Here is a 57,671-nt window from a genome sequence, read left to right on the forward strand (position 1 = left end):
GATGTATCAAGCACAATATTCGCTCGTGCCTTCATATCTGTTAATAAATTACGCTCTGCTTCGATTCCCTTTAACGGCAAACCAGTTGGTGCAAGTGGATGCGAACGTCTCGTTTCTTTATAACGAGTTACAAGCGTACTATCTTTCGCATCTAAAAATAAAATATGAGGAATAATCCATGTACGTTCTGATAAATCATCAAGTGCTCCCCATAAATGTTCAAAAAACTCGCGGCCACGTAAATCAATACCAAGTGCCACTTTATTCATTTTCCCTTTTGAATCCGCCATAAGCTCAATAAACTTCGGCAATAACATCGGTGGTAAATTATCCACACAAAAATATCCTAAATCTTCAAAACTTTGTAAAGCTACTGTTTTTCCAGCTCCAGACATCCCTGTAATAATTACCATTTTTATATCATTATTCTCTGTCATTGTATCCTCTCCTTGACGGTTTAACTCGGATCTAATCGATATGAAAGCAACTCAAAATCTGGGGTATATACAAATGTACCGTAGATTATGCCATTTCCTTTAATTAAATAATCAATAATGTGATAATCTCCTGGCGCCATTGCTAAATCATCAATTTTATCAAATGTATGCCAACCAATGATGCCTTCTTCGCTCTCTAGTTTGTTTTCTCCTGCAAAATCTGTCGCTAAAAAGGAGAACATCATCCATTCAGAAACAACTTTATCACCTTCTTGGATGACAAAGGTGAAGACCCCCTTTAACGCTGGGTTTTTCAAATAAATACCTGTTTCTTCACGATACTCGCGAACAACGGAATCTCTTACAGTCTCACCACGCTCCATTTTCCCGCCTGGTGCAACCCACCAATTTCGGCGAGGTTTTTGGAGTAAGAGTACTTCATTATCTCTAATTAACACACAGTTTGTCACTCTTTGCATGTTTCTTCACCTCAGCTACTTGCAGTAAAATTCCTCACTGCATACTTCTTTCATTATACTATCAAAAACAGTTTGCTACAACGAAGGAGCCAGTCCTCTTTCGCTAAGCATATGCTACTCAGCAATTTTAAAAAAGCTTTCTATAACAAGCAATGTAAATGCTTATACTTTGAATGAATAGCATGAAAAATCCCCTTAACGATTTTTATCGCCAAGGGGATTAAAGTACTTATTTCTTACCGAAATAAGTAACAATCGCAAATCCTAAAACAAAGGTAATAATTGAACTTATAATTGAAAATCCGCCAGTCGGAATCCCAGGGAATACAATTACAATCGAACCGATTACAAGTCCAATAATTGCCGCAAATGTCATACTTTTATAACGATCTAATAAAAAACTAATGCCTTTACTACTTACAACAAATCCAACCATAACACCAGCACCGATAACCACGATTAAAGGTAAGTTAAGTGTAGTTAAAGCGTTAATTGCTGTTGGATACACACCAATAATTAATAAAATAAACGATCCACTAATTCCAGGAAGCAGCATGGCCATACTAGCCATCCATCCTGCGAAAAATAAACCAATTGCATTTAAAATTGTTAACGTCGTAATTGGATCTGCTGCCTTATCTGGTTTAAAGAAAGCTGTAATCGCAACAAGAATTGCTGCAACTATTAATAAAACGATGTGCTTACCTTTAAACGACGACTTTGCATCAGCTTCCCTCATTAACATCGGTAATATACTAATAATTAAACCGAGAAAGAAAAATTGAGTCGGTTCATAATGATTTGCAAGTAAATATTTAATAACGTGACTTAACGTTAAAAATGCCGCTGCCACACCAGCTGCAAGTGGAATTAAAAATCCTAAATGTTTTTTCCATTCACGACTAAAGAATCCACTAATTGCCGCAAGCAATTGTTCATAAATCCCTAACACAACAGCGATTGTACCGCCGCTCACACCAGGAATTAAATCACTAACGCCCATACAAAATCCACGATATATATTACGCCATTCCATACTGAATAAATTCCTCATTTCTTATAGTGATTTTTTCCGTAAAGTCCAGTATATCAATAAGAAAGCTTATAATCCTTATATTTTTTGACAAAACTTTGACATTTTCACACAAAAAAAAGAAGAAAGCTCCTGTCGGTAGCTTTCTTCTCACAAGGTATATTATCCCTTATTTTTCTGATACAGTTTTTAATTCCTCTAATAATTCTTCTACGTAATGTTGTGCACTTTGCGCTGCAATACTACCGTCACCTGTTGCAGTTACAATTTGACGAAGCATTTTTTCACGAACATCACCAGCTGCGAAAATACCAGGAATTTTTGTTTCCATACGCTCGTTCGTTTCAAGGTAACCATTTTCATTTGTAATACCTAGTTCAACAAATGGTTTTGATAAAGGTAACATACCGATGTATACGAATACGCCGTCAGTTTTGACTTCTTTCTCTTCTCCACTATTTACGTCCACAAGTGTTACACTTCCTACTTTACCACTTGCTTCGTTGATTTCTTTTATCGTGTGGTTCCAAATGAAATCTACTTTTTCGTTTTGGAAAGCACGGTCTTGTAAAATTTTCTGTGCACGAAGCGTGTCACGACGGTGAACGATCGTTACTTTTGATGCGAAGCGCGTTAAGAACACACCCTCTTCAACAGCAGAATCTCCACCGCCAATTACGATAAGTTCTTTTCCTTTAAAGAATGCTCCGTCACATACTGCACAATATGATACACCGCGGCCGCCAAGTTCTGTTTCACCCGGTACACCAATTTTTTTATACTCTGCACCGCTTGCAACGATAATTGCACGTGCTTTATATTCTTTTTTACCAGCAATAATTGTTTTGTATTCCTTACCATCGATGACTTCTTTCACATCACCGTATGCATATTCAGCACCAAATTTCTTCGCATGCTCGAACATTTTATTTGATAAATCTGGTCCTAAAATAGACTCATAACCTGGGTAGTTTTCTACATCTTCCGTGTTTGCCATTTGGCCACCTGGAATACCACGCTCAAGCATTAATGTGCTTAAATTTGCACGAGATGTATATACTGCAGCTGTCATACCAGCTGGTCCTGCACCAATAATAACGACATCATAAATTTTTTCTTCTGACACACTATTCACTCCTATCCATTCCTACACAATTAAGTTACCCTCATTATACTGTTAGCATCATTTTTTTCCCAATGATTTGCTTATCTTATGTGTGCGTACGCTTAACAGCTTGCACATACTTTCGGACAGTCGCTACAGATACATTATATACATCTCCAAGCTCCGACTGTGTCATTTTATTTCCTTGTTCGCCGCGTACAATGTATTCAATCGCAGCTGACCAGCCGTACACATTTGTAAATATGTCTCCAGATGTATATAAACGTATGAACGTACAAAACCAAAAGTGTAAACACTCTTCAATTAATTCATCATCTTTTTTCGTATAATTGTATAATGCATCCGCGATTCTCGCGCACTGCTCAAATTGCTGTAAATCAGCTGGAATACTCTTATGACTATTAAGTAAAAAGAAGTACTTTGCAAGTTGTGATACGATGGGAACACCGTTCTTCGCTTGCGTTATATCAAAGAAGAATCCCACCTTCTCCGGCGTTGACAATTCATTCATTAAATATAAAGCTAGCATTTGTTCTTCTAGCGTCGCACTTTGCTGAAATGATTTTCGTAATTCTTCAAATAACACGTTTTGTCCTTCATCTGCTAAATTCAGCGCATTCCACGGTTCTTTTCCCTTTTTATCAGGATGCAATTCCACGACATATTGCCACATTTTTTCAGCTAGTTGCTGATCTTTCACCATATAAGCAGAATATGCAAACCAATAATAAAAACTAACGTCTCCCTCATATCCTTGACGCTTTAATAATTTGAACCATTTATATGCATGCTCGAAATAACCAATTGTTGCAAGTGTAGTTCCCAGTTTCAAACGATGTTCAAATGAAATCGGATATACCGAAACTAGCTGTCCCGCTAACGCTTCTACTTGTTTATGCTCTCCAATTGAATATAGAAAAATAAGCGTATTACAAAGCGCATGTATATTACCAGGATTTTTCTCTAAAATCATTTCTGTTAACTTCAGTGCTTTGTCTACATTACCAGATTGAAAATGTGCAATGGCTAAATTATTATGACCTGACCAAAATTCCGGATAATCTTTCGTAACAATTTCTAATGTAGCAATTGCTTCTTCCAATTGTCCATTACGAATATAACGATTCGCTTCTTCCTGCATAACAATTAAATCATCTTCATCTTCAATCTCTTCCGCACCCATTGCTTCTTCTTCCATAATCTCAAGAAGTTCTAATGTATCTTCTACGAATTCCTTCTCTTTTGCAACTTCTAAATAGCGATCCGCATATTTCTTCGCCTGTTGAAATAACCCCATATATGCATAATTATTTGCAATAAAATAATAGCACTGTTCAAGTTCTGGATTAGATCTAACTAACTTTAAGAAGATTTGATTCGATTCTTGATATTCACCAGCCTCAGATAATACTGATGCTAATTGACATAAAATAAACGGCTCCTTCTCACTTTGTGCCGCTCTTCGAAAATATTTAATTGCATCTTGCAATTTTTGTCCTTTGTAAGCTCTCATCCCTTTTTTATAAAAGAAGTCCGCTAATTGATTAAAAGAGATAACTTGTCCGTTCTCCTTATATATCCTTTGATTTTTCCCCATATATCCTCCAGTTTTTTGTTTTCTTCGTTCACACATTCTTCTATCTATAAGTATAAACGATTCCGTAAAAAACAAAACAGTATATTATACTCAATTATTTCCTTTTTATTCATAAAAAAAGAGAAGAAATGTTACATTTTCACCATGAACCTTCTCTGGCGGTCATTTGCTCTTTCGTATAAATAATACGCATTGGATTTCCACCTACGAAAGCACCGCTCGGTACATCTCTATGAACAAGTGTGCCAGCTGAGACAGTCGCACCGTCTCCAATTTTCACACCTGGTAATATTGTTACATTCGCTCCAATCATCACTTCATTTCCAATAACGATTTCCCCAAGTCGATATTCACGAATTAAATATTCATGTGCTAAAAGCGTTGTGTTATAGCCAATAATCGAATTCTCTCCCACAGTTATCTTTTCTGGGAACATAATATCCGGCATTACCATAAGCGCAAATGATGTTTTCTTTCCTACTTTCATCCGTAAAAAAGTGCGGTACAACCAATTCTTCACAGATAAAAATGGCGTGTAACGTGCAATTTGGATAATAATAAAGTTTTTCATTACCTTCCAAAAAGACACTGTTTTATACACATTCCATAATGAATTTTCTCCTGAAACAGGATAGCGCGTTGTCCGTCGCACTTAGCTCGCTCCTCTACTAACTTACTTGGACCTTTATGAACGGTTCATATTAGACAAAATCGGTAGCAAATCACTCATTTTATCTAGCATAAAGTCTGGCTTGTAAGCTTCTAAATAAGCTCTACCTTTCAACGTCCATGAAACCGCAGCTGTTTTCGTCCCCGCATTTTGACCACCGACAATATCATGATGATTATCCCCAACCATCAATGCTTCTTCTGGTTTTGCATCTAATAATTCAAGCGCTTTTTGAAGTGGCTCTGGATGTGGTTTCACATGCTCTACATCATCAATTGTCACGACAACATCAAAAAATTCATCAAGCTTTGACAACTGTAATCCCATCTCAACGGTTTGTCTCGCTTTCGTTGTAACAATACCCACTTTATAACCTTGCTTCTTCAACTCTCGAACTGTTTCATATACAGTTTCATATTCTTCTACTAATTCATCATGATAATCATGGTTAAATTTGCGATAGCTTGTAATCATCTCTTCAACCTTATTTTCATCAATCTTACTGAAAGTATCATGCAAAGATGGACCGATAAATGGCAACACATCTTCACGCTTATATTGATTTGGATAATATGTATTTAAAGTATGTAAAAAAGAAGAAATAATAAGTTCGTTTGTATTAATTAAAGTTCCATCTAAATCAAATAACACTGTATTTATTCTCATCGCCTTAGTCCTTTCGCCTTCCTGAATATGAAAGAAGCAGCATCTTATAATAAGATGCTACTTGTCTCTAATTTTCTAAATATCTTTTATCAGCTTGCCCCATTTTTCGTCTCACAATAATGAAAATAATAGAAATAACAACAAGTCCAATTGACATTACTTGTGCAATACGAAGTGGTCCTAGCATTAAACTATCTGTACGTAAGCCTTCTACGAAGAAGCGTCCTACTGAATACCAAATTAAATATGTGAAGAATAACTCCCCGCGACGTAAATTCACTTTTCTTAATGCAAGTAGTAAAATTACGCCTGCAAAATTCCATAATGATTCATATAAAAACGTCGGATGATAGTACACACCCTCAATATACATTTGATTAATAATGAAATCTGGTAAATGAAGACCTTCTAAAAACTGTCTCGTTACTTCATCACCATGCGCCTCTTGGTTCATAAAGTTTCCCCATCGGCCAATTGCTTGTCCTAGTAAAATACTTGGTGCAGCAATATCTGCCAACTTCCAGAAAGAAACCCCGCGTCGCTTCGCAAAAAGAACACCGGTAATAACAGCCCCGATCAAACCACCATGAATCGCCAAACCACCTTGACGAATATTAATAATTTGACTCGGATTTTGTGCGTAATATTCCCATTCAAAAATAACATAGTACATTCTCGCAAAAAGAATAGCGATCGGCACTGCAATTAATACAAGGTCAACAAATGTATCTTTTGGAATACCTAGCCTTTCTCCCTCGCGAGTTGCCAGCCAAAGACCTAATAGCACACCTGTACCGATAATAATCCCATACCAATACACAGGAAACGGCCCAAGTTGGATAGCTACACGGTCAAGCTGTGGTACAGAAGCTAACAGCATATGTATATGACCTCCCTCTCCAAAGTTTACTCCTGATTTCCTAACTCAATTGCACTCATTAATCGTTCAGAGAACTGCTGTGCTGCATTGACTCCCATACGTTTTAAACGGAAGTTCATCGCTGCTACTTCAATAATAACAGCCAAGTTTCGACCAGGACGAACTGGAAGTGTAATCTTCGTAAGTTCTGTATCAATAATCTTCATCTTCTCTTCATCAAGACCTAAGCGATCGTAATTTTTCTTTTGATCCCAAATTTCAAGATTAATAACAAGTGTAATACGCTTATAATTTCGCACTGCCCCTGCACCGAATAACGTCATAACGTTAATAATACCTAGACCACGAATTTCTAATAAATGCTCAATTAAATCTGGTGAACTTCCGACTAACATGTCTTCATCTTCTTGACGAATTTCTACACTATCATCCGCAACAAGGCGGTGACCACGCTTTACAAGCTCAAGAGCTGTCTCACTTTTACCAACACCACTTTGACCTGTAATTAAAACACCAACGCCGTAAATATCTACTAACACACCATGAACAGCAGTTGTTGGTGCTAACTTACCTTCTAAATAGTTTGTTAAACGACTTGATAATCTAGTTGTCGTTTGAGAAGAACGTAATAAAGGCATACCTGATTCACGTGATGCTTGTAATAACTCATCTGGTACATCTTGATTACGAGTTACAATAATACATGGCGTCTCCTCAGTACAAAGCGCTTTCATTCTCTCTTGTTTTTGCTCTGATGTTAACGTGTCAAAGAACGTAAGCTCCGTCTTTCCAAGAAGCTGCACACGATCTGCTGGATAATATGTAAAAAATCCTGCCATTTCAATTCCAGGTCGTGATAAATCACTTGTATCAATCGGACGATGAATGCCTTCTTCACCACTGATTAACTCCAATTGAAATTGTTCAATTAAATCTTTTGTCCTTACTTTCGGCATATGTATAAACCTCCACTCCGCTGCGGGTTCAGTCTCGTTTGATGTAAAATTCCATTCTATCGGATATTGTACCATTTTTTTCTGGAAACAAGAAATACGGTTTCTAATAAATAGAAAAAAACATTTCATACGAATAATGAAATGTTTTTCTTTTTGTCACTTTCTCTTTTTTTCATATAGAGGTTCAACAATTGCCTTTTCAATTATCATATTAAAAATTGAAATACAAATTGCCGCAACAATCGCTACACCAAATCCTGATATATTAAAAGCATCTCCTAATAATGAATCTGCTATTTTTAACGTAATCGCATTAATAACAATTAAGAAGAAGCCGAAAGTTACAACAGTAATTGGTAGCGTAATTAAAATTAAAAACGGCTTTACGAACACATTTAAAACCGCCAATATAATACTAGCAATAATTGCAGTTTGTATATTTGCTACGTAAAATGCATCTGGTGCAATCCCTTTTAAAAGTCCCGATACAGCGATTAACACAACGCTATTTACAAGAAGTGATACAATCCATCTCATTTCGTCACACATCCTTTTAAACATATATATTTCATCATACGCTAATAGATAATAAACGCAAGTATGATACGAACACTTATATCAACTTATTCTATCTTTCATGCTTGTATACCTACTAACACTTCCTCGCAAAATAAGGACCACACCATCTATGCTCATGTGTTTTTACAAAAGTCCAAGTGAAATCTTTATCTACAATATAGATATCGCCTTTATACATATCGTCTGTCTCCCGTAATATATCATCCATATGTAATAAACTCGCATCTTTTATTAGCAGTACATCTTCACAATGTTGATAGAATATATAGCAATCCTTTTTCACTTCATTATGAAACGCGTTTTCCGCTTCTTTACCCTCTAAACACTTCTTTTTCTCATAACTAAATATGTGCCATAGATAACCACATGCATACTTATCTCCATAAAGAAAAATATCTTCTTTTTCTTTATCACTTAAATGATTTGCAAAGTGATCCTCCCAGCGCTTGCGAAAATATACACCCCAACTTTGAAACTCTCTTACCTTCATATGTTTCTTCCTTAACACCTCTAAAAACTCCATCTTCTCCCCCTATACAATAAAAACCGAGCGTCATTTCCACTCGGTTTTCATCAATAAACTTATTGCGATAACTCTACTTCTTTTATTTTCTCTTTCATTCTTGCTTTATCACGATTTAAAATCTCTTTTAAATACTTACCTGTGTATGAGCGCTCTTCTTTCACTACTTGCTCTGGCGTTCCGGAAGCAACGATTTGTCCACCTTTATCTCCGCCCTCTGGTCCAAGGTCAACGATATAATCAGCTGTTTTAATTACATCTAAATTATGTTCAATTACAAGTACCGTCTCACCGCTCTCAACAAGACGTTGCAGCACTTCTAGAAGACGTGCAATATCATGCGCATGCAAACCAGTCGTTGGCTCATCTAAAATGTATAACGTACGACCTGTAGAACGACGGTGTAATTCAGAAGCTAATTTCACACGCTGTGCTTCCCCACCAGATAATGTTGTTGCTGGTTGACCTAATTTCATATAACCAAGCCCAACATCTACAAGCGTTTGAAGTTTACGCTTAATTTTAGGAATATTGGCGAAGAATTCTACTCCATCTTCAATTGTCATCCCTAACACTTCAGAAATATTCTTATCTTTATATTTCACTTCTAACGTTTCACGATTATATCGTTTACCGTGACAAACTTCACACGGAACATACACATCTGGTAGGAAATGCATTTCGATTTTAATAATTCCATCACCACGGCACGCTTCACAACGGCCACCTTTTACGTTAAAGCTGAAACGTCCTTTTTGATATCCGCGCACTTTTGCTTCATTCGTTTGTGCAAACACATCACGAATATCATCGAATACACCTGTGTACGTCGCTGGATTAGAACGTGGTGTACGACCAATTGGTGATTGATCAATATCAATTACCTTATCTAAATGTTCAAGACCTTTAATCTCTTTATGCGTACCTGGCTTCGCTTTCGCTTTATATAACTTTTGAGCTAACGATTTATATAGTACTTCATTAATCATCGTACTTTTACCAGAACCAGATACCCCTGTTACCGCTACAAACGTACCGAGTGGGAATGACATTTTCGCATTCTTTAAGTTATTCTCTTTTGCGCCGACAATCTCTACTTTACGTCCATCACCTTTACGTCTTTCAAGTGGAACTGGAATAAACTCTTTACCACTTAAATACTTCCCTGTTAATGAATTCTCATCTTGCATAACTTCAGCCGGCGTCCCCGCTGAAACGACCTGTCCACCATGAATACCTGCACCAGGCCCTATATCAAGTAAATAGTCAGCAGCCATCATCGTATCTTCATCATGTTCAACAACAATTAACGTATTGCCTAAATCACGCATTTCTTGCAATGTACGAATAAGACGATCGTTATCACGCTGGTGTAAACCAATTGAAGGCTCATCAAGAATATAAAGTACGCCAGTTAGACGAGAACCAATTTGCGTCGCTAAACGAATACGCTGCGCCTCACCACCTGATAAAGTTCCTGCGGCACGACTTAACGTTAAATAATCTAAACCAACGTTCACTAAGAACCCAACGCGCTCCTGAATTTCTCTTAAAATTAAATGAGCTATTTTTTGTTGCTTCTCCGTTAGCTCTACATTCGAGAAGAATTCTTGTACTTCTTGAACTGAATACTTCGTTACGTCAGCAATCGTTTTATTGCCAACAAATACAGCTAAACTCTCAGGCTTTAAGCGTCCACCTTTACACTTTGGACAAGCTTGTTCTGCCATATACTTTTCCATTTGCTCACGAATGTAATCAGAACTCGTTTCACGATAACGACGTTCAATGTTTGGAATAACACCTTCAAATAAAATCTCATTTTCCTTTACTTGACCAAATTCATTTACATAGCGGAAATAAACTTTCTCTTCCCCGCTTCCGTACAACACTTTATCAAATAAATCTTTCGGTATATCTTTTACAGGCATATCCATATCAACGCCGTAGTGATTACATACAGATTGTAAAAGTTGTGGATAGTATTGTGAACTTGTCGGTTCCCAAGGTGCAATCGCATGTTCATTTAATGATAAATCCCAGTTCGGGATAACAAGCTCTAAATCTACCTCTAGCTTTGAACCAAGTCCATCACAAGAAGGACATGCTCCGAACGGACTATTGAATGAGAACATACGCGGCTCTAATTCTCCAATTGAAAAACCACAATGCGGACAAGCGTGATGTTCACTAAACAGAAGTTCCTCTTCTCCCATAACATCGATTAACACTCGTCCCCCGCCAAGCTTTAATGCACTTTCAAGTGAATCAGCAAGACGGCTTGCGATCCCTTCTTTTACAACAATACGGTCAATTACAACTTCAATGGAATGCTTCTTGTTTTTATCTAACGCAATATCTTCAGATACATCAAGCATTTCACCGTCAACGCGAACACGAACATATCCTTGCTTCTTAATATCTTCAAGTACTTTTACATGCGCACCTTTACGCCCAGAAACGATAGGCGCTAACACTTGTAATTTCGTACGTTCAGGATATTCAAGAACACGGTCTACCATCTGCTCTACTGTTTGTGACGTAATTTCAATGCCATGATTCGGACAAATTGGCGTACCAATTCGTGCAAATAATAAACGTAAGTAATCATAAATCTCCGTTACCGTTCCAACAGTTGAACGTGGGTTACGACTCGTCGTTTTTTGATCGATTGAAATTGCTGGTGACAATCCTTCAATCGTGTCCACATCCGGCTTATCCATTTGTCCTAAAAACTGGCGCGCATACGCAGATAATGATTCTACGTATCTGCGCTGCCCTTCTGCATAAATCGTATCAAATGCTAATGATGATTTCCCCGAACCAGACAATCCCGTTACAACGACAAGCTGATTTCTCGGAATGGTTACATCAATATTTTTTAAGTTATGTGCTCTAGCACCTTTTACAACGATAAAATCCTTGCTCTTACTCACTTTTTTCACCCTTCCGCTTTTAATTCTAATAGTAAATCTCTTAGTTCAGCTGCACGCTCGAAGTCTAACGCTTTTGCTGCTTCTTTCATCTCTGCTTCCATCTTCGCAATTGTCTTTCCGCGCTCTTTTTTCGTCATTTTCTTAGCAGGAGTTGCTTCGTATGTTTCTGTCTCTTCAGCAGCTGTCGTTGCACGGATAACATCACGAACGCCTTTTTGAATCGTTTTCGGCGTAATACCATGCTCTTCATTGTAAGCTTCTTGTATACTACGACGACGCTTCGTTTCTTCAATCGCAATTCCCATAGATTTTGTTATACGATCTGCATACATAATAACGCGGCCGTTTTCATTACGCGCGGCACGACCGATTGTTTGAATTAATGAACGTTCTGAACGCAAGAACCCTTCCTTATCAGCATCTAAAATAGCTACAAGTGATACTTCCGGAATATCTAATCCTTCTCGCAATAAGTTAATGCCGACAAGTACATCAAATTTACCGAGGCGAAGATCGCGGATAATTTCAATACGTTCTAACGTTTTAATTTCAGAGTGAAGATAGTTAACTTTAATTCCTACATCTTTTAAGTAATCCGTTAAATCCTCTGACATTTTCTTCGTTAAAGTCGTAATTAATACACGTTCATTTTTTGCAATACGATCTTGAATCTCTCCTAATAAATCGTCAATTTGCCCTTCAATTGGTCGTATATCAATTGGTGGATCTAAAAGCCCTGTTGGACGAATAATTTGTTCTATTACTTCTGGCGACTGCTCTAACTCATACGGTCCTGGCGTTGCTGAAACATAAATAACTTGATTCGTTTTCTCTTCAAACTCATCGAATGTGAGCGGTCTATTATCTAAAGCTGACGGCAGACGGAATCCATGATCCACAAGCACTTGCTTACGCGCTTGGTCCCCGTTATACATCGCTCTTACTTGCGGTACTGATACGTGCGATTCATCCATAACGATTAAGAAATCTTTCGGGAAATAGTCTAATAGCGTATACGGCGTTGCCCCCGCTGGACGAAGTGTTAAATGACGGGAGTAATTTTCAATACCTGAACAAAATCCCATCTCGCGCATCATTTCTAAATCATAACGTGTACGCTGTTCTATACGCTGCGCTTCTAACAACTTGCCGTTATCATTTAATTCCTTTAAACGCTCTTCTAATTCTTTTTCGATATTTTCAATAGCGACCTTCATCTTTTCTTCACGTGTAACGAAGTGAGATGCTGGGAAGATTGCTACATGATCACGTTCTGCTAATACTTCACCTGTTAACGCATTTACTTCACGAATACGATCGATTTCATCACCGAAAAATTCGATTCGAATACAATGCTCATCAAGTGATGCCGGGAAGATTTCAACTACATCTCCTCGCACACGGAATGTACCACGCTTGAAATCAATATCATTACGTCCATACTGTACATCAACAAGTTCACGAAGCAATTGATTACGGTCTTTTTCCATACCAACTCGAAGCGAAACAACTAGCTCGCGGTATTCTTCTGGAGAACCTAAACCATATATACACGAAACACTCGCAACGATAATTACATCGTCCCGTTCAAATAATGCAGACGTTGCCGAGTGACGCAATTTATCAATTTCATCATTAATCTGCGCATCTTTTTCAATAAACGTATCTGTTTGTGGTACATACGCTTCTGGCTGATAATAATCGTAGTAACTAACAAAATATTCAACTGCATTATTCGGGAAAAAGTCTTTCAACTCACTATATAACTGCCCTGCTAACGTTTTATTATGAGCCATAACAAGTGTTGGCTTTTGCACTTCTTTAATGACATTTGAAATCGTAAATGTCTTACCCGTTCCTGTTGCTCCAAGCAACACTTGCTTTTTCTTTCCACTATTAATTCCCTCTACAAGCTTCTCTATAGCTACCGGCTGATCACCTTGCGGGGAATACGCTGAGACAATTTCAAATTGACGTTCCAAGAAAATCCGACCTCCTCATAAAAATCTGTATTATTATTTTACCACGAATACCTATAAAAAACCTAAAAAAACGAACAGATATTCGGTAAAGTTTTCGACAATATACACATAGAAAAAGGAAGGAGTAAATACTTCCTTCCTCTACTAATTCTATTTTTTAGATACATATACTAAGTCATATCCATTGCGCCCAGCTTCATTCATACAATCTGTTAACTGATAAGTACTTTCTGATTCGCGCAGCTCTTTAACAATACTTTTACAACTATCTTTATGTAATCCTTTATGGTCACCAGCAAACTTGTCTTGTCTACTATCTAACACATAAAGGATATCTTTCCCACTATGCTCTAACGTTTGAAAAACCGGGTCACCTTCATCGGTATACTGTACAATTCTTATTTTATCAACTTTCCCTTGATCAACGTTCCTAACGAACTGTTCGAATTTATCTAGATTGGAAGTTCCTGCTTCCTTTACAATGACATCATTCTTCTTATCAATTATAGTGCTAGATGGTGAACATGCTACTAAACTAAAGAGAAATAGACATATACAGCTGGTTCTTTTTTCTATTGTCATCCTCTCCTATAAAATTTATTTGTATACCAGAAAAGCTACTTTCAACTATGAAAGTAGCTTTTCTTTTCCTTTCTCCTTCTTCGGAAAAATCACATATGAAAATGAAATTGCTGTATCAACTAAAAATAAAATCGCCCACACTTGGCTCACGCGACTTGCAGCTTTATTTAAAACGATTCCCGATTCTAACCAATTACCCCATTGTTCAAATGGAATAAATCCATACGCGAAGAAAAAGAATATGTGCACACCAACGAATAAAACAAGATGTAATATCCAATTTTTTATTTCCTGCTTTGCATAGGCCATGCCTGTTAATTCTACCTGTTCTTCAATAATAGGCGCCGGTTCATTACGCCATTTCGCAACTGATTTTTGTACAAATATATCAAGCTTCTTTAAATCCTTTTTCCCGTAGAAAACTGCATATAATAAAATGATTACAGTAATGATTTGAAAGTTAGAGAACTTTCCTGTTTGATAATAGTCCACTACTCCTAAAGTTAAAATAAACACTTCATTTACGAGGAGTACAATCCCCATAATAAAACTCGCCTTTTTCAAACGGAATCCGTAGCGAAGTAAAAAGAAACCGATAGCTGATAACCAAAATACAATTTCTGCCCCAATTAAAAAATACCAACGATATTCTGCGAGTATACTCATTTATCCTTCTCCCTTTCATCATAAATACGAAAAGCCTCATCCATATATACTAAAAGTTCTTCTTCAATTGGATACATGCTCATTTTCTGTGAATCTTCCTTCGATTTTCTAACTTCCCATAACTTATCTAAAAACGCTTCGTCACCATTAGCCATTTCTAAACACTTCTGCATTAATTTCTTCGTTGCCCGTTGTACCTCATCACTTGCAGCGTCTTTACCTTCCTTCATAAAATTACGTAATTGCTTTAATAAATCTACCCATTCTAAAACATTCGGATCTTCTTCACTCATATTCGGCAAATTATGAAGCAACTTTTGTTCTTCCTTTGAAAATACTTCATTTTGAAATATTTCACGTATACGAGGAGACTGTTTCGAAAGCTGAATAAGTTCAAACATAACTTTCCAATCAAGTTCTCCCTCTACATCTACCGAATAAACAACCGCTTGTAAAACACGCTCCATTCGATTAAATTTCTTTTGTTCTTCCTGTACAAAGCGAAGTTGTTTTTCAAGCGAATTTTTTAAATCCAGCTCACCTTTTACTAACATATTCGCAACTTCTTTTAATGAAAATCCCATTTCTTTCAAAAATAAAATTTGTTGCAAACGAATAACGTCATTTTCACTATATAACCGATGTCCACCCTCTGTTTTTCCGCTCGGCTTTAATAAATCTATTTGATCATAATAACGTAGTGTACGTACTGTACCCCCTGTTTCTCTCGTCAATTGTTGTATTGAAATCACTACCATCACCTCTTCCCTTTCATTATAAAAGATGACGTTACGTAACTTTCAAGCGTTTTGTAAAAAAAATACAAAAAGCTGTTTATACAAAGTGTATAAACAGCTTTTATGGAAATAACCCCTTTTGTATGGCGCGCCCACAAAATAAAATAAGTGCTCCAACAACACTCGTTGCCGTTTTATGATAATGGGCTAATAATAATAAATAATACGATAAACCTACAGTACCAATCATAATACAAATGCTCGGCACTGGATTACGAGAAAAGTTTTGCATTCCCCAAAGAAGCGAAAATATAGCTGTAGCGACACATAACACCGGTAATCCCATCCCAGTTCCCCTTTTTCTATCTATTATTCTTTGTTGCTAACACGCTCGTTGATGCGATACTTATTAATAAACCAAAACCAATCCTTATATATTTAAACGTTTAATCTAATTGAAATCTCTCAAGCTTATCATTTATTTTCTCTCCCCTTACTCCAGCGTAAAGATTTCCTCCACCTTCACTCCAAAATATTTGGCGATTTTTAAAGATAACTCTAGACTCGGGTTGTAATGGTGGTTTTCAATCGCTACGATTGTCTGCCGCGTCACTTGCATCGCCTTTGCCATTTCAACTTGCGTTATATGATGTTGCTTTCTTAATTCTTTAATTTTATTTTTTACACCCATAGGATCCACCTTCAAAAGTAAAGATATCTTTACTTGAATTATAAATATTTTCCAGTTACAAGTAAAGATATCTTTACAAATTTTAGAAAAACATTTCATTGAACATCCACTCTAACAAAGTAAAAGAGTAATTCAATTTATATCAGCGATTTTTTAAATATATCAGCGCAACTTAAATTATATCGGCGATTTCCCAAATATATCAACGCAACTCCATTTATATCGGCGATTTTTCAAATATATCGACATCCGTAGCGCTACTATAATCATAAGAAAAAGCTGTCCCCAAATACCTTCGGGAACAGCTTTCTCCTCTACTACATAAATCCTAACGCATATACAAGAACGTATCCAAGAACCGATAAGCAAACCGAGCCAATCAGCCCTGCCACGAATGCTTTACTTCCTAATTTACGGAACGTTTTAAACTCTACATTTAAACCGAGCCCTGCCATCGCCATTGCGATAAGCATGTAAGCAAGAACAACAATGTATCCCGCAACAACTTCTGGAATAATCCCGAGTGAATGCACTGCACTCATCGCTAAGAACCCGAAAATGAACCATGGTATTGGAAGTTCGCGCCACGATTTCTTTTCTTTGCTACCTTCACTCTTACCAAACCATAGACCAATTAAAATCGCTACTGGCACAAGCATTGCTACGCGCGTTAACTTCACAATAACTGCGATGTCTACAGCAGTACTTCCTCCTGGCGCCGCAGCTGCGATGACATGAGCGATTTCATGAAGCGTCGCACCTGAGAATACACCATAACCGTACGGAGATAAACCAAGCACTGGATATAATAACGTATAAATAAGCGTAAATATGGTACCTAAAATCGCGATGATTGCTGCCCCAACTGCTGTTTCATCGTCCTTCGCTTTCACTTGCGGTGCAATTGCCACGACCGCGGCTGCGCCGCAAATTGCCGTACCGCATGCTGTTAAAATCCCAAGTTTCTTTTCTACTTTAAATACTTTCGTTAGTCCGTATACAACAAAAATAGTAAATGTAATAACAACCGCCGCGATGACCAATACTTTCGGTCCCGCCTTCGCAATATCAACAAGATTTAATCGCATTCCAAGTAAGATGATCCCAAAGCGCAGCAACTTCTTACTCGCAAAGTTCGTTCCTGCTATCGCCTCGTGAGGAACTCCAATTGCAGCGCGCCAAACCATCCCAATTAGAATAGCAATTACTAATTGTCCCATAATATTTAAAAATGGAAGCTCTGCTAAATATTTCGCGGCAATTGCGATTAATAATGTAATCCCAATTCCTTGCGAAAATCCAAAACGCTTCTTCTTTTGTATAACAAGTGTTTGTTCCATTTTGAACCACTCCAATAATCGTATTGGAACATGCATGTTCTTTCTACTTACATTATAAGAGAGTTTCTATAATAAGTTTAATACCAATACCAAATCTCTATCATCAGAAATACTTATGATAAGATGATAGAAAAAGAAAGGAGCCCATTATATGAACGTAGACATTTTAAAAATTTTTGTTACTGTCGTTGAACAGAAACACTTCTCCCGTGCAGCAGAATTATTAAACCTTTCACAGCCTGGAGTAAGTATGCATATACGCAACTTAGAAAACGAATTTGGCACTACGCTTATTCAACGCTCCCCGAAGCACGTCCAAGTTACTGAAGCTGGAAACATATTATATATACATGCAAAGCAAATGCTCTCTCTTTACGAAGATGCTAAACAAGAAATTAATGAACTACATAACGTTGTAACAGGAACACTTCGCATTGGTGCTAGTTTTACAATTGGCGAATACTTACTTCCAAAAATACTGGCTAACTATGCGAATGAAAATCCACACGTCGAAGTTCATACTTTCATCTCAAATACAGAAGACGTTTTGCAAAGCCTTCGCTCTAATCAAATTGATATCGGCCTAGTGGAAGGACAAGTCGTATACGCCGACGTAGATGTTGAAACATTTATGCAAGATGAAATGAAGCTCGTCGTCCCGCCAAATCATCCATTACTCCGCACAAATGAAATAAATGAAAGTACACTCCAAGATCAAGTATGGGTATTAAGAGAAAGTGGTTCTGGTACACGCGCTTATAGTGACCGCTTTATTCATCAACACCATTTAAAAATGAAACGATTCTTTACATTCAGTAGTATCCAAAGCGTAAAGGAAGCTGTTAGTGCCGGGCTTGGCATCGCTATCCTTTCTGATTGGACTGTACGGAAAGAGCTATTAGCAAAAGAACTATTCCACGTCGAAGTTCCAAATGAACAACTAATCCGTCCGTTTTCCATCGTGCGCGGTAAATATTTCATTCCATCTAAAGCCATTCAAGTGTTCTTAAATCATGTAGATTCTTTTGCGAAAAAACAGAGTTGACCTTCACATTAGTGTGAAGGTTTACAATACATGTAAAAGGAGTGAAATACATTGCGAATTGGAGAATTATCAAAAGAAACTGGCGTTAGTGAAAGATCACTAAGACATTACGAAGAAAAGGGCTTACTCCCTACTAAGCGCCTTGCAAATGGTTACCGTGATTTTGATGAAAGTGCCATCGAAAAAGTGGAGCTTATTCAAATGTACTTACAAATTGGCTTAAATTTAGAAGAGACGGCAAGGATGCTGCGCTGCCTTGAAATTGAACCGCACCTGTACGACAATCCGTGTAGCAGTATCCTTACGCTTTACGAAGATAAACTCAATGAAGTAACAAAGCAAATCACATTACTTTCCAACATCCAAGCGAATTTGCAAAAACACGTTTCACTCCTAAAACATGCAAAAGAAAAGGAGTGATTACATGTTTGTTATACATGGCAGTTCAAGACAAAACGGAAATACAGAAGCTTTAACACATATGATGATAGAGGACATTGAAACAGAACAAATTTATTTGCGTGATCATACCGTCTATCCTATTACAGACCAACGTCATGATGCAGAAGGATTCCAATCCGTAAATGATGACTATGAGCAGTTAACCAAACGCATGCTAGAGCACGACACGATTATCTTTGCTACACCATTATATTGGTACGGAATGAGTGGACATATGAAAAACTTTGTTGATCGCTGGTCACAAAGCTTGCGCGATACATCTCTTCATTTCAAAGAAAAAATGAAAGGCAAAAAAATGTATGTTGTCATCGTTGGCGGGGATAATCCAAAGCTAAAAGCATTACCGCTTATTGCTCAATTCCAATATATCTTTGATTTTGTTGGTTCTTCATTTGAAGGTTATGTTATTGGAGATGCGAATGGACTGGATGAAATTAAAAACGATGCTGAGGCGCTGGCAAAAGCACAATTGTATAATAATAAATTTAAAAATAGCGAACAGAAATAAGTTTGACAAACTATTTAGACTTAGCGACGCAAGAAGAATTAGAAACCATGTTACAAGAATATCCTGGCACAATACTTTTCATTAGCCATGACCGTGCCTTTATTCGCTCTGTTGCAGACCATATTCTACACGTAGATGAGAATGAACCAAGAATCTTCCACGGTAATTACGAGCAATACACAAAAAGAACCACCGGAGATTCTGTAAACGTTACTGAGCAAGAAATGTTACGATTACAAACAAAATTAACAGAAGTCATCGGCCGGATTTCCATTCCAAATCATCACGATGACATCACATCTCTCGAACAAGAATACGCAAAATTATTAACTCAAATTCAAAAATGTAAAGAAGCACTCTAATGTCTTCCCTATATATCGACGGGGCATTCCACATTTCCCAAGAAATATTGAATCTTCGACATAGAATACAAAAAGCCGTGCATCAGCACGGCTTTTCATTTTAGATACGGACAGCAGTCCCGCTCACAGCAACCATTAGCATTCCTTCGCGAACTACCTCGTAATCCACGTCGATACCAACAATTGCATTTGCATTTTTTTGTCTTGCGAAAGTTTTCATTTCTTCCATTGCGATGTCGCGTGCTTCTTTTAATTTACTTTCATAAGCACCCGCACGACCGCCGACAACGTCACGGACGGAGGCGAAAAGGTCACGAACGATATTCGCGCCCATAATCGCTTCTCCATTGACAATATCGATGTACTCAATAATTTCTTTTCCTTGAATTGTAGACGTTGTTGTTACAATCATACTTTATAGCCTCCCATATGAGATTTTTACCTACTTATGGTGCACTAATTCTGTACAAATTATATTTACGAACTAAACTGAGCTTCGTATAACCTACTGTATCCTCCACCTTGCTCAATTAATTCATTATGTGAACCTTGTTCTGCAATACCATCTTTATTTACAACGACGATGCGATCTGCATTTTTAATCGTTGCAAGTCTGTGAGCGATAACTAATGTTGTACGGCCAACAGATAGCTCCGCAAGCGATTTTTGAATCGCAAGTTCTGTCTCTGTATCTAATGCAGAAGTTGCTTCATCCAATATTAAAATTGGAGGGTTTTTCAAGAACATACGAGCAATAGCTAGACGCTGCTTTTGTCCACCTGAAAGTTTCACGCCGCGCTCACCGATAACAGTATCTAAACCGTCCGGCTGTGAGTAAATTAAATCTTCTAATTGCGCACGTTTTACTGCCTGCCAAATTTCAGCTTCTGATGCTTTTAAATTTCCGTAAGCGATATTTTCACGAATTGTTCCTGAGAATAAGAACACGTCTTGCTGCACAATTCCAATTTGCTTACGAAGTGAAGATAATGTCATATCTTTCGTATCAATTCCATCAATTTGAATCGATCCAGATGATTGTTCATAAAAACGTGGTAATAGGCTACATAACGTCGTTTTCCCAGCTCCTGATGGTCCAACGAACGCAACTGTTTCACCTGCATGTATTTTCAAACTAATGTCATTTAAAATCGGTTCTTTGTTTTCATATCCAAACGTAATGTTGTTATATTGAATATCACCGTGTACATGCTTCACTTCCATTGCATCTTTAGAGTCTACAATGTCAGGCTCTGTTTCAAGAAGCTCTACATATCTTTTAAAACCGGCGATTCCTTTCGGATAGCTTTCGATTACCGCGTTAATTTTTTCAATTGGGCGGAAGAAAATATTCGTTAATAGAACGAATCCGATAAATCCACCGTACGTTAATTCTCCTTGCAGCACAAACCATGTACCGCATATTAAGACGAAGAGCGTTACGAGACGCATGAGCATATAACTAATCGACGAATTTAACGCCATAATTTTATACGCCATTAATTTTGTTGTACGGAAACGAGCGTTGTTAACAGCAAATTGCTCTTTCTCAAACTTTTCATTTCCGAATGCTTGTACAACGCGAATACCACCAACATTGTTCTCAATGCATGCATTAAAATCAGCAACGTCTGAGAATAAACGTCTAAATGTACCTGTCATTTTTTTATTAAAGTAAAGTGCTAACCATAATAGGAATGGAATGACGAAGAACGTTAATAACGCTAACTTCCAGTTGATCATCATCATAAATGAGAATGCCCCAACTAAAGTCATTACGGCGATAAATAGATCTTCTGGTCCATGGTGAGCAATTTCCCCAATTTCCATTAAATCGTTTGTAAGGCGTGAAATTAAATGACCTGTTTTATTATTATCAAAAAATCTGAATGATAGCTTTTGAATATGATCAAATAATTTCTGCCTCATATCTGTTTCAATGTTAACACCAAGCATATGTCCCCAATATGTAACGACATATTGTAAGCCTGCATTTAACATATAAACTGCGAGTAAACCGAAACAAGCCCATAAAATAAGCGTCCAGTTTTGCCCTGGCAATAACTTATCAATAAATTGATTTACGATAAGCGGGAAGCCGAGTTCTAATAATCCTGCGACAACCGCACAAGAAAAGTCGAGTATAAATAAACCTTTATACGGTTTATAGTACGAGAAAAATTTACGCAGCATATCTTACCTCCATTTTCCAAAATTAAAAAGACTCCCTAAATGATAACCATTATCAAATAATTATTCAAGTTATCCGTCTATGAAACTGAAAATAAGCTTTGCGATAGTTGTCGTTTTTTGCTGGAAAGTCGATATATTCGAATAATCCCCGATATATTTCGAGTTGCGCTGATATATTTGCAAAATCGCCGATATATTTCAAGTTGCGCTGATATATTCGGAAAATCGCCGATATAAATTTCATTTACTAACTACTCTCCCATCTCCCAAAAACAAAAAAGGTACCACCACAAGGTGATACCATTCCTTCTATTACATCGCTTCCGAATCCCACTCATGCTCCTGTTCAACGAATACAATACCTAATTCGTGATGTCCACCAGCATATAATGCAGTTTGTGCAAGACGAAGCTCACCATTTGTATCTAATACTTCTAATTTACAAAATGCTCCTGTCGTCTTCGTTTGAAGCGCATCATAAAATTCCTCGGCGCTTTTTGGAATGACTCCATTTACTTTCGTAATAATTTCTCCAGGCAGTAATTTCAGCTCTGCTCCAATTGTATTTGGAATTGTATCTAGTACAACGAGCCCATCATTGCGTGCAGCAAAATACGCTGGTCTTGTTTCATCGGCAATTTTTTCTTGCATCGAAATTGTGAAACGCCCAAGCATAGCGACTCCCATCGCGATAATTGCAAGTACATGCCACCAGTAACTTGCGATTCCTAAAACGAGCACAAGTCCTGCTAACCCATAAACACGTCTTCCTGTAAATAATAAAGCTTCCGTCGGCTCATAACTTTTAATATTTCTCATAAATCCAATTAAAAATGGAACGAGGAATAGAGAATATGTATTTGAACCTATTGAAACGACAGGCCACCATGAAATAAACTGCGTTACCGCATCACCCGGTACAAGAATAAAAATAGGAACGATCCATAAACGCTTTGATTCGTGTAAACCAATCTTTAATCCACGCTTCCCCTGCCTAATCCTCGGCGTCGAATATCCTACTGCATTTTTAGAAATCAATAAGCCTTCTACAATAAGCATAACGCCTAGTAAAATAACAAGGGATACAATGGTACTCTCTTCACCTTCTCGAAGCTGTAAAAAGGAAACTGGTAGCTTAGAAGATAATAGAACACATACGATCGCAATGCTAAATGTATAAGCCGCCGATAAACATCGATACATAGCCGTTAATCCAAATAGTAACGTCCAAATTAAAATGGCCCATAAGCTTGCTTTAGAAACAACAAGTCCAAGCCCAATCGTAATAATAGATACTACTAATCCGTATCCAATCCCTGCAAATAGAGAGGTTCGCAGTTCAAACCAAATATCACAAACTTTAAAAGAAAAATCTTTTCGTTCTCTTAACATACGTAAGTATCCAACGAAGATACTACTTATTACAAATATATAGACAGCAGGGTGTAAGAAAAAACGTCCAACTGCCCGCATTATTTCAAAAATCCACGCCTCCACGAACTCATTCACCACCATTTATATCATTCTTTCTTTTTATATTATCATAACTAAACAAACGTTTGTTTAACACAAAAAAATACAGGCAGCAAACTGCCTGTATTTCTTCTTATTTTGCCATTAATTTTAATGCTGACTGTAATTGTAAATCATTTTCTCCAGAACGGATTTTTTCAATAATTTTAGTTTGAATCGCTTCAGCTGTCTTTTTATCAAGCTGTCCTGTCGCTTCCATTTCATTTGCATTTTGGAATGCTTTCAAAGCCGATTCTGTCTCTTTACTAAAGTATCCATCTTCACGACCTGGTACATAACCTAAGCTCTTAAGCATTTCCTGAGCATGTTTTACTTGTACATCATTTGAATTGTATGAAAGTGTTTTTTCAATTTGAATTGGTGTCGCATGATAATAATTTGGTTGCTTCACTTCTACTGTTGGCGCGATTCCTTTCTTATGAATCCAGTTCCCATCCGGCGTTAACCATTTAAACATCGTTAATTTAATGTTGCTGCCGTCTTTAAATGGAACAGCTTGCTGGACAGTACCTTTACCAAATGTCTTTTCACCAATTAAATCGTATCCTTCTCCTTCTTTTAGCGCACCCGCTAAAATCTCTGAAGCAGAAGCACTTCCATTATCAATTAATACTGAAATTGGATATGGTTTTCTCTCTTTCAGTTCCGTAGAGAATTTCTTCTTCTCACCATTTCGCTGCTCTACTTGTAGCATCGGCTTTTTATTCGTCATAATTTCCCCTAGTATATCTTCTACACTATTTAAGTAGCCACCAGGATTACCACGCACGTCAATAACTAAGCCTTTTATATTTTTCTTCTCTAACTCTTTTAACTGATCCTTAAATTCTTTCGCTGTATTTTCAGCAAAAGAAGTGATTTGCATATAACCGATATCTTTTCCGCTCTCTTGCTTCACAGAACTAAACACTGTAAAGATCGGAATCTTTTCACGCTTAATTTTAAATACAATCGGATCAGTTACTCCCGCACGTTTAATTTCAATTGTGACAGTCGTTCCCTTTTTACCACGAATTTTTAATACTGCTTCTTCACGTGATAAGTCTTTCACACTGTTTCCATCTACAGATAAAATTTGGTCATTCGGTTTAATTCCTATCTTTTCTGCTGGTGAACCTTTAATTGGCGATACGATAATAAGCTTACCGTCCGTCTTGTTCACCTCAGCCCCAATCCCCTCTAATTCGGGATCAAGCGATTCACTAAACTGTTTGGCTGTTTCTTTATCCATATACGTGGAATAAGGGTCCTTCAGCGTAGACAACATACCTTGTATTGCACCTTCAACTAACTTTTCATCTTTCACGTCTTCCACATAACGTGAATCAATTAGTGCATACGCCTCATTAATTTTTGCCAAATTCCCTTGCGCAGTGCTAGCATTCCCACTCGAAATTGTTTGCGTTACTTCTGATGGGTTAACCCCAAATACAGACATGCCTGCAAACATTCCGCCAGCACCAATTAAAAATGCAACAACCATTCCAATAATTGCAACTCTACGTTTCAATGCGGAATTCCCCTTTCCAAAACACACAGGTGGTGTAGCAAAAGGCATCACACAGTGTGTGATGCCTTTACCTATTTCTACTATATGATAAGCTTGTACGAATTATGTTTGCAACTTTTTATACTTTTAAGAAGCGACGAATTGACATTACACTTCCCCACATACCGATTAAAGCACCGATTAACACTAGTAAACCAGCTAATTGGAATACGAACGGACTGTATGGTAGAAGCTCGAAAATTGTTCCGCCAAGTTTTTCATTAAACACACCTTGCAACGAATTATACGTAATTAGAATTAGGCCAATTGGAATAATTGATCCTAATACTCCTAAGAATAATCCCTCTAGCAAGAATGGCCAACGAATAAACCAGTTTGTTGCACCAACAAGTTTCATAATTTCAATTTCTGTACTACGAGCATAAATTGTAATTTTAATTGTATTAGAGATTAAGAACATCGCTGTGAATAAAAGACCAGCAATTAACGCAATCCCAATGTTACGACCAGTTTTTACAGTATCAAATAATCGTTCAACTTGTCCTTTTCCGTACTGAACATTACTAACAAACTGCATTTTTTCAACCTTCTTCGCGATTGTCGCTGTATCGGTTGGTTCTTTTGCTTTTACAACGAATACGTTTTTAAGTGGGTTATCTTGTTCAAATAACTCAAACGTTTTTCCACTATCACCTAAGCTTTTAATTAAACGTTTTAACTCTTCTTCTTTAGAAGAATATTTAATAGAATCTACTTTTGCAATCTTACTCATATCTTCTTCTAATTTCTTTTGATCCGCTTCTTTTGCAGCTGGATCAATGTGTACACGAATCTCTACATCTTGCTCTACTTTCGTCGCAAAATGGTTCATATTCATAATCGCTGTTAAAAAGACACCTACAAGTAATAATGTAACTGTTACTGCACTAACAGAAGCAAATGTCATCCATCCGTTACGTGATAGATTCTTTACACCTTCTCGCAAATGTCGACTAAGGGTCTTAGCCTTCATATCCGTATCCTCCCTCAATCTCATCTCGAACAATTTTTCCGCCTTCAATCGCGATTACACGATGACGGATTGTATTTACGATATCTGCATTATGCGTCGCCATAACAATCGTTGTGCCGCGCTCATTAATGCGAGTAAAAATATTCATAATATCAAGAGCTGTTTCAATATCTAAGTTACCTGTTGGCTCATCGGCAATTACAACCTTTGGTCTATTTACAATTGCTCTTGCAATAGCCACACGTTGTTGCTCCCCGCCCGAAAGCTCACTTGGAAGTGCGTCTGCACGATCTTCAAGGCCTACAAGACCTAGAACTTCTGTTACACGCTCACGAATTGCATCCGGTTCTTCTTCAATTACTTCTAAAGCAAACGAAACATTCTCATATACCGTTAACTTAGGTAGCAATTTGAAATCTTGGAAAATCACGCCTAATTGACGACGAAAATACGGAACGTCTCTTTCTGCCAATGTTTCGATAGTAAGTCCATTTACATTAATAGATCCTGTAGATGGTTTCTCTTCACGATACATCATTTTAATAAATGTAGATTTTCCGGCTCCACTCGGTCCAACTACGTATACGAATTCACCTTGTTTAATGTTAACTGTAAGACCAGCAATGGCTTTCATACCATTCGGGTACTCCTTATAAACATTCGTCATTTTTATCATTATTTATCACCCAATACTTAATGATTTTTTTCGAAATACTTTTCTGTACATCTGAAAACAAAAGACATCCTTCATTTTCATTTAGTCATCCTTGTTGAAGATAGTTTACTTATGCTTTCTCATAAGCAATACCACTCTATGTAATATATTTCAGCAAAATTCTACAAACCCCATTGTAACATCAAACGGTTTCCAATTTGGATACATTTTTGTTACAGTTATGTTACATACCAGAAAAAAGGAAAACGAGTTGACTATATTATCAACTCGTCCATTTCACCTTTTTTATTTATGTTCAGCTAACCATTTAGACACTTTTTTCGCATCTTCACCTTGAATAAGTCCTGGTGACATTGAACCGCGGCCTTTTTTAATAATCTCTTCGATATCTGCAGCGTCGTACTTACCGCCTACTTTTCTTAAATCAGGTCCAGTTGCCCCTGATAAATCTGTTGCGTGACATCCCGCACAACTTCTTTGGAAAATTTGTTCTGCGCTGTCTGTACTTGCAGACTGTTTCGAAGACTTACTCTCTTCTTTATTTCCGCATGCTCCTAAAGCAAAAACAACCGATGTCCCTAGCGCAATAGCCAACAATTTCTTTTTCACTTCTATCGCTCCCCATTGTTGATATTCTTTTTATTCCTAACACACTCATTTTCATTATAAGCATTATCTTTATATAGAAAAACTAAGGTGTATTTCATATTCCTCAAAAATACAGTGAGAACCTTGATAAAATAAAGCTTTCATAAGTTGTTTCAATTCTGTGAACAACTTAAAAAACTTCTATAAAGCATCCTTTTTAAAAGGAAAATTAGAAAAGTTCTATATAAATCTTTACCATATTACCGCTCTATTTTACTATTCTCTACTTTTTACAAAACAATATACAGCATTGTAATCTACATATAATCCCATCAAAAAGAGAAGTTGTCGTTTCCAACTTCTCTTCCTCTTTACTTCATCTATAAAAATAAAATCAAATTCTTTATATCCTCTATTGTCCTCAGCATGCGCCAACAATTTCGTTGGCTTTTTTTCGCTTATTAGATGCGAGAACGTAAGTAAGCATCAATAAATGGATCAATCTCTCCATCCATAACAGCTTGTACGTTACCAACCTCCGTATTTGTACGATGGTCTTTTACAAGAGAATACGGGTGGAATACGTAAGAACGGATTTGGCTACCCCATCCGATTTCTTTTTGCTCTCCGCGAATTTCATCTAATTCTGCTTGTTGCTCTTCTAGTTTCTTTTGATATAATTTCGCTTTTAACATTTTCATCGCATGCTCACGGTTTTTAATTTGAGAACGCTCCGACTGACATGTTACAACCGTATTTGTCGGTGTATGTGTAATACGAACTGCTGAATCTGTCGTATTTACGTGCTGTCCACCAGCTCCACTTGCTCGGTACGTATCAATTTTTAAATCTTCTGTACGTACTTCGATTTCAACTTCATCATTGAACTCTGGTACAACTTCACAAGATACGAATGATGTATGACGACGCCCTGAAGAATCGAATGGTGAAATACGTACAAGACGATGTACACCTTTCTCTGCTTTTAAGTAACCGTAAGCGTTATGACCTTTAATTAATAAAGTTACACTCTTAATACCAGCTTCATCACCTGGTAAATAGTCAACCGTTTCTACTTTGAATCCGCGTTTTTCAGCCCAGCGTGTGTACATACGTAATAGCATAGAACCCCAGTCTTGTGACTCAGTTCCACCTGCACCTGGATGTAATTCTAAAATCGCATTATTTTTATCATAAGGATCACTTAATAGTAACTGAAGCTCATACTCATTCATTTCTTGAATTAAGCCTTTTACTTCTGATTCTAATTCCTCATGTAAATCTTCATCATACTCTTCTTTTAAAAGCTCATGCGTGATTTCTAAATTTTCGAACGTCTCATCTAACTGACGGAACTTTCCAACCATATCTTTTAACGCATTCGCTTCATTAATTACAGCTTGTGCGCCTTGTTGGTCATCCCAAAATCCTGCGCCCATCATTTTCTCTTCTAATTCTGCAATTTGTTTCTCCTTAGTAGGGAGGTCAAAGAGACCCCCTAAAAGCCGCTAATCGCTTAGCCATTTTCTCTAATTCCTGTCTAATTTCTACTAATTCCATTTCCTTCACCTCTATGTAATTGCTGTTACTTTCGTATGAAAACAAGGGAAACTCTCTCCACTTATTACGGAGAGAGTTTAATCCTTCTTAATTATACATTTTTGATATAAAAGTTTGCAAAACAGCCTAAGCTACCGTCCTATATTACTGAACGATACCACAGCAGTTTTTATATTTTTTACCGCTACCACATTTACATAAATCGTTGCGGCCCACTTGGTCACCTTTTACAACTGGCTTTTTCTTTGCTTCTTCGCCATCGCTAGAAGGATGAACAGCTTCACCTTGAACAACTTCTTGACGTTCTAAGTTTTGTTCAATTTCAGCTTTCATAATGTAACGAGAAATTTCCTCTTCAATAGAAGCAACCATTGACTCGAACATCGCGAATCCTTCCATTTGGTACTCACGAAGTGGATCGATTTGACCGTAAGCACGTAAATGAATACCTTCACGAAGGTGATCCATCGCATCAATATGCTCTGTCCATTTCGTATCTACAACGCGGAATACAACAACCTTCTCAAACTCACGCATTTGCTCTTCTGGCATAAGCTTTTCTTTTTCATTGTATCGCTCAATTAATTTCGCAATAATTGGCTCGCTCATTTCCTCAGGAGCAAGGCGACGTAATTCTTCTTCTTTTACATCTCCGTCTTGAAGAAGGTTTGTATTTAAGTAGTCAACAAGACCTTTAATGTTCCAATCTTCTTCAATTTCCTCTTGTGTATGAAGAGCAACAGCACGTTCTACTGTAGATTTCATCATACCTTCAATAATGCCGCGTAAGTTGTCAGACTCCATTACCTCTTGACGCTGTTTGTAAATAACTTCACGTTGCTGACGAAGTACATCATCATATTGCAGTAACTGCTTACGTGCATCATAGTTATTTCCTTCAACACGTTTTTGTGCAGATTCTACCGCACGAGAAACCATTTTACTTTCAATCGGCTGAGAATCATCCATACCAAGGCGGTCCATCATTGCTTTCATATTATCTGAACCAAATCGGCGCATTAATTCATCTTCCATCGATAAGTAGAATTGCGTAACACCAGGGTCCCCTTGACGACCAGCACGACCACGTAACTGATTATCAATACGACGACTTTCGTGACGCTCTGTACCGATAACTGCTAAACCAACGTTTTTCACATCGTCTCCAAGCTTAATATCTGTACCACGACCTGCCATGTTCGTCGCGATTGTTACAGCACCTTTCATACCAGCCTCTGCAATGATATCTGCTTCACGAGCATGGTTTTTCGCATTTAAGATGTTATGACGTACACCTTTACGCGTTAACATTTTTGAAATAAGCTCTGAAGTTTCAATTGCAACTGTACCTACAAGAACAGGTTGTCCTTTTTTATGACGATTTACAATATCCTCAACAACAGCATTGAACTTACCTTCCATTGATTTAAAGATTAAATCGGCACGATCATCACGAATAATCGGTTTGTTTGTCGGAATTACAATAACGTTCATATTGTAAATGTTACGGAATTCCTCTTCCTCTGTTTTCGCTGTACCAGTCATACCAGATAATTTTTCATACATACGGAAGTAGTTCTGGAATGTAATTGTTGCAAGCGTCATGCTTTCATTTTGAATTTCTACACCTTCTTTTGCTTCAATCGCTTGGTGTAATCCTTCGCTATAACGACGACCTTTCATAAGACGACCAGTGAATTGGTCTACAATTACGATTTCGCCTTCTTGTACAACATAATCTGTATCACGATGCATAACAACGTGTGCACGAAGCCCCTGATTAATATGGTGAAGAAGTGCTACATGTTTTAAATCGAATAAGTTTTCAATATGGAAAGCTTTCTCTGCTTTCGTAATACCATCTTCTGTTAGCATTACATTTTTCGTTTTCACATCAAATGAATAATCTTTTTCATTTTCTAACGTACGAACAAATGCATTTGCAAACATGTATAGCTCTGTTGATTTTTGAGCTTGTCCTGAAATAATAAGCGGCGTACGTGCTTCATCGACTAAAATAGAATCGACTTCATCGATAATAGCAAAGTGAAGTGGACGTTGAACGCACTGCTCTTTATATAAAACCATGTTATCACGTAAGTAATCGAATCCAAGCTCATTATTTGTGCTATACGTAATATCAGCAGCATAAGCCTCTTGTTTCTCTTCGCGTGACATACTATTTAAGTTAATTCCTACCGTTAAGCCAAGGAACTCATGAAGTTGTCCCATTTCGCTCGCATCACGTTGTGCTAAATATTCATTGACTGTAACAACGTGAACACCTTTTCCTGTTAAAGCATTTAAATATACAGGTAATGTAGATGTTAACGTTTTACCTTCACCCGTTTTCATCTCAGAAATATTCCCTTCATGTAAGGCAATACCACCCATTAACTGTACGCCATATGGACGCATTCCAAGAACACGAGTTGCCGCTTCGCGAACAACTGCAAAAGCTTCAGGTAGTAAATCATCTACTGTTTCACCTTTTGTTAGACGTTCTTTAAATTCAAGCGTCTTTCCTTTTAATTGTTCATCAGTTAGTGGCTTAATAGATGACTCTAATGCATCAATTTGCTCAACTGTCTTTTGCATACGTTTAATTTGGCGTTGATTTACATCAAACACCTTTTTTAAAATACCGATCATAGGAAATACGCTCCTCTTTTTATTAAAATAAAACTTCCGATTGTTTTTCTTTTTCTCTATTACAATCAGTCGTTATAAAAATCAAATGTATGTTATGCCAATTTTTCTCCTAATTAAAAAAACTAAAATGTATATACCTAATGATAATTGTAACACTTGTCTTATAACTATGACAACAATCGGCCGATTGTCTCGTTCTAAATTAAGAAAAGTTTTTTAAAAATCTATTTTCAGCAAAAAAAGCGCAGCCTCATTTGGCTGCGCTTTCGAATTATTATTTAGTTTCGATTAAACCGTATTTCCCATCTTTACGGCCATATACAACATTAGTTTCATTTGTATCAGCATTTGTGAAGACGAAGAAATTATGTCCTAGCATATCCATTTGTAGGATTGCCTCTTCAACGTCCATCGGCTTTAAATCGAATCGTTTTGTACGTACAAGTTCTAATTCATCTTCTTCTACCTCATCCAAAACAGCTACTGCTTCTGGAAGGATAAAGTTCGTTTTCATAGAACCTTTCTCACGTAACTTACGATTTACTTTTGTTTTATGTTTACGAATTTGTCGCTCAATTTTATCAACTACTAAATCGATAGCAGCGTACATATCGCTATTAGTTTCTTCTGCACGAAGTAATAAATCAGTAAATGGAATTGTTACCTCGACACGTTGCTTGTCAGAGTATACTTTTAAATTAACTTTAATCTCTGGGAATGTATCAAAATAACGCTCTAACTTACTTAGTTTTTTCTCTACATATTCCTTTAATGCTGGAGTTACTTCAATATTTTCACCACGAATGTTGAATTTCATAGATGAATTCCTCCTTTCAAGCCTATGTACTATAATTTCGACATTGGCTTAAAAACTCCTTCTAACTTTTTTAAAAAAATTAGTGGAATTGCGATTTTTTTATCGTTTTTTGTTGAAATGAAAAGATGCATCGTTTCTATCTTTATTTTATCCTATTAACATCGTGAATAACGAATATTTCTGTGGACAATTCGTTACAGAAAAGAAACAACTTTTTGACAACTTACCCTATAACAAAAACCCCTTGCGAAAAACAAGAGGTTCTACTACATATATATAACGTTGCCACAAACGCAGCTTTCTCTTCCAAAAACAATATACCCTACAGTTTCACAACATTAGCTGCTTGTGGTCCACGTGCTCCATCTACAATGTCAAACTCTACTTGTTGCCCTTCTTCCAATGACTTATACCCATCTTGTTGAATAGCAGAAAAATGGACAAATACATCGTCACCATCTTCACGCTCAATAAACCCAAATCCCTTTTCTGCATTGAACCATTTCACTCTTCCTTGCATGTTCATTCCATTCCCTTCACTCTAAAAATCAGGGTATTCGCCCCATATTTTGACTATAACGAATGACAACATATGAAGTCAAAGAAGACTTATCGTCTTTTTCTTATCCCTTTCGACACTGCCATATTAACTTCTACAAAGTGTCAAACTAGATACTTCCCTTGCCCCTCTTTCATATAACAAACTTCCGATTTGCCTAACTGTAATCCCTGTCGTATACACGTCATCAACGAGTAAAATATGTTGCCCAGAAAACATCTCTTCTCCCTGAAAATAAAAAGGATTGCTTCCTGACACCCTTTCTTTACGTGTCTTCTTACTTTGCTTTTCTGTTTCCCTTCTTCTTAATGATGGATAAGAAATTTTGACAGGCAAACAAGTTGCTAATAACTCAGCTTGATTAAAACCACGTTCAACTTCCCTTTCCTTACTAAGCGGAACAGCGATAACGGTTGAAACACTGGCAAAATACTTTTGAAATAAACTTCGAAAAGGACGATAAAAAATGTGCACTAACTCTGCATCCCCCCGAAACTTAAACTGCGCTACTATTTCTTTCATCTCATCATCATACATATATAACGAACGGTTTTTAAAAGAACGATACTTCTCCTCTTTCATCCACCTTATACAATCTATACAAATACCGTCTTCTTGAAATGAGGCAGGAACAAATTCTAAAGGTCGCCCACACTCCATGCAAATTTCTCCTATAATATAGGAAAGTTTCTGCTCACATCTATCACATATATATTTTCTATGACACTTTACAAAAAAAGTGTACCAACTAATCTTTTCTACAAAACACTCATCACAAAGTAAACAATGCATTAATTGATCATTCCTTGTTTTTTCGCATTTTTATTCATACCTTGAATATGTTTTTTCGCGCGCACCATCGCCTCTGTCTTGCCATAGTGAAAATAAATGACCTCTCCATACGGTGCTTCAAAGCTCCGCCCTGCTCGGCCCGCAATTTGTACGAGCGCACTTTCTGAAAATATTTCTTCTTCCGCCCCTAAAACTGCAACTTGCAAATTTTTCACCGTTACGCCTCGCTCTAAAATTGTCGTTGTAACTAATAATGGGATTTCTCCCTTTCTGAACGCTGCGACTTTCTCTTTTCTCATCGGATCTTCTGCATGTACCCCTTCAACTTTATTATGCAATGATTTCAATAACGAGCTTATTTCTTCTATATATCGTACATGGGGAACGAATAAAAAAACAGGATACTTTTTGTTTAAGTGCATCTTTAACCATTGTAGTAAAACTCGAGGAATTCTTTCACGGTTGAGGCTTTTCTTCCAATTTCCGCACCAGCAAAATAGAGGAACTGGCAACGGATGACGGTGATATCGTCCAGAAACAATAACACCTTTTTGTTCACCTTTTCTAAATTTTCGCTTCCACGTTTCATCTGGAGTCGCAGTTAAATAAATACGCGCCGCTTTTTCTTTCATCGCTTGTTTTACCGCGTACTGTAACATTTGATCTGCACAATATGGAAAAGCATCTATCTCATCTACAACCATGACATGAAACGCCCTATAATAACGCAATAATTGATGCGTGGTTGCAACGACTAGTACTGCATCTTTTTCTTTATCCACACTCCCTCCATATAAAGCCGCTACCTTTATATATGGAAATACTTCTTGTAATCTCGGTGCTAATTCCAGAACAACATCCGTTCTCGGCGTTGCGATACAAACTCTTTCTCCTTTTTGAAGCGCTTCGTTAATACCGTAAAACAACATCTCTGTTTTCCCAGCCCCGCAAGTAGCTAGTCTTGAATACCGAAAAAAATTCAGGACAAAACAAAAGAGCACAGCGTGTATATAAAGTGCGTCAACACTCTATATACCGTCCGCCTACTCTAATTAGGCAAACATTTGCTGTACTCTTACGGACTATTTTACAGTACGTAAGGGCTCCTTAGCAACAGTTTGCTTACACTTGGCATTCTGTTGCTTTTTTGTTTCCCAAAAGGGGACATATAATATGAAGAAACAAGGTATTACAATCATTGCAGGTAATGAAACATACGAAAACCTAGCAACATTTAAAACAGTCGATGAATTAAATAAGACTGTTCGTGCATACAAAGAGAAATTTGCAAATCAGTTAAATAAAACTCAATTAGCTGTATTGAATCACTTACACAACTATTCTTCTAAGTTCTTTGGTGTATCTTTTAGAACGAAAAAACACATTGCTGAAGACCTTAATATTAGCCGTAGAACGGTTATTAGAGTATGCCTACATTTAGAGTCTCTAGGTATTATTAAACAGCTAAAAATGAAGCGTAAAAGCGATATGAAACAAACAAGTAACGCAATTGTTATTCAGCAAATCATTGTGGAAGAACAGGTTGTCACACAAGCTCCTGCAAAAAATAAAGAAAAGTGTCACACCAATAAAACAACTACTAAAACCTTAAAACAAAATATAAAAGATATAAACAAACGTAATAGTAATGAGAATAGCAATACTCCAGAAGAGAATATTGAACAAGCTGATTTTGTTGCTCACTGGGTACCAGAACGTTTTATTTCTTTAGTTAGCTCTTTTTATAGTGAATCTAAAACAATTCAAGAACTGTGGAAGGTCGTAAGACAGTGTAATAAAGTGACAAATTTCTCTACTGGTGATAAAGCATTTACTAAAGACCAGGAACTTACTATTGGATTAACAGCTATTAAAGAATTTGTTATGAAAATTAAAGCCGGAGCAAAAATGAATAAGGGTAAATTCGCTTATTTCAACGGAATTGTAAATAACTTAATGGACAAGTTTTACTTTGATAGTGAGTTTATGGGAGTATAATTTCCCGACAAAAAACGAACAAGTGTTTGATTTATTCTCAACATCTTGGTATTATATGGTTAGATATTCCATACATAAAGTGAGGTATACATCATGAAACCATTAACCAATAGACAAGCTCAAATTTTAACTTTCATCCAAGAAAAAGTAATAGAAAATGGATATCCTCCCACTGTTAGGGAAATATGCCAAGCGACTGGACTTGCTTCTAGTTCCACAGTACACGGGCATTTACTACACTTAGAAGAGAAAGGATATATTCAACGAGATCCATCCAAGTCACGCACAATCAAAATTTTAAAAGGAGGACTTATATGATAACGAACCAGGTAGCATACGACAAAAAATTATTAGGAAACAAAATCGAAGAAACATTTGAAGAGGTTAGTTCTTTGTTAAGGACACTTGATACAGATAAAACTATGTTTATTATGGGCGAATGGCATGCTTTTAATGACTTCTGGTCAAAAAACGCTGACCTAACAAAAGTTTCTTTAGAAAAAACTCAAGAACGTCTTAACCAAGTAACGGACTTACTAGAGCGAGTCAAAAGTTTCTAAAAGCAAATTTACAAAATGTAATATTTACAGTTGTTGCATGAAATTGGTATGATTTAGGTATTATACCAATGTTGATTTTAAGGAGTGGATTTTTTGTTAAACGCATTAGAAGTGATACTATTTTTAGTATCTATTGTGTCAATTATCGTTCTAATTATAGGTTTATTAATACCTAAAATTGTATTAAGAGGAGAGAAGATTAATCGTTTACAAGTAGTGAAAGTTTATCTTTCTACAGCTCTAATTTCATTTATTGTATGCATGGTTTGTATTAATTTAAATCCAGATCACAAAGGCTCTAACAGTCAAGCCAAAAAGACAGTTGCTACAACTACTTCATCTAGCCAATGGAAGAGTAAAATTACAGAGATAGCTTCAAATGATAAAACTCCAAATGAAAAATTTGATGAAATTAGTAAATATGCTCATAATTATAAACCCACTAAAGATGAAATTAAGACTTTTGGAGATGAAATCATCAAAGAATATACAAATAAAACATATATTAAAGACGTATCTAATCATGAATACATGCTCACGAATATCTTTAAATCTGAAGTTGTTGAGAGAAATGCATCCGAAAAGCCATTAAAAGATTTCGCTTTCGACTTTTGGCAAAACTCTAAATACAATTATCGTGGTGTAGAAAATACAACAAGTAGCGCAACACAAGCGAATGAACACCAAATGGATAAAGCTTTAAATAAAATGAACAAATAGTGGAGGGAGTTTTTCATGAGTTATGATACGATTGCATCGTTACAACGTATGCAACAATTAGAGCAAGCTCAAGCTGCAAATGGGAAACGTATAGTGTTAAAAAGAGTTTATGAGTCAGATAAAATTTCTGCTCTCATTATCGTTCTTTGTATTTTAGCTATCCCAGCGACAATGTGTATATCCCTTTTAGTTGGGTTAATTATCTATTACATTAGGGAATTCAAACGCACGACCTACCTGGTTAAGAACGTTGCTACTGGAGAAAAATTCAGAGTTGATAAACAAGACTTCCAACAATATAAGAGGAATTTCAAGAAGAAGGAAAAACAAGTTAGAAGAATATCGGACTTATAAAAATATAAATTTAGCGGTGATCATATTGCATAGAAAAGGTATATTCAAAAAAAATACTTATCAAGTAATAATGTTAGAAGCCGATTCAGATCAAAAATCAATTCAAATTACTCAAGAATATTTCAAAACACAGAGCATAAATGAAATTAAAATGACTCATGATGAATATATTAAAATGGAGAAATTAGTCAATGAATGTGTTGATAATTCTTTAAGGAAACAATATGAATCAAATCCTAATAATATTTTTGGGAAATGGGGCCACATCTAGTCGACGATGAAAAAAGAATTGTCAAAGTGACAGATAATAAAAATCGAAATTTATCTGTGCAAATAACTAATACACATGTTGTAAATGTAATCGAGACTTTGAAACACGAAAATCAAAGTTTTGTTCTAAAAATAAACTTTGACGAACTTAAAGATATTTTTAGGAAACTCTACTACTTTTTTAATATACTCAATAAAAAAAGCCGACTCACTTAAGAGCCGGCACTTTTTATATTTACTATTTAATTTCTACATAAATAAGAACTAGCTGTAATATAAAACCCATTACCTTTACTATTCTTCACTTTATACTGCTGCGAGCCATTTACAGATACTTTATCAAGGATTGTAAATCCTAATCCTTCATCCACAGTTCCTGCAACATCTCTATCAGCCCAGGAAGGTTTTGAATAGAATCGTAAGTCATTCGCTTTAGAAACCACACACTTACTTATGATAGAAGTATCCACTATACTTTTCATAATTGTATCCATATTTCATATACGAATGCAACCATACCAAAAACATTCCATCTAGTTCACCAACTCAGTATACTTTCTTGCATATTACAACCATTTGACTACATAGACTCATACTGCGTGAGGAAAACATCAACAATTTTCTTTACCCCAAAGAGTACCTTCTCCTCACTCTGAAGGCGCTCTTTATTGTGACATTCCCCGCACCTCACCGTCGTTCGATGAGGCAACTACAACATATAATTTTCTTTTTATCATTTTACAAATGATAATATTTCCCTACAAATTTAGTAATAGATTGAAAAGCATTTCTTGTATCAAAAATAATTTTCGCATGATTAGCAATCTGCTGATATTCAAAATCTGTATGATCTGTAGCTAAAAGAACCAATTGAGCGTTCTCAATTAATTCTATAGTATAAGGTACCGTTTCATGCTTTTTTTTATTTACTTGGTATGTCTCCACATAAGGGTCACATACTAAACATTTTACTCCGTACCTATCTAAAATCTCTATCACTCGCAAAGAAGATGATTCTCGCGTATCCCTAACATCTTTTTTATACGCGACTCCCAAAACCACAATCGTATTATTTTTCAATATTTCTCCTGCTGTATTCAGAATTTCAATCATTCTATCCACAACATATTGTGGCATGTTGTCATTGATTGCTCCTGCTGTTTCAATCATCCTTGCAGCATAATTGTGCTCCCTTATCTTCCAGGATAAATAATGCGGATCCACNGGCTGACTTCTCGCGGCTAACCATTTTCGACTGTACCGTTAGTACATCCGCAAGACCTCCCAGGGTAAGACAACTATCTTTCCTCTTTTACTCGCCTGATTTACTCTACAAAGTTACGCACATCTTTTTGGACTTTAACTTGTCATGGAGTCTCATCCCTTTATAAAGCCTTCGTATCAGATTTCTGTTCGTCGAGCCAAGATTTTATTTCACGCTTCCTCCAGCCCTTACCTCACGGTAAGTACCTTGCGCTTCCTTAGTGGTTGGCCGATGTGTACCCCCACAGTGGACTTTCACCACCTAGATAGTTGCCATGCCTGGCACACATAAAAAAGCCTGCTTATGCACGCTCGATTTCTGATATTTAAATTAAAAAGTTCATTGCAATATGAATTGTATTTCCACTTTGAACACCATTCACAAAAATCCCACCGTCACTTTTTACTGTAACTTCGCAAGCTGTCGGTACACCACCGTATGCCAGTGCCGGAAAAGCAATGTTCTGTACAGGTCTAAATCCAACTGGAAGCGTCGCGAAAACTGTGGTGTTTGCTGGGTTTCGAACGGAACCAATTACAGTAATCTGTTCCCCACTTCTCTTGTACTTCAAAATTCTATCAGCAACATTTTCTACAGCAGTTGTTTGAAGAGTAATCCATCCAGTATCGGTTGCTTGTTTTACTGTACCGTCAGTCCGAAATTCCACCTTTTTGGACCAATCCCATGTATCCCCTTGAGATACTGTGGACGGGGCAAAAATTAGTTCTCCCTGCGTCCCTTTATGAATAACTGTTTTAAAAGAACGACTTCCTAAAACAATTGCATTATCGCTCTTAAATTCGGTTAGCCCTGTTATAATATCACCTGTTTTCTTAACTAAGTTAGTGTTAGCGCTGATAATAAATTCCTTCTTATCTGGCGAATACACAAAAACGTTTAAATTACTATTAATCCTATCTTCTAAAAAGACGGTACCATTTTTAGCGAATGCTAATGAAATTAACTCCTTATTTCCGTCAGTAGATGTTAACCTCTTAAGTGCTATAGCGGTATCTAACTTCAAGTCACCTGACATTGTGTCCCCGCTTTTCTTAACAACATCCATAGTATTTAATTTCCTCTGCAACTCATCTATCGTCTTCTTAAGAGTTTCAAAATCAGAAATGTAATTTTCTATTTTAATATTTCCTTCTTTCACATCACGCCTTAATACAATACGAATGTCTGGTGTACTCATTCGCTCATTACTTTTTTCCATAACAAAATAAGCTGTCCAATCATCCGATTTGGAAACAGCTTGAGATGTAAACGCATATGAAAATATGCCATTTTTGGCATCAACTATTTGAGCGTCATCTCGAATGAATACCCCTGTATGATTTGTCGCTTCATATTTAACTGCATATCCTGTTAAATCCACATTCTGCCCTTTTTCTCTTACGTATACAGTAAGATTTAATCCGTTTTTATCATTTTGTCGAGAACGAATTGTTTTTGTAAACACAAGATCTGCTAAATCTATAATAATTTCCTCGTTTCGCATGATTACACCTCTCTCTACCTTGTTCTTTTCACACGTCTAGACGGTCTTTTCTGACGCTTCACTCTGTTCCTATGTTTTATATTCCCTTTAGGTTGTATTGGCTCTAATTCTTTCAATCTAGCCTCCGTTTTGATTACATGTTCTTGTAATGCACTAATTCCTTGCGAAAGCATCCCATATAAACCGACTCCATTTTCCTCTGCTTCTTTCGGAATCACTAGACCATAATGTGTAGGAATTGCCTCTGTAGTAATTGTCGGCTCTCCTTCTTTACGATTCATACGCATCTCATACAGTTTTGGAATATCGGTTTTCAAATTGTATTGTTTAATTTCCCATTCCATTACCTTTTCAAGTGCGCTGAATGCAATAGGACGTATATTGGTTTTATACGTTTCTTTTGAAGAAACTTTGAAGTCAGAAGCGATTATTCCTTGATAATATGACCCAAGAGCCGTTTTCACTTGTATATAACCATTTTCGTAACTTGAATTTCGTATCATCGCATTTGGAAGTATGATATCTGTATCCCCTCCGGATGAAGTCCCAATACTTGCAATCCAATTGTCATTCCGATAAAAGCGGAACTGATCTTTGACTTTAAACCTCATATCACTTTGAGCATCTAAGACAATCATTTTGTCAGCATCAAGCATTGCATTCCCCGTCTGCGAAAAGTATAAAGAAGCTGCATTTAAGTACCCATTGCCATCGAGTCCTTTTGTAATTCCTATTCCACCAGACTTAACACTTGTATCCGAGAATTGGTATACCATAATAGAACCATTTGCTCCTGTGGAATCGGAATCCCCACCTAAAATAAAAGTTGGCTGTATTTCATTTCTACTATTTTTATAATATCCAATAAAGGCTCGAACTTTCGAAGACTCATACAGACGAATGAATTGTTTAGAGATATTTACATAATTAGCTGAATTGGATGTCTTTAAAGTTGATCCTGTTATTTCCCCGCCTTGCACAAGATTCCCACTTAGTATCCCAGCAGTAATAAAATCAGCAACAATTCTTCCGTCACTTGTAATGGCAGTTCCATATGGTCCATTCACACCTGTGGAAGAATACCCTAATCCATTCAAGTTCCATTGCCAAACCTTTTTCGCACTCTTTTCATCTTTCGTATCCATAATTAAAATACGATCTGGATAAACGCGGACATGTCCTCCGAATCCTGAATTAATAAGGCTTGTAGCATTTGCTTTTGCTGCATCCAAAATAGAGCCTGGCATATTGGACAACTCTTCTTGTACCAGATCAACCCTACCGGAAACATCCGTAAAGGATTCTTTGAAGTTACCAATGGTTATATCCAGATACTCTTTTTTTATTGGATCATATTTATACGCAATTACCTTCGCCTTTATATCAATACCATCTTCTTGATGCTCAACCGTAACCGTATCTGCCATATAAACACTTTGTAAATGCTTATAATCCTTATACTCTTCCGTTTGTGATAACTCCTGAAACTTAACGTTATACGTTGCTTTAGGCTGGTCAACCTTTTGAATAGCAAACATATCCTTAGCTGCCTGTCGTAATAACCTATATGCTTCTTCTAATGGAACTGCATCTTCATCGTCAGCATTTTCACCAATAGCTGCTTTAATATGTTTAAATTCAACCACTTTGATTTTAGGATGAGGATACTTATTTATAAGTGGGCTATCCACATACTTTTCAGGAAGAAATAACCCATCAAACCCTTGTGGCATGATTCTAGTTATGGAACTTTTCCAATCCACATTACCTTCATAACCTAATAAATCTTTTTTATGACGAATCACTACCCCACGATTCATACCACGATTTTGTAGCATCTTCACATCAAAATTATCTCGTTTTAATTCGCCACCCCAACGATTAACAAATGAATTGTCTTGACTAGAATCCAATAATGCTTCCACAGGATTTTTTCGGACAATACGTGCACTTGCTATCTTTGGTACATCTGAATAAAACTGAAAAGGATGCTTGTATTGGCATCCCGCTGACATACGATTCATAGCTCCATTACCATTTGTTGTTTCAGCAAAAATATCTTCAATCAGATTTTCTGTTAAGTCATAAAAAATGTGATAACATTGCGCTGTAACCTCACCCATACTGACTTTAGGAGCTGCCACTCGAAATAGTTGTTCACCATCCGGAGTTGGAACTTTAATGATACTCATTCCCTCTATTTCCAGACCATGCGGCGCAAACAATGGATAACTAAATGAAAATAAAAATAAACCATTGAGTTCTTCCTCAACAGTTGCGTTATAAATATTTTTATCTAAAGCCCCTATACCATTGTGTGTAAAATCAGTCTCATTTGGTTTATATAAAGTAATCATTTATATCTCCACCTAGGTCGAATTTCCATAAATTGAATTGATCCTGACCACTCTATTTTATTTTCTCCCACGTTGAATATAGGGAACTTCCCGACCATTTTATTATTCATTGCTATTGTATCCGTATATGCTTCAAGTACTTCTGAGTCTATGACAACAGAACCATTCACATCTTTTATTTGAAAAGATACGTCATTGATTGTTATCCGGAAAGTACCATTTCCCACAATCCATAACTTAGGATCAGATTCAATTGTACCTGGATTATAAATTACACCTGGTTTGGTAAGGTTTAGGTTTACATCTTCTGTATATTCAAAAGGATCTAGAGTGAGATCCACTTCAAATTCACCATGTTCCTCAATTTCAGTTACAATGTCTCCCATTTCAACATGTTTAATCTTTCGATGTACATCGTCATCTGTAAAAAAGAGTGTTTCTCCCTGTAATAACCAAGGTTTTGCACGTCTTATGAAAGGCTTAATGTTCTCTGTCTCTAACATATTGAATTTCACTTTAAAAGGGACATTTTCATATGCCCCTTTCTTTGTGAGCGAGCCATGTCTCCCTGGTATTTCTATATGTTCTACTTTTTGTTTTGCAGTTGGAATCACTGGACGACCTACTAAGCCTAATCCGTAACTACTTGCTAATTCATTATCAATTCCTATATCCAACAATTTAAGTCGCCCTCCCTATTCCTATTTTTGAATTACGTCCTTTTTGAGCAAGCGCATCATCTATTTTTCCAACCATACGGTCGATATCACGATCATCTCTCACTGAAGGATTATAAATATTAACTACAGTTGGTTCAGTAGACATCGTTGCTGCAATTCCCTCACCAATTGCGCCTAATGTCTTTTTATTGAGTGGTAAAACTGCTTCATTTCCAGCTTCTCCTGCACCTTGTAACTGACCATTACTCATTCCAAAAATCGTAGGCTTAGTAAAAATACCACCTTTTGCACGCCATTGTATACCAATACCAGAAGGGTACGTAATATCTTTACCTAAAACATTTTTTGTACTAGTCTCTAAACTAAAGTGTGGCATTTTAGGCATTTCTGGTTTCGGAATCTTTAATTTCAAATCACTAAAGAATCCTTTGATTTTATCTATAAATCCTTGCACCTTGTCTACAGCATCTTTAATTGGATCAATGATAAATCTCTTTGCAGCATCAAATTTTTCTTGAGCTGCATTTTTAACTGCGTCAAATTTTTCCCGTGCTGTGTTGTACATATCATTAAATTTCTCTTTTGCGGAATTATAAGCAGAAATAACAGGATCAATGATATATTTATAGACTAGCTGCCATGCTGCAAGCGTATAAGATTGGATTTTTGCCCAATTCCCTAATATCCAATTCGCTAAATCATTCAGTTTTTCTTTCGTTGCATTCCACAATTCTTGAACAGGTTGAATGACATATTGTTTTACTAAATTCCATGCTGCGGAAGTGTATGATTTCACTGTTTCCCACTGTGAATTTAACCAGGAAACTAGCTCACCAAGCTGTCCTTTACACCAGTTATAAGCTTCAGTAATCGGATCAATAATGTACTTACTTATGGCAGCCCATGCAATTTGTGTACCCGCCTGTATTAGTAGCCATCCCGCTTCTAAAACCGTAGAAATTAACGAAATAACCGGATCTAAGAATGTAAGTATGGAATTCCAAGTTTCTTCCCAACTTTGTTTCAGTTGCCCCCATAATTCAGATGCTGTTTCAACCAAAGAAGACCATAAAGAAGATGCTGCATCGACAATTCCGGACCATAAATCACTAAAAAACTGACCTATGGGGTCAAAGAAACTATGCATCATCTCTGTAAATGAGGCCCACGCCCCCGAGAAAAACTCTGAAATAGAATCCCATGCATCACTGCATGTTTGTCCAATACTATCCCACAATTCGCCAAACCAATCTTTAAATTCAGACCACTTTTCAGAAAGCCAATCGGTTATTGCCCCCCAGTTTTTTATCAACATGATGATACCAGTTATCACCAAGGAGACTGCTGCAATCGTAGCTATCACAGGTAAAAACGCAAGATTCAACGCACCAAATGAAACAGCTAGAGCTGCCACAATTGGAGTTAGAATAATAAATGCGGTGCTCAATGCACCCATCACTATTAAAAGCGTTTGATCAGCCTCAGACAATTTACTAAACCAATCCATTACAGATTTAATCCCATCAACTATTGGAGGTAAAATATCTTTAGCTAATTCTGCAAATTTCTTTCCAAGTGGTTCTAACGCAGCCTGTGTTTCTCTTAATGCTTTTTGAAATTGTTGCCCCAAAGATTCTTCCTGAAGTTTCTTCATTTCATCCATACGTCCAGTTACATCACCAAGACCACCATGTACATTATTTAAACTAAGTACAGCTTCAGCACCCATGTCTTCCCATTTCACGCCAAATAAAGCAACACCAATCTGGTTTGCTTTTACTTTGTCATCCATCTTTTGAAGATCGCCTAACACAGTATTGAATACATCAGCTGCGGTTCCCTTTCCTTCATTAAATGATTTCCATACTTTTTGTGTCTCTTCAGATAAATCACCGAATCCTTCTGATACACCTTTCGAACCATCTTGTACACGGATTCCAAATTCTTTCACAAGATCATTGATATAGTCTAAGTTATACGAACCGCTTTTTGTTCCATTTGCTAAAATCGTAAACATTTCTTGAGCACTAAAACCACCTTGTTTGAATAAAGGCGCATATTCAGAGAGGTTATCAAATAACTCGTCTGAATAATTTAGACCTTCTTGAGCACCTGCAGCAAGTAAATCAAATGTTTCTTGTGTAGATAAACCAAATTGACTCATCAACTGCCCTGCACCACGAGTCGCTTCATTCAGATCTACATCGTACACTTTTGCAAGTGTTAAAACATCCTCTGATGCCATTTGCAACTCATTATATGGAACATCTCTCATGTTTTGATAAACTTTTATAAGCGCATTGTCTACCTCTTCAAGATTTTCACCAAAACCTTTTTTCCAAGTATCAACAGCAATCTTTTGAAGATTTTCTGCACCTTTCCCAGTCAATCCTAATGACGCCTGAATTTTCCTCTGCGATCCATCAAACTCTATTGCTGTATTTACAATCGACTTTCCCATTTCAATTAACTTTTCAGATATTCCTTGTAGGACTTCAGCGGCTTCCATTAAATTGTTCATATCAAGTTTCTTATTTATTTCCGCCATACCATCCGCAGCTTGTGAACCGCTTCGCCCAACACTTTGTAAGGAGTTTTCGAATTGCTTTAATGTAGTTTTTGCTTGGTTTAATTTAGTCTCAAGTTGCTGCACTTCAGTAGAGTTCTCACCATACACACGCTTTGCGGCACTTAATTGTTGTTCTAAATTGTGGACGACCCTATCAGTCATTTCCATTTGCTGACGTAGTTGTTTCTGCGCTAATTCCAACTTATCCGCTTCACTAGCATTTTGACCTAATTCAGCATTTTGAAGTTTGAAAGAGCTTGTTAATTTCTTTTGTTCCGCTTCAAGCTTTTTAGAATTCTCTTGTAAATCCAGTAAAGTACCACGTGCTTCTCTCGCTTCAATGGCTTGCTGCGAAAGACCTTCGTTAACTCTTTTCATTGCGCTATCAAGAGAGGTTTCAGCACGCTCTGCATCAAGCAATTTCCCATACATTTTATTGAGTTGTTCGGCGGTTGTACTTGTATCCTTGGACATCGCTTGATACTCAGAACGTAACATAGCGGTCCGCTTCTTGGCAGCTTCCATTTGAATTTCAAGCTTTTTCTTTTCAGCTGCTAACTTATCAGTCATAGTGGCATCTTGGCCCATTGCTGCAATATGATTTTTATATTCCTTGGCGGCATTATTCATAACCATATTAATTTGCTTTAAGGTCTGAGCATACTGAACTTGTCCATCCATTTTAAAATTAAGAACGACGTTTCTTTCTTTACTATTCCCTGGCATTATTTTCTCACCTCATTTCTCAATAAAATGGTGTTTGATCTAATGTGTAGATTTGCTTTGTTTTTTGTTCATTCAATGCATCTGGATAGTTGTACCTGAGATGCATAATGTATTGTTTTAAAAAATGATTAGGCGTGATTTTCCAAAAATCATCCATACTTAAACCGAGCAACGTATTACCAACATAAAAATAAAAATCCCAGTCCAATTCAGACTGAGATTCCTCACTTTTAGTCAGTATGTTTTTTACTTTTTTTCTTGCTTCAGCTTCTCCATATCAGAATTCTGGAAAGTTTGTCCACTGAAAATTTCGGATACGACTATGAAAATATCAGGCAAATCATTCATTGGAATAGCACCTTTAATTTCATCCAATGTACATTCTGTACCACCACTACGTACCATTGCGTAAATTAATGCACGCATCAATTTCGCTTCATTTTTCCCTAAGCTGAATTGACCTTTCACCAACATACCATTCATTTCTTGCTCAAACTTTTGATATGGTGCTCCATAAGCTTCTTCTACATAAGGAAAGGATTCAAAAGTAAAAATAACAGGGATATCTACACCCTGTACCTTAATGCTATTTCTAGTTATATTTACATTCACTAAATCACTTAAACGTGCCATCATATCACTCCTTATTTTCCTGGTGTTGTTGTTCCACCAAGTTGTGTTAATTGAGATTCATCACAAATGACTTGTTTTAGGAAATCTTCAACTTTAATTCCTTTTGCTTCTGGATCACCAGTATCTAATTCAGCTTGTGTTACATCATTAAATAACAATGGATCTGCTGTAATTGTGTAAGCAATGTCATCAACAGTCATCTCTTCATTTTGTGTTTTCCAAGATTCCTCTATTGGTGCAACTGTACATTTCGGATACCAACGTAATACCTTTGTTCCATCATTCAGTGGAAATACAACACCAACTGCAAATTTTGGATATGCCTTTGCTTTTGCGGTTTCAAAAGATACACCTTTCTTACGTGTTTTAGCAAAGATTTTATCTTTTACTTCACGGTTTAACCCAGCAAGGTTAAATGCTAGTCCAAACGCTGTATTTTTAACAATATTAATGATTTTTTTGTTAGATGCCCACTTTGTGAAATTAGTAGATGTTGTGGAAATCGTTAAATCAGAAATGTTAGTTTGTCTATAAACCATATCCTCATAAGTTGGTAAAGCATTAGATGTCTCATTACCTTTCATCATGCATAAATATAAATCTTCAATCCCTACGGAGTATTGAATTTCTTGATTTTCAATTGGCATATATATCATCCTCACATTCTATCTATTATTTTTTGTGCCATAATATCGGCAACTTTATCGCCTTCTGCATCAAATGTATTTTGAACAAAGTGTTTTCCCTTCACACGACCCTTACCATTTGCTTTTTTATGGCCATGTTCAACTAAATACCAATACCAGGCTTTATCTTCAAATTCCACAGACACTCGATCATTTTTTATGACAACCTTTAGACTATCTCTTAAATGTGTTCGCTTATTTTTATTAGATGCTTTGATTTTTGGTTTTAATTTACTCGCAAAATACTTTGCTGCTTCGTCTAGTACATCCAGTTCGACCTTTTTATTTACTCGTAATAACGTATTGATATCTTCTAAAGCTTCAGCAAAGCCATTGTTATTTGAAGTCATTACTGGATACACCTCACATACGTTATAAACTGTGTGATAGTGTCATCGTTCTCGTCATAACCCATTCCATCAAATTGAGAATAAGAAACGCCTGCTTCGTTAAAAACATCCTTTAAAGGTTCATAGTCTTTTTCAGTACCATTTGTAATGACTGCAATTTGATACAGTGGCATAGACTTTAAAACTTTATTAGAAGCCCGTTTATGCTGTTCATTCACAAATTCATACACAATATAAGGATATTTTGCTGTTGTAGGAGCTTTATCTCGATAAACTGGAATACCAGATTTTTTCATGATGTCTCGCAATTCTTGAAAGCTAATTTGCATAAGATAATGACACCTCCATCATCCGGTCTTCTTCTTTTACATAAATGCGCTCAATATCGTAAATACGACCACCAACTTTTACACGGTAATCTTTTTGATTGTTTTCAATCTCTCGATCAATACGAACTTCAATTTTCTTTACAATTTCATTCGTATCTTTGGTTGTGAATTTATCAGTGGCTGTAACTCCAATGTTGTTATATTTCATGTTACGAACTTTCGGATATCCCATCACAACACGGTCTGTTTTTGGATCAATGGACTCTCCTAATTTAAGTAGTTCTCCCATCCATCTAAGTTTATTTGTCTGTCTCTTCATCGACAAAAACCTCCTGAACAAAGAACGGTGTTAAAGCATCAAGAGCTTGTTCTAATTCTTTTTCAGCAATCCTGTAATCATAGTAAATACCGGCGACCATAATAATTAAATACTCGGTCTGCTTGCCTGTCGCATTCTTTACATAAGTCTTTGCTTGAGTGATATAAAAAGAGAGCATGGTTTCATCCATACCCTCTTCCCAATGAATATGAGATTTTAATTTCTCAATTAACTCTTCCATATTAAGCTCCAGTAGAAGCTTTTAAAACATACTTATAAACCGGAACTTCGAATGGTGAATGGATGAGTTGCGCATCTAGTAAGTTCCAGATGCGGAAACCTACACGGTTTGTACGTGAGAATAACTCAACTAGTTTTTGGACTTCTAATGATCCAATGACATCTTGAATATAGAATTTAGAAAAGTCACCAAAATAGAATACTGGTGTATCTGGTGAGTCAGGAATGTCAATTGCATCTTCTTCCTCAACAGGGAAGCCTAATAGCGTATAGCCAATTCCACCTTCCGCTTGATTAAATGGACGAAGTAATGGGAAACCATCATCTGTTTTCATTGTTTCAATTTTTGTTAGTGCTGCTGTATTTAATACCCATCGTGCTTTTTTACGTACTTCTTTAACAGGTGTATTTTTCATTTTTACTAATGCATCATAAAGATTTTTTTCATCTGTTTTAAACTCAACAGCTTTCTTTGCTAATGCACCATCATTGATGTTATTCGCTTCATCACCATTTACCATATATTGCGTTTCTTTACGAACATAAGCTTTTTTCAGCTCGTCCATTACGATTTGTTCAATTGGCAAACCAGTACGTGCCAATAGCTTTTTCGTTACTGTAGCAAGTGCATCAAATTCTGTTGGTGATAGTTCGATTTCATCGAACTCAATATCTGTTTCTGGAATTTCATTATTTGTTCGCTCATTTTTATGACCTTGAGCTTCTGCCTTTTTAACTAAAACAGGATATTTAATATTTTCTTTTGTTTTTACCCCTGTCCCTAATCGGCGTAAGAAGTTTTCTTCCTGAGCATACGTAATAATTTCTTTACTTAAGAAATCTGGAATCGTAACAGAACCATTACCCGTAACTAAACCTAATGCACGTGCTTCCGTTTCATCAATGTTACCTACAATGTAGTTCGCAAAAGCTGAACGAGTTTCCTTTTCTTTGTTTTTAGTAGATTTATGACCTTTAGTAGAAAGGGCGGTTGCGATAGATGCTGAAATAGCTGAACGTTGTTCTTCTGAAAGTTCCGTTTTAGTATCCGGATTTTCTTTTGCTGCTGGATCTTCTTTTTTCTCTGGATCATCATCTTTCTTTTTGTCTGGATCTTCTTCTTTTTCTTTCTCTTCTAATTTCGCAATTTCATCAGCAAGAGTTTTCGCTTCTTCTGTTAGTGCTTCTACTTCAGCCTTAACTGCTGCTAATTCTTCTGAACGAACTTCACCTTTCTCTACTTTCCCTTGCAATTCTGCTAATCGAGCTTTATTTCGTACTTGAGATGCTTTTAAGATTTCTTTTAAGTTCATGTTAATTTTCCTCCAGGACTTTTTTTATTTGTTTAATAATGTTGTTTCTTTCTTCTGTATCATCTTCCACAACAGTTTTTACGGCTGCTTCTTCACTTCTCATTTCAATCATGGCTGTATTTTCGCCCCTGGTTTCAATGGAAGTGGCAACATAGGCTGGTGTCATATCCAAAATAGAAACTTCTAAAAGTTCCAGTTCTTCAATAGATCGTTTTTGAACACCAGATTCACCTTCTTCCCATGAATCTTTTTCGGAAACAAAACCAAATGACCAACCACGCAATTCTTTATTTCTTGCCTTTTCAATTACTTGTTCATCTGTAACTGTAGCAATGGCTCTTAAACCAATATTGTCTTCATACAATTCCAAATTGCCATTTTCAATAGAACCAAGCTTTCTATTTTTGTTGTGATTAAAAAGCAAGTCCACATTCTTTGCTTTATTCAATGCTTTCTCAAACGCTTTTGGAACAATTCTTTCCTTGAAATATCCCCTCGGAGAAGGCAACATTCGACTTTCTCTGTCCACAACATTTACATAACCATCAAGTATGACTTGATTCCCTCGGACCTCAATTTTCATTCTCTTCACCTCCTCCCAATGAACCATCTGATGCCTCTTTCTTGCCGATTTCAGTTACATCATTTGAAATATAAATGGCCTGTGATTCCTTTGTATTTTGTTTAGGGAATCCAAGCATATCGGCGACATTATCAGGTGAAGTAATGGCTGTACGCACAAGGTTGTAACCAATATTCGTTTTGTTGCTATAAGTGACAAAATCAAGAATATTAATCTTAAATTTGATACGTTTCCCTGAATTTTGGCCATAAAAAAGAAGACTCAAATGGTCTTCAAAATTTTTCATTATTGGTCTCACTGCTTTGTTGTGGATATACATCATCGCTTTTTCAATATCTTCTTTGATTAACTCTGTGTATGTGTCTACATTTATGCCTAAATACTTACCTAAATCTTTTTTATATACATTTAGGTATGCTAGGGTCTTTTCATCGTCTAGCGGGCTTTTAAGTGTGTCTATTGAATATCCTTTTCCAAGAGGAATCATTTTTACAGACCTTGATTCATCAATTGATTCCAGTTGATCTAAAATTGCATTGATTAACTTTGACTGTGCACCATTCTGTGGATTGATATGAGCATCCAAATTTAATAAGAACGCTAATAGTCCACCCTTTTTATATTTGTCAGTCAGTGTTTTCTCGGCTGACATAACACCCTCAAGTGTATCTCTTCCCAAGTCAAGAATACCTTTTCCTCTTAAATGATCTGCACCAATATTTTTTACATGCCGAATCATAAATGGAGGAATCTCATGACCACCAATATTGAAATGCTCTACCAAATTATCATCTAACTCTGTAAAAACATTTGAAGCTAGATGTATTTGATTGCCGTTTAATATCGGAAATGTTTCTCCCTCGAGTAAATAAGTATTCGTCATTAATTTAATGAATTCAGATTGTGTAAGATAGTTGTTAGGATTCCTTAAGATTTGAAGTGCAATATCATCTTTGATTTCATTACCAAATTCATCTTCCACAACAATATCAGCCAATACCATTTGATTACTAATATCTTGTAGCAACTCGTAAACGTCGCTAGATTGTAAGATGTTTGAATCCGTAACATACACACCGCCATAACGAATGCTTTTTCCTAAAACATCATCAAGATAGCCACGTTTTTCAGCTTTTTTAAACAAATAATTTGAAAATCTATCCCTTAAACCCAATTTCTCACCGCCTTTCAATTAACGAACATTAAATGGATCCTAATCAAGTTTTTGTTCGTGTAATTTACACTGCAAACGATATCCCTCTAGATGCCAAATTTGATTCTTGATACGTTCCTCGCAAATCTTTGCTCCCATGTAATAATCGTAGTTTTGTGGATCTACACAAGCTGAATGTTCTATAATGATAAAACCATTCGGAAGCTGACAAGAAACAACTGTACATTTATTAAATATGGTAGAGAATTCTTTTTTTGATTTCGCAAAAATTTGATCTACTTGTTCCTGTGTTACTATATTTTTCATTACTCAATAACCTCCCAGTCTTCCGCTAATGCATCTGAAGTACTTGGAGCCCACATTGCATGCGTTCCATCCGCACAACGTAATTGTAAGTATGGTCTCACTTTAAAAAGATCGCCTTCATTTAATCCCCATGCTTCAGCGGTTTGTTTATTACAAGGAATTCCCTCTGGATATCCTTTTTGATAAACAACAAACATGTTTTTACCATTCCAACCTCTTCGTGCAATTTTTTCACCATTTTTAACTGCTTCAATTGCTTGGCCAAAATTCATTTCTCATTCACTCCTTATCGATAAATATCACCAATCAATTCATCCATTCCCTCTTCTGTTATGCTATCCATCACCATCATAGTTTCTTTATGAGCACATAAAAAAGCAACAAATCCATCAATCTTCTTTTTGGACTGTCGCTTACTTGGTGCTTTCATTCCATTGATATTTGTTACAACTACAACGTTAAGTGCACAATAAACAAATAAAGGATTGTCGGTCATTATACGTTTTTCATAAATAAGTATTTCTGAATCATCCATCATTGCATTCATAACATTAGGCCACTGACTTACTGAAATACACTCGAGACCGAGATTCTCAAGTTTTTCAATTAATTTTTGTGACATCGCTGGGTCATAGTTTATTTGCTGCACATCGTATAAATTCATGCATTCTACAATGTAATCCATAACCTGATCCTGGTTTATCATCTTTCCATCACAAAAAGTAACAAAACCTCGTTCAACCATATCAGTATATGGAACGTTATCTTCTTTTTCACGATGTTCGATATCTTCATTAGGTACAAAATACATTTGTTTAACCTTTAATATTGACTTTCCTTCCTCGGTATAACCAGCGTTAGGGAAATTCAAGCTTACACATGTTAAATCGGTTGTTTTCGATAAGTCTAAACCGATATAGCAAGTTTCACCTGTTAAATCGCCCAGGTCTTCCACAAGAACATGCTCAACTTGTCCTTGTTCAAAGAAATTTTCCGCTCCATTTACGAATACATTTAAATGTTTAGAAAGGAACTCAGCTTTTTTATGAGCCGAACGTGACGCTGAGATGAATTCTGTTTCAAGTGCACTCATCGTTACAGATACACCGATATTTGGGTTAACCATTGCCCAAACATTACGATCTGTCCAATCATAATTCTTGTTAGGTTCGTATATCATGACAAAACTTGAGTCATTATCATCACGTTTCAATACTTCTTTGGCTTCACGATATACTCGCATACCAACCGATGAAGAACCTTTACCAGCCGTTGATATATTAAACATAATTGGTTCAGCACGAGAAACCTGCGCTGATTTAAAGTTATCGTACTGATCCATATTTTCCTGAGCATGAAGCTCGTCATTTAAAATGAAGTGCGGATTGGACCCCTCAATGGATTGAATGTTTTTACTCATTACAATGAATTGGTTCTGATAAGCTAAATCATCACGAATATAGTCATATGTCACACTAGAAATGGTACCTTTTGGCCCTTTATAAATGTGTGAACAATCCATTAATACATCATGGTTCATAATTGTTGCTGCAAATGGCTTTGCTGCATATTGAGCCTGGTTAAAATCACTCGCACAACAATAACAATCGGCACTAAGTACTCCTTCACCGTACATCGCATAACCAAGACCACCAACACCGATTAAAGTTTTACCATTCTTCTTAGGAACCTGAATGTAAGCTTCTCGAGTAACTCGGACAATTTGTCCTTTTTCATTCTTATGAATCCATCCATAGATCCAGGAGTAAGCGAATTTCTCCCAATCTTCCAGGATAAAAGGTTGTCCTGCTAAATCACCTTTCGTATGCCGGACAAACGTTTCAACCCAATCCATCATTTCATTCGCACGGTCCACATCAAACCAAATATCTTTACGCTTTTTCCATTTATAATAACGATCTACCATTGCTTTGATAGTATCGGGATATTTTTTAGGATTCTTTCTTACCTTTTCCGCATAAACATCTGCATAATTAACGCCACGTTCAATCATTTTGCACCACGCCATTTATTACGATGTTCATCTAATTCACTAACTTTAGCCTTTGGTTTCTTTAACTCTTCATTTTTCCCAACAGTTGAACCACCAGTGATTTGTCTGCCTGCTTTGGTTCTATTTGTAAGTCCCAATAAATCTAATGCTTTAGTTTTCTTATCAGACCAGGTCTCCACCTGCTGTGCTAATGGATGCTTTGAATTATTTGTAGCACCAGCTTTATTTGTATGTTGCTGCGTTGCTGGAAACCCTTTTTCTTTCCATTCGATAAACATCGTCATATAAACTTCGAAAATATCTAAATACGATTCAATTAATGGATCTAAAGTAAGGGTGTAAATATCTGCATCACGCATGATTTTTAATATCCGATTTTTCTCAGCTTCTGTTTTATCGGCAACAATTTTTTGACGCTCTTTTTTCGTAGACATTTCACACCCCCCCTTTATTTTTTAAAAATGCTGTCTAACGATAGAGATGCCCCCTACGCTACCTATCCTCCCCAGAGAAGAAATTTTAATTTTTGATAGGGGGGCTTCCGAAATAACTCGGAAAAACTTTTTTCGGTTTATCTTCATTTTCTTCGATTGTATGACAAACTGGACAAAGTAATCTTAAGTTATTCTCTTCTAATTTAAGTGTTTCATCTTGTTTAATTGGTATTACATGATGAACATGAGCACTTCGACCAAAGACGAACCTTCCACATCGACCGCAGCAGCCATTCTCTCTTTCATATACCTTTGACCTAACATACTTCCATGCATCAGTGCGATAGAATGGTTTGTTATCATGATGGTAGATGTTCTTCTGATCCTTCTTCTTCCTTGGTTTGTTACGCTTATGTTCTTCACAGTAACGTCCTTTGCTTATCTTGTTACGGCAGCCATTGAAGTCACAGTACTTCATTCGGTATCAGTCGTTAATTGCCCAACGACATAGTTACGAATTGATTCTTCTTTCTTTAACTTAGATGGCACTTCAATATTGTTGTCTTTAGCGAAAGATAGCAACGCTTCAACATTCATATCATCCAGGTTAATTTCGTAATCTACAACCTTACCATCAATCGCACTGAAGTCTTTACCCTTCGCAAAATCTATTCCTCCGATCATACTCTCAGGATTAACAGTTACTTCGAATCCTGGTTCTTCACCAGTTGGAACAAATAGACTTCGTTTTTCTTTTGTATCCCAATACTCTGTACCTGATATTGTTTTTCTAATTTCAGTAATCATTTACATTCACACTCCTTATCTAACGGAACAATTGTTGTATTATGTTTTAAGTTATGAATACAACCCTTTCCTTCTAAATAAATTCTTTTCCCTATAATTGATGTACCGCAATCATGACAAATTAATTTAACCATTTCTTCACCATCAGAATATTTCTTGGGAACATCTATCTCTTCCACATACCAAATACTACGCACATACTTTACTCCACTCGGTATAATCTCATTCTTTTGTACTACCTTTGTAATTACATACTTCTTATTTAATGTTTCTAATGCATCAATAACTTTATGAAGTTCATCTAAGGATGTAATTTGCTTTTTATATTTGTACATTTCCTCTTGCTCCTTTTCATCCTTAATAGATTTCAATTGTGCTATTTCCTTTTCAACCATTTTGTCTATTGGATCTAAAAACTTTACTGAAGTTATTTCAAACCGTTTGCGATTACTACCTTTTAACTTTTTAAATAACCCAAACACATGAAACACCACCTATGTAATTTGGACATAATAAAAGAGCAACTGTGCACCAGTTACCCTTTCGTCAATTTCTTATGTTATTACTATAATTCATATTTTCAATAGTTTCGTTTCCCTAAAAGTACCTTCCCTAAAAGTAACCTTACAGATCATCCACAAACTTGATTATCTTTCTTACTTCGGCATGCTTACGTTTAATGTAATTTGGACTATAATTCAAATCACATGCAATTTGTTCTAATGTCATACCATATATGTATTTCTTTACAAGTATTTGATTATCTAGCCCTTTAAACTTACTAATCAATTCCATAAGGTCATACATGGCATTCATTTCATTTGCTAACTCATATTCAATTGCTTCAATACGTTCTTCTACCCTTGCACCTTCCGATTCAGCAGTTAAACGTACCTCTCGCAAATCACCACTGACCCAGCGTTTTAATTCAGCTTTTGTTTTATCTACGTTGTAATCTAAGTATGCGATTCGTTCCTCTAATTTCTGATAGTCTTTCAGCCAGTCAAACAAATGATGATTCACCTACTTTCTTTGTTTCTTCCACAATTCTTTTACTCGCCATGCATTTTCAAATAGTTTTGAGCAAATCGTAATTGTTGGGCAATATATGGATCGTTCTCTCCTCCGCCACTCGCTAACCAGTCTCTTACACGATCATTGATATCTCGTAACACTGGATAAGGTAATTCAGATGATATTTCAACGATTTTTTCTAAATAAGTCACTTTATCATCCCTCATTTCTACTTAAAAAATATAAATCTCATAAGACACGTTTTTTTACCTTTCTAAGACGTTTTACCTTTTTCATAACCAAATGTATTAAGATAGA

Annotated in this window: 63 protein-coding genes and 3 pseudogenes (1 of these 66 cut by a window edge); 9 read left to right on the plus strand and 57 right to left on the minus strand. The window is 36.5% G+C overall.

The window, feature by feature from the left end:
• The 19 genes from rapZ to V6946_RS27440 form a co-directional block, all read right to left on the minus strand.
• Positions 1-437 carry the 5' end (the start) of an RNase adapter RapZ gene (rapZ, locus tag V6946_RS27350; RefSeq protein WP_000138459.1) on the minus strand. The gene continues 445 nt to the left of window position 1, outside the view, so 437 of the gene's 882 nt are visible here — the first part of the coding sequence; the start codon lies at positions 435-437; the stop codon falls past the left edge of the window.
• Between the two features lie 20 nt (positions 438-457).
• The gene (locus V6946_RS27355) at positions 458-916 is read right to left on the minus strand and encodes an 8-oxo-dGTP diphosphatase (RefSeq protein WP_001190080.1); all 459 of its coding nucleotides are present in this window, start codon (positions 914-916) and stop codon (positions 458-460) included.
• A 229-nt stretch (positions 917-1,145) separates the two neighbouring features.
• On the minus strand, positions 1,146-1,952 hold the full coding sequence (locus V6946_RS27360; protein ID WP_000455197.1) for a DUF368 domain-containing protein: 807 nt from the start codon (positions 1,950-1,952) through the stop codon (positions 1,146-1,148).
• A 166-nt stretch (positions 1,953-2,118) separates the two neighbouring features.
• Complete coding sequence (trxB, locus tag V6946_RS27365; RefSeq protein ID WP_001288078.1) at positions 2,119-3,075, minus strand: thioredoxin-disulfide reductase; 957 nt, start codon at positions 3,073-3,075, stop codon at positions 2,119-2,121.
• A gap of 85 nt (positions 3,076-3,160) precedes the next feature.
• The gene (locus V6946_RS27370) at positions 3,161-4,672 is read right to left on the minus strand and encodes a lipopolysaccharide assembly protein LapB (RefSeq protein WP_000517720.1); all 1,512 of its coding nucleotides are present in this window, start codon (positions 4,670-4,672) and stop codon (positions 3,161-3,163) included.
• 139 nt (positions 4,673-4,811) lie between these two features.
• Positions 4,812-5,324, minus strand: a complete 513-nt coding sequence (locus V6946_RS27375; protein WP_001255070.1) for a DapH/DapD/GlmU-related protein — start codon at positions 5,322-5,324, stop codon at positions 4,812-4,814.
• Positions 5,325-5,357: 33 nt separating this feature from the next.
• Positions 5,358-6,008, minus strand: a complete 651-nt coding sequence (gene ppaX, locus V6946_RS27380) for a pyrophosphatase PpaX (protein ID WP_006918459.1) — start codon at positions 6,006-6,008, stop codon at positions 5,358-5,360.
• A gap of 67 nt (positions 6,009-6,075) precedes the next feature.
• Complete coding sequence (gene lgt / locus V6946_RS27385) at positions 6,076-6,888, minus strand: prolipoprotein diacylglyceryl transferase (RefSeq protein ID WP_000922850.1); 813 nt, start codon at positions 6,886-6,888, stop codon at positions 6,076-6,078.
• A gap of 26 nt (positions 6,889-6,914) precedes the next feature.
• The gene (hprK, locus tag V6946_RS27390) at positions 6,915-7,844 is read right to left on the minus strand and encodes an HPr(Ser) kinase/phosphatase (RefSeq protein WP_001127250.1); all 930 of its coding nucleotides are present in this window, start codon (positions 7,842-7,844) and stop codon (positions 6,915-6,917) included.
• 156 nt (positions 7,845-8,000) lie between these two features.
• A complete protein-coding gene (locus V6946_RS27395; RefSeq protein WP_001267308.1) occupies positions 8,001-8,381 on the minus strand; it encodes a phage holin family protein in 381 nt (126 codons plus the stop codon).
• 115 nt (positions 8,382-8,496) lie between these two features.
• Positions 8,497-8,946: a DUF4275 family protein gene (locus V6946_RS27400; RefSeq protein ID WP_006918453.1), complete on the minus strand. Its 450-nt coding sequence runs from the start codon at positions 8,944-8,946 to the stop codon at positions 8,497-8,499.
• 59 nt (positions 8,947-9,005) lie between these two features.
• Positions 9,006-11,882: an excinuclease ABC subunit UvrA gene (gene uvrA / locus V6946_RS27405; RefSeq protein WP_000045561.1), complete on the minus strand. Its 2,877-nt coding sequence runs from the start codon at positions 11,880-11,882 to the stop codon at positions 9,006-9,008.
• 5 nt (positions 11,883-11,887) lie between these two features.
• Entirely contained in the window at positions 11,888-13,864 is a 1,977-nt protein-coding gene (gene uvrB, locus V6946_RS27410; protein ID WP_006918451.1) for an excinuclease ABC subunit B, read from the minus strand.
• A gap of 150 nt (positions 13,865-14,014) precedes the next feature.
• Positions 14,015-14,446: a DUF4362 domain-containing protein gene (locus V6946_RS27415; RefSeq protein ID WP_006918449.1), complete on the minus strand. Its 432-nt coding sequence runs from the start codon at positions 14,444-14,446 to the stop codon at positions 14,015-14,017.
• A gap of 45 nt (positions 14,447-14,491) precedes the next feature.
• Positions 14,492-15,112, minus strand: coding sequence for a hypothetical protein (locus V6946_RS27420; protein ID WP_006918447.1), 621 nt, complete (start codon positions 15,110-15,112; stop codon positions 14,492-14,494).
• Positions 15,109-15,870, minus strand: a complete 762-nt coding sequence (locus V6946_RS27425) for a MerR family transcriptional regulator (protein WP_366981904.1) — start codon at positions 15,868-15,870, stop codon at positions 15,109-15,111. The genes V6946_RS27420 and V6946_RS27425 overlap by 4 nt, the downstream gene beginning before the upstream one ends.
• Before the next feature lie 100 nt (positions 15,871-15,970).
• Entirely contained in the window at positions 15,971-16,195 is a 225-nt protein-coding gene (locus V6946_RS27430) for a hypothetical protein (protein ID WP_006918445.1), read from the minus strand.
• Between the two features lie 147 nt (positions 16,196-16,342).
• On the minus strand, positions 16,343-16,540 hold the full coding sequence (locus tag V6946_RS27435; RefSeq protein ID WP_000538359.1) for a helix-turn-helix transcriptional regulator: 198 nt from the start codon (positions 16,538-16,540) through the stop codon (positions 16,343-16,345).
• Between the two features lie 317 nt (positions 16,541-16,857).
• Entirely contained in the window at positions 16,858-17,880 is a 1,023-nt protein-coding gene (locus tag V6946_RS27440; RefSeq protein ID WP_006918442.1) for a YeiH family protein, read from the minus strand.
• A 151-nt stretch (positions 17,881-18,031) separates the two neighbouring features.
• Here V6946_RS27440 and V6946_RS27445 point away from each other — a divergent pair, with 151 nt between their 5' ends.
• The 4 genes from V6946_RS27445 to V6946_RS27460 are packed head-to-tail and all read left to right on the plus strand — an operon-like array spanning position 18,032 to position 20,257.
• Positions 18,032-18,925 carry a LysR family transcriptional regulator gene (locus tag V6946_RS27445; protein WP_001099987.1) on the plus strand — a complete coding sequence of 298 codons (894 nt, stop codon included), beginning with the start codon at positions 18,032-18,034 and terminating at the stop codon, positions 18,923-18,925.
• A 51-nt stretch (positions 18,926-18,976) separates the two neighbouring features.
• Entirely contained in the window at positions 18,977-19,345 is a 369-nt protein-coding gene (locus tag V6946_RS27450) for a MerR family transcriptional regulator (RefSeq protein WP_006918438.1), read from the plus strand.
• Between the two features lie 4 nt (positions 19,346-19,349).
• Positions 19,350-19,895, plus strand: coding sequence for a flavodoxin family protein (locus V6946_RS27455; RefSeq protein WP_000497611.1), 546 nt, complete (start codon positions 19,350-19,352; stop codon positions 19,893-19,895).
• A gap of 2 nt (positions 19,896-19,897) precedes the next feature.
• The gene (locus tag V6946_RS27460) at positions 19,898-20,257 is read left to right on the plus strand and encodes a hypothetical protein (RefSeq protein WP_002025051.1); all 360 of its coding nucleotides are present in this window, start codon (positions 19,898-19,900) and stop codon (positions 20,255-20,257) included.
• 100 nt (positions 20,258-20,357) lie between these two features.
• Here V6946_RS27460 and V6946_RS27465 read toward each other — a convergent pair whose 3' ends face one another.
• The 13 genes and pseudogenes from V6946_RS27465 to comFA form a co-directional block, all read right to left on the minus strand.
• Entirely contained in the window at positions 20,358-20,669 is a 312-nt protein-coding gene (locus V6946_RS27465) for a heavy metal-binding domain-containing protein (protein WP_000637523.1), read from the minus strand.
• Positions 20,670-20,734: 65 nt separating this feature from the next.
• Positions 20,735-22,450 (minus strand): ABC transporter ATP-binding protein, encoded by a 1,716-nt coding sequence (locus V6946_RS27470; RefSeq protein WP_000944620.1) that lies wholly within the window; start codon positions 22,448-22,450, stop codon positions 20,735-20,737.
• Positions 22,451-22,762: 312 nt separating this feature from the next.
• Positions 22,763-23,965: a PDZ domain-containing protein gene (locus tag V6946_RS27475; protein WP_366981905.1), complete on the minus strand. Its 1,203-nt coding sequence runs from the start codon at positions 23,963-23,965 to the stop codon at positions 22,763-22,765.
• 91 nt (positions 23,966-24,056) lie between these two features.
• Complete coding sequence (locus V6946_RS27480) at positions 24,057-25,541, minus strand: S41 family peptidase (RefSeq protein ID WP_366981908.1); 1,485 nt, start codon at positions 25,539-25,541, stop codon at positions 24,057-24,059.
• Between the two features lie 70 nt (positions 25,542-25,611).
• Entirely contained in the window at positions 25,612-26,505 is an 894-nt protein-coding gene (ftsX, locus tag V6946_RS27485; RefSeq protein WP_000645027.1) for a permease-like cell division protein FtsX, read from the minus strand.
• Positions 26,495-27,181 (minus strand): cell division ATP-binding protein FtsE, encoded by a 687-nt coding sequence (gene ftsE, locus V6946_RS27490; protein ID WP_000594321.1) that lies wholly within the window; start codon positions 27,179-27,181, stop codon positions 26,495-26,497. The genes ftsX and ftsE overlap by 11 nt, the downstream gene beginning before the upstream one ends.
• Positions 27,182-27,466: 285 nt before the next feature.
• The gene (gene cccB, locus V6946_RS27495; protein WP_366981906.1) at positions 27,467-27,790 is read right to left on the minus strand and encodes a cytochrome c551; all 324 of its coding nucleotides are present in this window, start codon (positions 27,788-27,790) and stop codon (positions 27,467-27,469) included.
• A 440-nt stretch (positions 27,791-28,230) separates the two neighbouring features.
• A protein-coding gene (gene prfB, locus V6946_RS27500; RefSeq protein WP_096001716.1) for a peptide chain release factor 2 occupies positions 28,231-29,329 on the minus strand; the annotation gives its coding sequence in 2 pieces (ribosomal slippage) (positions 28,231-29,256 and positions 29,258-29,329; 1,098 coding nt in all).
• Positions 29,330-29,473: 144 nt separating this feature from the next.
• Positions 29,474-31,981, minus strand: a complete 2,508-nt coding sequence (gene secA, locus V6946_RS27505; RefSeq protein ID WP_000579387.1) for a preprotein translocase subunit SecA — start codon at positions 31,979-31,981, stop codon at positions 29,474-29,476.
• 274 nt (positions 31,982-32,255) lie between these two features.
• Entirely contained in the window at positions 32,256-32,798 is a 543-nt protein-coding gene (hpf, locus tag V6946_RS27510; protein WP_000671186.1) for a ribosome hibernation-promoting factor, HPF/YfiA family, read from the minus strand.
• Between the two features lie 322 nt (positions 32,799-33,120).
• Positions 33,121-33,318, minus strand: coding sequence for a cold shock protein CspC (gene cspC, locus V6946_RS27515; RefSeq protein ID WP_001990088.1), 198 nt, complete (start codon positions 33,316-33,318; stop codon positions 33,121-33,123).
• A 126-nt stretch (positions 33,319-33,444) separates the two neighbouring features.
• Positions 33,445-34,149, minus strand: a complete 705-nt coding sequence (locus V6946_RS27520; protein ID WP_006926665.1) for a ComF family protein — start codon at positions 34,147-34,149, stop codon at positions 33,445-33,447.
• Positions 34,149-35,105: pseudogene (gene comFA / locus V6946_RS27525) on the minus strand (ATP-dependent helicase ComFA); the annotation flags it as partial. The pseudogene comFA and the gene V6946_RS27520, both read right to left, overlap by 1 nt.
• 217 nt (positions 35,106-35,322) lie before the next feature.
• Here comFA and V6946_RS27530 point away from each other — a divergent pair.
• From V6946_RS27530 to V6946_RS27550, 5 genes and pseudogenes are all read left to right on the plus strand, one after another.
• Entirely contained in the window at positions 35,323-36,147 is an 825-nt protein-coding gene (locus V6946_RS27530; protein WP_406622154.1) for a helix-turn-helix domain-containing protein, read from the plus strand.
• A 93-nt stretch (positions 36,148-36,240) separates the two neighbouring features.
• Positions 36,241-36,447 (plus strand): annotated as a pseudogene (locus tag V6946_RS27535) (helix-turn-helix domain-containing protein); the annotation flags it as partial.
• Between the two features lie 14 nt (positions 36,448-36,461).
• Positions 36,462-36,707, plus strand: a complete 246-nt coding sequence (locus V6946_RS27540; protein WP_406622155.1) for a hypothetical protein — start codon at positions 36,462-36,464, stop codon at positions 36,705-36,707.
• Between the two features lie 93 nt (positions 36,708-36,800).
• Complete coding sequence (locus V6946_RS27545; protein ID WP_088114432.1) at positions 36,801-37,427, plus strand: hypothetical protein; 627 nt, start codon at positions 36,801-36,803, stop codon at positions 37,425-37,427.
• 15 nt (positions 37,428-37,442) lie between these two features.
• A complete protein-coding gene (locus V6946_RS27550; RefSeq protein WP_406622156.1) occupies positions 37,443-37,781 on the plus strand; it encodes a hypothetical protein in 339 nt (112 codons plus the stop codon).
• Positions 37,782-38,289: 508 nt separating this feature from the next.
• Here the strand turns inward: V6946_RS27550 and V6946_RS27555 are convergent.
• The 25 genes and pseudogenes from V6946_RS27555 to V6946_RS27675 all read right to left on the minus strand — a co-directional run.
• Positions 38,290-38,503, minus strand: a pseudogene (locus tag V6946_RS27555) (N-acetylmuramoyl-L-alanine amidase); the annotation flags it as partial.
• Positions 38,504-38,789: 286 nt separating this feature from the next.
• Positions 38,790-39,275, minus strand: a complete 486-nt coding sequence (locus tag V6946_RS27560; protein ID WP_406622157.1) for a UDP binding domain-containing protein — start codon at positions 39,273-39,275, stop codon at positions 38,790-38,792.
• 365 nt (positions 39,276-39,640) lie between these two features.
• Positions 39,641-40,819 carry a BppU family phage baseplate upper protein gene (locus tag V6946_RS27565; RefSeq protein WP_406622158.1) on the minus strand — a complete coding sequence of 393 codons (1,179 nt, stop codon included), beginning with the start codon at positions 40,817-40,819 and terminating at the stop codon, positions 39,641-39,643.
• A 14-nt stretch (positions 40,820-40,833) separates the two neighbouring features.
• Complete coding sequence (locus tag V6946_RS27570; RefSeq protein ID WP_406622159.1) at positions 40,834-43,176, minus strand: phage tail spike protein; 2,343 nt, start codon at positions 43,174-43,176, stop codon at positions 40,834-40,836.
• On the minus strand, positions 43,173-43,856 hold the full coding sequence (locus V6946_RS27575; protein ID WP_078187915.1) for a phage tail domain-containing protein: 684 nt from the start codon (positions 43,854-43,856) through the stop codon (positions 43,173-43,175). Before V6946_RS27575 ends, V6946_RS27570 begins: the two co-directional genes overlap by 4 nt.
• 1 nt (position 43,857) lies before the next feature.
• Entirely contained in the window at positions 43,858-47,151 is a 3,294-nt protein-coding gene (locus V6946_RS27580; RefSeq protein ID WP_406622160.1) for a phage tail tape measure protein, read from the minus strand.
• A 19-nt stretch (positions 47,152-47,170) separates the two neighbouring features.
• Positions 47,171-47,359, minus strand: a complete 189-nt coding sequence (locus V6946_RS27585) for a hypothetical protein (protein WP_088114440.1) — start codon at positions 47,357-47,359, stop codon at positions 47,171-47,173.
• Between the two features lie 38 nt (positions 47,360-47,397).
• Entirely contained in the window at positions 47,398-47,784 is a 387-nt protein-coding gene (locus V6946_RS27590) for a hypothetical protein (RefSeq protein WP_406622161.1), read from the minus strand.
• A gap of 11 nt (positions 47,785-47,795) precedes the next feature.
• Entirely contained in the window at positions 47,796-48,431 is a 636-nt protein-coding gene (locus V6946_RS27595; protein WP_088114442.1) for a phage tail protein, read from the minus strand.
• A gap of 11 nt (positions 48,432-48,442) precedes the next feature.
• Complete coding sequence (locus V6946_RS27600; protein WP_406622162.1) at positions 48,443-48,820, minus strand: HK97-gp10 family putative phage morphogenesis protein; 378 nt, start codon at positions 48,818-48,820, stop codon at positions 48,443-48,445.
• Positions 48,820-49,149, minus strand: a complete 330-nt coding sequence (locus V6946_RS27605) for a hypothetical protein (protein WP_088114443.1) — start codon at positions 49,147-49,149, stop codon at positions 48,820-48,822. The genes V6946_RS27600 and V6946_RS27605 overlap by 1 nt, the downstream gene beginning before the upstream one ends.
• On the minus strand, positions 49,139-49,468 hold the full coding sequence (locus V6946_RS27610) for a head-tail adaptor protein (protein ID WP_140163709.1): 330 nt from the start codon (positions 49,466-49,468) through the stop codon (positions 49,139-49,141). The genes V6946_RS27605 and V6946_RS27610 overlap by 11 nt, the downstream gene beginning before the upstream one ends.
• On the minus strand, positions 49,449-49,709 hold the full coding sequence (locus tag V6946_RS27615) for a head-tail connector protein (RefSeq protein ID WP_088114445.1): 261 nt from the start codon (positions 49,707-49,709) through the stop codon (positions 49,449-49,451). The genes V6946_RS27610 and V6946_RS27615 overlap by 20 nt, the downstream gene beginning before the upstream one ends.
• 1 nt (position 49,710) lies before the next feature.
• Entirely contained in the window at positions 49,711-51,021 is a 1,311-nt protein-coding gene (locus V6946_RS27620; RefSeq protein ID WP_088114446.1) for a phage major capsid protein, read from the minus strand.
• 1 nt (position 51,022) lies between these two features.
• Positions 51,023-51,604, minus strand: coding sequence for an HK97 family phage prohead protease (locus tag V6946_RS27625; protein WP_118415346.1), 582 nt, complete (start codon positions 51,602-51,604; stop codon positions 51,023-51,025).
• Positions 51,594-52,778, minus strand: a complete 1,185-nt coding sequence (locus tag V6946_RS27630; RefSeq protein ID WP_406622163.1) for a phage portal protein — start codon at positions 52,776-52,778, stop codon at positions 51,594-51,596. The genes V6946_RS27625 and V6946_RS27630 overlap by 11 nt, the downstream gene beginning before the upstream one ends.
• Positions 52,779-52,817: 39 nt before the next feature.
• Positions 52,818-53,084, minus strand: a complete 267-nt coding sequence (locus V6946_RS27635; protein ID WP_088114449.1) for a Gp49 family protein — start codon at positions 53,082-53,084, stop codon at positions 52,818-52,820.
• On the minus strand, positions 53,084-53,356 hold the full coding sequence (locus V6946_RS27640; protein ID WP_088114450.1) for a DUF2829 domain-containing protein: 273 nt from the start codon (positions 53,354-53,356) through the stop codon (positions 53,084-53,086). Before V6946_RS27640 ends, V6946_RS27635 begins: the two co-directional genes overlap by 1 nt.
• 14 nt (positions 53,357-53,370) lie before the next feature.
• Positions 53,371-55,098 (minus strand): terminase large subunit, encoded by a 1,728-nt coding sequence (locus V6946_RS27645; RefSeq protein ID WP_406622164.1) that lies wholly within the window; start codon positions 55,096-55,098, stop codon positions 53,371-53,373.
• Positions 55,095-55,532, minus strand: coding sequence for a P27 family phage terminase small subunit (locus V6946_RS27650; protein WP_088114452.1), 438 nt, complete (start codon positions 55,530-55,532; stop codon positions 55,095-55,097). The genes V6946_RS27645 and V6946_RS27650 overlap by 4 nt, the downstream gene beginning before the upstream one ends.
• A gap of 85 nt (positions 55,533-55,617) precedes the next feature.
• Positions 55,618-56,010, minus strand: coding sequence for an HNH endonuclease (locus tag V6946_RS27655; protein WP_088114453.1), 393 nt, complete (start codon positions 56,008-56,010; stop codon positions 55,618-55,620).
• Entirely contained in the window at positions 56,007-56,339 is a 333-nt protein-coding gene (locus V6946_RS27660) for a hypothetical protein (protein ID WP_088114454.1), read from the minus strand. The genes V6946_RS27655 and V6946_RS27660 overlap by 4 nt, the downstream gene beginning before the upstream one ends.
• Positions 56,336-56,821 (minus strand): hypothetical protein, encoded by a 486-nt coding sequence (locus V6946_RS27665; protein ID WP_088114455.1) that lies wholly within the window; start codon positions 56,819-56,821, stop codon positions 56,336-56,338. Before V6946_RS27665 ends, V6946_RS27660 begins: the two co-directional genes overlap by 4 nt.
• A 142-nt stretch (positions 56,822-56,963) precedes the next feature.
• On the minus strand, positions 56,964-57,350 hold the full coding sequence (locus tag V6946_RS27670) for a hypothetical protein (RefSeq protein ID WP_088114456.1): 387 nt from the start codon (positions 57,348-57,350) through the stop codon (positions 56,964-56,966).
• A 41-nt stretch (positions 57,351-57,391) separates the two neighbouring features.
• A complete protein-coding gene (locus V6946_RS27675) occupies positions 57,392-57,565 on the minus strand; it encodes a DUF6877 family protein (RefSeq protein WP_170957975.1) in 174 nt (57 codons plus the stop codon).
• Between the last annotated feature and the right edge of the window lie 106 nt (positions 57,566-57,671).

Source organism: Bacillus sp. PPSBB_2 (assembly GCF_045291115.1).
In the GTDB taxonomy this organism is placed as follows: domain Bacteria; phylum Bacillota; class Bacilli; order Bacillales; family Bacillaceae_G; genus Bacillus_A; species Bacillus_A cereus.

Coding starts and splice junctions, on each gene's coding strand:
- V6946_RS27355 (WP_001190080.1), bottom strand. CDS start 916: ATGCAAAGAGTGACAAACTGTGTGTTAATTAGAGATAATGAAGTACTC.
- V6946_RS27360 (WP_000455197.1), bottom strand. CDS start 1,952: ATGGAATGGCGTAATATATATCGTGGATTTTGTATGGGCGTTAGTGAT.
- V6946_RS27370 (WP_000517720.1), bottom strand. CDS start 4,672: ATGGGGAAAAATCAAAGGATATATAAGGAGAACGGACAAGTTATCTCT.
- ppaX (WP_006918459.1), bottom strand. CDS start 6,008: ATGAGAATAAATACAGTGTTATTTGATTTAGATGGAACTTTAATTAAT.
- lgt (WP_000922850.1), bottom strand. CDS start 6,888: ATGCTGTTAGCTTCTGTACCACAGCTTGACCGTGTAGCTATCCAACTT.
- hprK (WP_001127250.1), bottom strand. CDS start 7,844: ATGCCGAAAGTAAGGACAAAAGATTTAATTGAACAATTTCAATTGGAG.
- V6946_RS27395 (WP_001267308.1), bottom strand. CDS start 8,381: ATGAGATGGATTGTATCACTTCTTGTAAATAGCGTTGTGTTAATCGCT.
- V6946_RS27400 (WP_006918453.1), bottom strand. CDS start 8,946: ATGGAGTTTTTAGAGGTGTTAAGGAAGAAACATATGAAGGTAAGAGAG.
- V6946_RS27415 (WP_006918449.1), bottom strand. CDS start 14,446: ATGACAATAGAAAAAAGAACCAGCTGTATATGTCTATTTCTCTTTAGT.
- V6946_RS27420 (WP_006918447.1), bottom strand. CDS start 15,112: ATGAGTATACTCGCAGAATATCGTTGGTATTTTTTAATTGGGGCAGAA.
- V6946_RS27425 (WP_366981904.1), bottom strand. CDS start 15,870: ATGGTAGTGATTTCAATACAACAATTGACGAGAGAAACAGGGGGTACA.
- V6946_RS27430 (WP_006918445.1), bottom strand. CDS start 16,195: ATGGGATTACCGGTGTTATGTGTCGCTACAGCTATATTTTCGCTTCTT.
- V6946_RS27435 (WP_000538359.1), bottom strand. CDS start 16,540: ATGGGTGTAAAAAATAAAATTAAAGAATTAAGAAAGCAACATCATATA.
- V6946_RS27440 (WP_006918442.1), bottom strand. CDS start 17,880: ATGGAACAAACACTTGTTATACAAAAGAAGAAGCGTTTTGGATTTTCG.
- V6946_RS27445 (WP_001099987.1), top strand. CDS start 18,032: ATGAACGTAGACATTTTAAAAATTTTTGTTACTGTCGTTGAACAGAAA.
- V6946_RS27455 (WP_000497611.1), top strand. CDS start 19,350: ATGTTTGTTATACATGGCAGTTCAAGACAAAACGGAAATACAGAAGCT.
- V6946_RS27465 (WP_000637523.1), bottom strand. CDS start 20,669: ATGATTGTAACAACAACGTCTACAATTCAAGGAAAAGAAATTATTGAG.
- V6946_RS27470 (WP_000944620.1), bottom strand. CDS start 22,450: ATGCTGCGTAAATTTTTCTCGTACTATAAACCGTATAAAGGTTTATTT.
- V6946_RS27475 (WP_366981905.1), bottom strand. CDS start 23,965: ATGGTGGTGAATGAGTTCGTGGAGGCGTGGATTTTTGAAATAATGCGG.
- V6946_RS27480 (WP_366981908.1), bottom strand. CDS start 25,541: ATGCCTTTTGCTACACCACCTGTGTGTTTTGGAAAGGGGAATTCCGCA.
- ftsX (WP_000645027.1), bottom strand. CDS start 26,505: ATGAAGGCTAAGACCCTTAGTCGACATTTGCGAGAAGGTGTAAAGAAT.
- ftsE (WP_000594321.1), bottom strand. CDS start 27,181: ATGATAAAAATGACGAATGTTTATAAGGAGTACCCGAATGGTATGAAA.
- secA (WP_000579387.1), bottom strand. CDS start 31,981: ATGATCGGTATTTTAAAAAAGGTGTTTGATGTAAATCAACGCCAAATT.
- hpf (WP_000671186.1), bottom strand. CDS start 32,798: ATGAAATTCAACATTCGTGGTGAAAATATTGAAGTAACTCCAGCATTA.
- cspC (WP_001990088.1), bottom strand. CDS start 33,318: ATGCAAGGAAGAGTGAAATGGTTCAATGCAGAAAAGGGATTTGGGTTT.
- V6946_RS27520 (WP_006926665.1), bottom strand. CDS start 34,149: ATGCATTGTTTACTTTGTGATGAGTGTTTTGTAGAAAAGATTAGTTGG.
- V6946_RS27530 (WP_406622154.1), top strand. CDS start 35,323: ATGAAGAAACAAGGTATTACAATCATTGCAGGTAATGAAACATACGAA.
- V6946_RS27540 (WP_406622155.1), top strand. CDS start 36,462: ATGATAACGAACCAGGTAGCATACGACAAAAAATTATTAGGAAACAAA.
- V6946_RS27550 (WP_406622156.1), top strand. CDS start 37,443: ATGAGTTATGATACGATTGCATCGTTACAACGTATGCAACAATTAGAG.
- V6946_RS27565 (WP_406622158.1), bottom strand. CDS start 40,819: ATGCGAAACGAGGAAATTATTATAGATTTAGCAGATCTTGTGTTTACA.
- V6946_RS27570 (WP_406622159.1), bottom strand. CDS start 43,176: ATGATTACTTTATATAAACCAAATGAGACTGATTTTACACACAATGGT.
- V6946_RS27580 (WP_406622160.1), bottom strand. CDS start 47,151: ATGCCAGGGAATAGTAAAGAAAGAAACGTCGTTCTTAATTTTAAAATG.
- V6946_RS27590 (WP_406622161.1), bottom strand. CDS start 47,784: ATGGCACGTTTAAGTGATTTAGTGAATGTAAATATAACTAGAAATAGC.
- V6946_RS27595 (WP_088114442.1), bottom strand. CDS start 48,431: ATGCCAATTGAAAATCAAGAAATTCAATACTCCGTAGGGATTGAAGAT.
- V6946_RS27600 (WP_406622162.1), bottom strand. CDS start 48,820: ATGACTTCAAATAACAATGGCTTTGCTGAAGCTTTAGAAGATATCAAT.
- V6946_RS27605 (WP_088114443.1), bottom strand. CDS start 49,149: ATGCAAATTAGCTTTCAAGAATTGCGAGACATCATGAAAAAATCTGGT.
- V6946_RS27610 (WP_140163709.1), bottom strand. CDS start 49,468: ATGAAGAGACAGACAAATAAACTTAGATGGATGGGAGAACTACTTAAA.
- V6946_RS27615 (WP_088114445.1), bottom strand. CDS start 49,709: ATGGAAGAGTTAATTGAGAAATTAAAATCTCATATTCATTGGGAAGAG.
- V6946_RS27620 (WP_088114446.1), bottom strand. CDS start 51,021: ATGAACTTAAAAGAAATCTTAAAAGCATCTCAAGTACGAAATAAAGCT.
- V6946_RS27625 (WP_118415346.1), bottom strand. CDS start 51,604: ATGAAAATTGAGGTCCGAGGGAATCAAGTCATACTTGATGGTTATGTA.
- V6946_RS27635 (WP_088114449.1), bottom strand. CDS start 53,084: ATGAAAAATATAGTAACACAGGAACAAGTAGATCAAATTTTTGCGAAA.
- V6946_RS27640 (WP_088114450.1), bottom strand. CDS start 53,356: ATGAATTTTGGCCAAGCAATTGAAGCAGTTAAAAATGGTGAAAAAATT.
- V6946_RS27645 (WP_406622164.1), bottom strand. CDS start 55,098: ATGATTGAACGTGGCGTTAATTATGCAGATGTTTATGCGGAAAAGGTA.
- V6946_RS27650 (WP_088114452.1), bottom strand. CDS start 55,532: ATGTCTACGAAAAAAGAGCGTCAAAAAATTGTTGCCGATAAAACAGAA.
- V6946_RS27655 (WP_088114453.1), bottom strand. CDS start 56,010: ATGAAGTACTGTGACTTCAATGGCTGCCGTAACAAGATAAGCAAAGGA.
- V6946_RS27660 (WP_088114454.1), bottom strand. CDS start 56,339: ATGATTACTGAAATTAGAAAAACAATATCAGGTACAGAGTATTGGGAT.